Source organism: Paenibacillus sp. FSL K6-1096, assembly GCF_037977055.1.
In the GTDB taxonomy this organism is placed as follows: domain Bacteria; phylum Bacillota; class Bacilli; order Paenibacillales; family Paenibacillaceae; genus Paenibacillus_AQ.
The window spans coordinates 115,343-173,013 of record NZ_CP150274.1; the positions used below are offsets into that span (position 1 = coordinate 115,343).

Here is a 57,671-nt window from a genome sequence, read left to right on the forward strand (position 1 = left end):
AGCTGAGTGAGATCAAGGTCATCCTCGACAAAGGGGAGACGGCTCACAACGATGTTGCCGTCTGGAGCCGGGCCCTTACGCAGCAGATGGCTATCGTCAAGCAGCAGCAGGAGAAATTGCAAGCGGTAGAGCAATTGCTGTATTCAACCCTATACGCCATGCGGGCAAGCGAACAGGTGAATATAGACGAGATGCTTCGATTTATCCGTGAGCTTGAGCAGCCTCTGCAAGGTAAAGCGCTACGGGAGCAGTACTTCTCACCAGAGGAGCTTGAGCAGTTGCCGGTCAACGATATGAGCAATCCGCTGACGATGGAATGGGCCGATATTCTCAGGCGGGCCTCGGGACTGCTGGCCGAACCGCCCGATTCACCGGCAGCGCAGCAGCTTGCGGCCTCTATTATCGAATACGCCGATAAAATGTTTGGCGGAGACGAGCAGCTCATCCAGAAATATTGGGACTACATCACTCCGCAGGAGGGCCAGCCCGCACGGATGTACGGAATGACCGCTGAAGTCATGCAATATATGGATGCGGCTATTCGTATTTATATGGGCGGGGATCTTCCCCGCCCATAGTCGGTAAGTGGACCAATTGCGATTGTATGCGAAAAAGTGAATACATTTGCTGACGAAGAGGCGGGCGGGCCAAATGTATATGAAAAACCGAATACAATGGACGACCGTGAAGGCAGATGGCCTAATTATATGTGAAAAACCGAATACAATTGCTCGTGCTACTAGTAACGGGCCTAATGTATGCGAAAAACAGAATACAATCGGTGCCGCTGCCCTGAGGGCTAGGCCCTGTGCTTCACAGCCAGTAATATTTTTGAGAAATCCCGCAAAATATGCAACTACCTCCCATTTCTGTCGTCCTATAAATGATAGAAGAATGAAGGAGGGTTCAATGTGATAAAGCGAAAACTTCTAGTCCCCGCAGCAGCTATTTCTATAATTCTATCTTTGGCGGGCTGTACCGGCGGGGATAACAAAGACCAATCCCTACAAGGTAACAACTCTGTTCATCCCGTGTCCAACCCCAATGAAGACAGCAGCACGCAGACCATCACAAACTACGACTTTGAGTCCGTCAAGAAAATCACGGTCACGAAATTACTCAACAAGACACAGGAGAATCCTGAAGCCCCCATGGAATACACAGATCAAGAATCTATAGAAATGTTTGTCCAAACTATCCATAGCGCTGTACCTATACCGGGGATTCTGAATGTGTCTAATGCCAACTATGATATCTTAATCGAATCCGCAAAGAAGAAATATGCGTTCCAGCTATGGATCAATGAGGAGATCGAGCAAGCCATGATTATGGACATGAGAGATACGCATACCGGATATACGCTGACTAAGGAAGCTACGGCTGAATTGAAGAAGAAGGTACTGATGCGCCCTTGATGCAATCCGCGATATTCCCTCATTCCTCCCCGGCCGCCGAACCCAGCCCCTGATTCTCCCCGCCAGCCCGCTTGCGGTACTCGCCCGGCGTTAAGCCGGAGGCGCGCTTGAACATGCGGATGAACGAATTCACATTCTGGTAGCCGACCTGAAGCGCGATGTCCTGGATGCGCAGGTCGATGTTCATCAGCAGCTCCTTGGCCCGCTCGATCCGCAGCGTGTTCAGGTATTCGCTGAAGTTGATGCCGGTCTTCTCCTTGAAGATGCTCGACAGATAGCCGGAGGTCAGATTCAGCTTGTCGGCTACAATATTCAGGTTGATGTCCTCCCCGTAATGCTTGTCCAGATACTCCAGCACGAAGCTGATGACCGGGTCCCGGGTCTCCGAGCCGCTGCGGATAGCAGCAAGCACAGGGGACGTCAGCTCCCGTAGCCATATCTTATATTGATCGGCAGTATGGAAGGCAGCGAACGGCTCGCCGGAGAGGGCAGAGAGCAGGCCTGCTTCAAGCTCCGGCAGATTGAGCTTCATGACGGTTTTGCCGGTCTGCTCAGCCACCCCGCGGGCGAACGTCCGGAAATCCTCGGCGGTAGCATCCTTGCTCTGGAGCTGCTCCAGCTGGCGGTCCAGCCAGCCGAAGACGGCATCTTCGCTGCCGGATTGCAGCAGATTATGCAGTTCCTCCCCGTAAGTGACCTTCAAATGGAACGTTTTGGCCGACGAAGCCCGCGGCTCCACGATAATCTGTGTCTCCCCGTTCAGTCTGCGTTCCTTCAGCAGCTCCGATAGACTATGGTAAGCATCGGTAAAAGGCGTCTCTCCGGAGTATACCGGACTCACGGCTATGGTAAGGAAGAGCGAATCCTCCGCTGCCAGCAGCTCCTGAAGGGTGCCCAGCACCTGGAGAATACCGCTCTGCGGGCCGGGGTTGAAGAGCAGGAGGAGGAGCAGATCCTGCTCCGGCTGGAGGACAACGTTCTCGCTCTCCTCACCGCTGAACAGGCGCTGAATGAGCTGCCACAAAGCCAGTGTATGCTGCTCGGGCTCCTCCGCCGGGCGGGTGAAGCTGAGCTTGAAGAGAATGGATGCATAGGGCTGCTCGGAGTGCAGCGCATCGTCCAGCTCGCTCAGGCTTGCGTGCAGCGGAATATTCTTCACCTTATGGGTGTACGCATACTGGCGGACCAGCGAATTCTTATGCTCCAGATCGTTCTGGATGAAGCGGTTGTCCTCCAGAATCGAGCTTAACCGGTCGCCGATAATGGCGAATTCCTTGACGCTGCTCAGCTTGCCGGGGCTGCTGCCGCTCTTGCGGTCGAGCGCGGCGACCAGTCGCTGAAGCGGCTGGTTCAGCCGGAAGCTGAACAGGAAGGAGAACAGCAGGCTGACCAGCACCGCAGCGGTGAGCAGCACCGCCAGCAGCAGCCGCATACCGCGCAGTCCGCTGGCAATGGCAGCCACCTCGGTTACGCGGATATAGGTGAAGCCGGTCTGGGCCCCTTTTTCATAGAAATAATATTGGTCTCCGATCCGCTCATGCGAGCTTGTACTGGCAGCATCCTTCAGCGCAGGCAAAGCTGTCTCCGTTGTGGAGAAGAGCCGCCGGCCCTGGGCATCCAATATATAGAAGGGATTCTTGCCGGCATCCCCGTAAGCCTTCTCCATCCGCTGCGGATTGAGCATCACCAGCCCGTACACCTCTTCATAAGGGATGGCCTTGACCAGCACCGGCATCAGCCGTCCAAGCGCACGCGTGGAGTTCATCGTCGTCTCCGTAAACGAAGCGGCAGGGAGTACCTTCAGAAACTGGTTGCCCACCGTCTGGCTGCGCCAGAAGTCTGCGGGATAGTCCTGGCTGTAATAATATTTGCCGAACATATCCTCCGTGCTGCTGAGGCCCTCTTTTTCAAGTACATAATCCTCCCCCTTGAAGTACAGAATGAAATTCTCAATATGCAGAAAAGGATTCCCGTAAATGGTCATCAGATCAGACTTCACCTCGTTAACAATATCGTAACGCCGGTTCTCCTTCAGATGGCTGAGAATACCCAGGTTGGCCGTCCACGTATCGGACTGGGTCAGCGCCAGAATCATATTCTGGGTCAGCCGGAAGTGATTCTCGTATCCCTCGACGGTCTGCTTGAGACTCTGCTCATTCTGCCGCACCACCTCCTGATAGACCTTGCCGCTTAGATATAGATGAGAGAACAGATTAAATGAAGCCAATAACAGGATGACACTCAGGAAGCTGAGCATCAGCTTGACGAACAAGCTGCTCAGGGCAAACTGGCTGGTAAGCGGTCTTTTCATAGGTAATCCCCCTTCGGATGCAGCCGCTTTTCTATGGTTTTATCCTATCATAGCGGCCCAAAGCTGACACGCACAATATGCACTTTTACCGATTTATACGCCAATACCATGAAATATGCAGATATGACGAAAAGATATATAACATGTAGATAGCGCTTTCCAAAGCAATCCGTCTATAATTCGGAGACAAACCCCGGAAACACAGGGGAAGTTAGCTGACATATAAGTGAGCTGCTATCAATCAGAACAAGAGGGGATGCCTATGGCTCAAACGAGTGCAGTACAGGACAACATGCGAAAGGAAGTGAAGCTTCCCTACCGGCGGCAAGGACGGCTGGTGCGGACCTGGCACCACAATAAAGCGCTCTGGCTGCTGTTCCTGCCGTGCCTGCTGTATTATCTGATTTTCCGGTATGCGCCGATGTTCGGCCTCGTAATTACGTTCAAGGATTACAATCTGTTCAAAGGAATCTGGGCGAGCGACTGGGCGGGGCTGAAGTATTACCGGATGTTCTTCGACAACCCTGACTTCTGGCCGCTGATGAAGAATACCTTCTTGCTGGGCTTGTACAAGCTGGTCTTCGGATTCCCGGCACCGATCATTCTGGCGATTCTGCTCAATGAAGTGCGCAAGGCTGCGTTCAAAAAATTCGTACAGACGGTCAGCTACCTGCCGCATTTCATCTCCAACGTTATTGTCGCGAGCATGGTCATTATGTTCCTGTCACCGACTGGAGGCCTCATTAACAATCTGCTGGGCACGTTCGGCATCTCGCCGATCAACTTCATGAATGAGCCCGGGCTGTTCCGGGGCATCTATGTCCTGTCGGAAATCTGGCAGCACATCGGCTGGGAGACGATCATCTATCTGGCTGCACTGACGGCGATTGATCCGCAGCTCTATGAAGCGGCCGATATGGACGGGGCGAGCCGGATGCGCAAAATCTGGCATGTCACCCTTCCCGGCATCTCACCCGCGATTGTCATCACGCTGATTCTGAACATCGGCAAGGTGCTGGAGATCGGCTTCGAGAAGGTGTTCCTGATGCAGAACCCGGCGATCTACGATACGGCGGACATCATCAGTACGTATGTGTACCGGGTCGGGATGGAGCAGGGGAACTTCAGCTACGGGGCCTCCATTGACCTGTTCATGGGGATCATCAGTCTGGTCTTCATCTACAGCGCCAATTACATCAGCCGCCGGGTCAGCGAGACAAGTCTATGGTAGAGAAGAGGTGTGGTGATGAGATCACCGAGAATATCCTGGTTTAACATTATCAGCACGTTCTTTCTGCTGATCGTTGTAGTCATTACGCTCTATCCGTTCCTGCATATGCTGGCGGTCTCCCTGAGCAGCGATGTCAATGTCATCAAGAATACGGTATCGTTCTGGCCCAAGGGCTTCAATGTGAACATGTACGAGCTGGTGCTTGGAGACCCGAAGATCTGGACGGCCTACAAAAATACGATTATCTACACCGTGCTCGGCACTCTGATCTCGCTGGTGGTTACGTCTACAGGAGCCTATGCGCTCTCGCGCCGGGATATGGCGCTGCGTAAAACCTTCACCATGCTGATCGTCATTACGATGTTCTTCAGCGGCGGGATGATCCCGACCTTCCTCGTTGTCCGTTCCCTGGACATGGTGGATACGGTATGGGGGATGGTGCTGCCGGGAGCGGTCAGTACCTGGAATCTGATTCTGATGCGGACCTTCTTCTCCGGCATTCCCAAGGAGCTGGAGGAATCCGGGCGCATTGACGGATTGAATGATATCGGCATCTTCCTGCGGATCATTGTTCCGCTGTCGAAGGCTTCCTTCGCTACGATTGCTTTGTTTTACGCCGTGGGCATGTGGAACAACTTCATCTACCCGCTGCTGTATCTGCGCACCCCGGATCTGTTCCCGCTCCAGGTGCTGCTCCGCAATCTGGTGCTGGCGGGAAGCGCAAGCTCCGGGGATGTGACCGGCATCGGGGGAGATAACCAGGTCGTTGAAGAGTCGCTCAAATACGCGACGATCATGGTATCCACACTGCCGATTCTCACCGTATATCCGTTTGTTCAGAAGTATTTTGTGAAGGGCGCAATGATTGGTGCAGTGAAAGGCTGAGCCGGTATATGCCATAATTACAATCAAGGGAGAGATGATGAATGATCAAATGGAAGTCTGTAATGCTGCCCCTCGCGGCCGCCGCACTGCTGGTCACCGGATGTAGCGGAGACAAGGGCAACAGCGCTTCACCTGCTGCCACAGCTGCACCGGGCGGAGAAGCCGCCGCTACGGCGGGGGCGAAGCAGGAGCATACCTTCACCGCACTGCTTGATAACAATGCCACCTTTCCTTACTCCAAGGATTGGCCGGTGTGGAAATGGATCAAGGATAGAACCGGTGTAACCCTGGAGGTGCAGACACCTTCCGGGAAGCTGGGCGAAGCGCTGAATCTGGCGGTAGCCTCCAATTCACTGCCGGATCTGATGTATATGCCGAACCGCAAGGAATCGAACAAGTTCGGCCAGCAGGGGGCGCTCGTGGACCTGATGGAGTACATGGACAAAATGCCGAATCTGACCGCCTGGATGAAGCAGTACCCGGAAGAGGCGAAGGCCGCACTCTCCGCTGACGGCAAAATGTATATGTTCCCGAACCAGGGCTTCGGGGAAACGAACCGTATGATCTGGATGTACCGTCAGGATGTTTTTGAGAAGGAAGGCATTCAGGCTCCTAAGACGTACGATGAGCTGCATACCGCTCTTAAAACGCTGAAGGCGAAATACCCGGACAGCTACCCGCTGTCGCTGCGTTACGGGCAGATTCCCGATGAGATGAACAACAATATGACGGTTAACTATGGAACAGGCGAAGGGGCTTACTACGATTTCGATACAAAAGAATGGCGCTACGGGCCGACAGAGGACAGCTATAAGGAAATGGTTGGCATGTGGAAGCAGTTCTATGATGAAGGGCTGATTCCGCCGGATTTCCTCTCGCTGCAGACCAAGCAGTGGCAGGACATGGTGTCTACCGGCAAGTCTTTTGTGACCGTGGATTATATCAGCCGGGTGGACTTCTTCAATAATGCGATGCGCAAGGAGAATCCTGAATTCAATATGCAGTTCATGGCTCCTCCGGCAGGACTGGAAGGCGGCAAGCAGCTGAACCCTTACTTCCACTACATGGAGGGCGGCCTGACGGTTGCATCGACCTCTAAGAATATCGAAGATATCATGGCTTATATGGACTTCTTCTATTCGGAGGACGGCCGCACGCTCAGCAGCTGGGGTGTAGAGGGCGAGACGTATGTGAAGGAAGGCGACACGATCAAGTTCAAGCCGGAATTCACCGATGTGATTGAAATGCGGAAGCAGACGGGGCTGCAGACCAGCGGAACGTATACATGGATTGACTTCAATGCCCATCTGTCCCTGTTCTCGGATGACCTGAAGCACGCTTATGAAGAGGCGGTCAAATACGATCCGGCCAACATGCAACCGCGTCCGGCCTTCACAGAGAAGGAGAATGAGGTCATCTCGATCACCGGACAGGCGATCAAGAAGCACCGCGATGAGAGCTTCGCCAAGTTCGTCACCGGCTCCCGCAAGCTGGAGGACTGGGATAAATATGTCGAGGAGATCAACAATCTGGGCGTAGACAAGCTGCTGGAGACGTACAAAGAGGCGTATGACCGCGTTCAGAACATTCAATTGAACAATTAACCGGTACTGACCACAGGCAAGAACCGCTGAAGCTCAGGCAAGGCAATCAGGGTATTCGCTTGACCATTACAAGGAGGCGGCGCTTATGAAGCAATGGCTGCAAGGCTCTGGCAAACGGCTTGGATGGATTCTACCCTTGGTAGGTCTGATGGTTATACTCTCAGCACTGGCGGTCCCGGGCACAGCCCGGGCCGCAGGCACCATTACACTTGACGAACCGCCCGGTGGATATGTATCCTCCGGCGGGCCGGTGGAGGTCAGCGGAACCTATTCCGGACTGTACGATGTCCGGTTGTATGTGAACGGGACGGCCCAGTTCGAGCCGCTGCTGGATGACCCGGACGGGGATGACAGCGGCAACTGGTCTTATACGCTCGACACCTCCCGGTACAACGGTCCGGTGGAGCTGGTGGCCCGCGGGCTGGATACCTCCACCCGCTACGGGGTATGGAGTCCGTCCGTCACCCTTGAGGTGAACAACTCCGCAGGGGTTGCGCCAGTGGTGACGATTACCGGCCCGGACGAAGGGATTGCTGTGACCGGACAGGTGGCGGTCACCGTTCAGGCAGAATCGGCTACGCCGGTCTCGGGCGTGCAGGTCCGGGTGAACCGGGGACCATGGCAGCAGGCCGCCTATAACGGTACAGACTATGTATATTCGTGGAATACGGCCGGAATCGGTGACCGGACCGTCAGCCTGGAGGCCCGGGCCACGAATGCGCCGGGACGCTACGGCTATAGCCCGACCGTCTACGCACAGGTCGGTGCCGGTACACATGAACCGGCGGTTCCTCTGCCGGATCAGGACCGGGCGATGTGGATCTGGGAGCCGGAGAGCTATAAGCTGCTGCTGAATCCGGGCTCACGGGAGGTGCTGGAGTCTTTCGTTACGGACACGGCGACCTTCGGATCTGAGCCGGTCACGACACTGTATCTGGCCGTAGGCAACTACGCCGGCTACCGGGCGCTGGAGGAGCAGGAGGAGGAGCTGCGATCCTTCATGCGCTGGGCGCATGAGCGGAACTTAAGCGTCCATGCCCTGGTGGCGGGCGGAACCTCCCCGGCTTATATGGGGGCATATGAGCGTTATCACAGCCATGCCGTCCGCGAGATTGAGCAGATTATCAATTACAATCTTGCGGTAGATGCGGATGAGAAGTTCGACGGGATCAATGTGGACATCGAGCCGTATATTTCCCCGGACTTCAAAGATCCAAGCAAGTTCCTGCAGAAGGAGTATCTGGATGGGTTGCAAAAAATGATCGACCGCCGCGATACGGCCGGTATCCGGCTGCCCTTCGGCCCGGCTGTGCCGAAATGGTACGACTCCTCCGAGCAGGGGGCGAATATCCAGTGGAACGGCACAACAAAATGGCTGTCCGAGCATATCCAGGATATCTCCGATTATATCTCGATCATGGATTACCGGGATTCCGCTGAAGGAACGGCCGGCATCATTGCCGGGGCTGCCGGTGAGCTGGCTTATGCCGAGACCATCGGTAAGCCGAATTCAGTAGTCATTGGTGTAGAGACGCTGGATATTGCCAACAGCGGCGACCCGGAGACCATCACCTTCCAGGAGGAAGGCCGCACCCATATGGAAGCCGAGCTGGATAAGGTCCACGCCGATTCCGGGCAGAGCAGCGCCTTCGGCGGCATCGCTGTCCATCACTATGATTCTTACCGGGCACTGCCTTCGTACTGGGGACCGGGAGGCGTCTTCTGGACAGCACCGGAGGATCATGAAGCACCGTCTGCACCTGCGGGTACACCAACCGCTGTTGCCGGCGACTATCAGAGTGTAAGGCTGAATTACGGAATGGCTGCTGACAACTTAGAGGTAGACCGCTATATTATCTACCGCAGCACAGTCTCCGGCTTCACACCAACCTCTGCGGATATTGCCGGACTTGCCCGGGGCCTGAATTACCAGGACAAGGGGCTGCTCCCGGACACCACCTATTATTACCGCATCGCTGCCCGCGATCTGGCGGGCAATATCGGACCGCTCTCCAGTGAGGTGTCTGCGGTAACCGGCAGCACGGCGCTGAAGCCGATGATTGTGACGGATATGCAGCTCTCCTACACTGGAACTGCTGCAGCCGCTTCGATGAAGGTGCGTGACTATGCGACAGAGGAAGTGCTTGCAGGCGCTGCAATTGAAGGCCGGTTCACGTATTCCGCAGGCCGCTATGCGGCGGCTGTAACCGGAGCGGACGGGCGGGCTGCCTTCACCTCGGAGGCGATTCCCGCGGGACGCCAGGCCGGATTCGAGCCGAGAAGAGTCCAGGCCGCCGGATATTATTACGCCAGCGCCCATGACCTGCCGCATACCACGGCACTGCTGCCGCATGGCGGGCTTAGCGGATTAACCTTGTCGGCAGGTGCGTGGGACAAACCTTTTGCTGCAAGTGAGAAAGCCTATACCGTAACTGTCAACAGCAATATAACTACGCTACAGGTCACCCCGGTTACCGCCAAAGCGTCGGATGCAGTGCGGATTAATGGTATGCCTGTGGCTTCGGGGACAGCTGCTTCTATCACAATCGGATCAGAGCCTGCCGAGGTATCGGTCCTGGTCTATCACGGGGATGGGACTGCGGATCTGTATCTGCTGCATATCAATAGAAGCGCTCCGGCAGATCCGGTAATTCCGGTGACCGTGGATGCTTATGTATATGAGCATCAGCCCTCAACCAATTTCGGGCAGGAGCCTGTATTGGAGGTTGCCGATCTGCCGAACGCACAGGGTGGAGGGGACCGCCTCGCCTTCATGAAGGCGGAGCTGAATCTTTCCGGGACAGCGGTGCAATCTGTAACCCTGAACGTGTATGTCACCGCTGCTCCGGCTGCCCCGGTTACGCTTGCTCTGAAGGGCTACACCGGAGCGCAGTGGACCGAGAGCGGCATCACCTGGAATAACCGGCCTGTCAGCGGCGGAACGAATCTGGGAACGGTCCAGGTTACCGGGGCCGGCTGGTACAGCGTGGATGTAACCTCTTATGCTGCTGCGGCAGCAGCAGCCGGACTGACACCGACCTTCCAGTGGAGCGACCCTAATACTTCAGGAATCATTGTAACGCTGGCCAGTTCAGAGGATTCGGATAACAAGCCATATCTGCTGGTTAACGACGGGAATTAAGAGAGAGGGGGCGGTCATTCCGCCCCTATAAGGAGGAGAGGGTTCATCATGGAAGAGAGGTTGATACCGGCGGAGCATCTAGCGGAACGTATGCGCGTTCTGGTCTATAAGAAACGCAGCCAGATGGGAGCTGCGGCAGCAGGAGCAGCCGGGCAGTGCATCAGAGACTTGCAGGCGCAATCTTCTGCTCCAGTCCGCATCATATTTGCCGCAGCCCCGTCACAGAATGAGCTCTATGAAGGACTGGTCCGGGAGCAGGGGATTGACTGGTCCCGGGTGCATGCTTTTCATATGGATGAATATATCGGCCTGCCGGCAGACGCGCCTCAGCGGTTCGGGAACTACTTGCAGGAACGGTTGTTCAGCAGAGTCAATCCCGGACGGATTGAGCTGCTGGGCTTGACTGGCAATATTGAAGAGGAATGCCGGAGATACGCGGCGCTGCTGAATGAAGCCCCCATTGATATCGTCTGCCTCGGCATCGGGGAGAACGGGCATATTGCGTTCAATGATCCGCCTGTAGCCGATTTCGCTGATCCGCTCGCGGTTAAAGCCGTTGAACTGGACGAAGCCTGCCGGACGCAGCAGGTGAATGACGGCTGCTTCGCCACATTGGGTGAAGTACCTACCCATGCGCTGACGCTGACCGTACCTGCCCTGATGGCAGGACATCATCTGTTCGCCATCGTGCCCGGCAAGACCAAGCGGGCCGCGCTTCAGGCTGCGCTTCATGGCCCGCTCAGTACCGTGTGCCCGGCGAGCGTACTGCGGACCCATCCCGCCATTACACTGTTCACGGACCGGGATGCCTTCGGCTCATGAACGGCGTGATCTCGGGAAGACATTACAGAACCGGCCTGCCGCTTGAGGTCCACGTTAACGGTGGCGTCATTGAAGCGGTTCATACGCTGGCCGAAAGCCCGCATATGGCAGACTGGCCCTGGCTTGCGCCGGGGCTGGTCGATTTGCAGGTCAACGGCGGATGGGGCCTGGACCTCAATACACTGCCGCTTAAGCCGGAGACCGTGGCCGGGCTCTCGCGCCGCCTGCTGGCCCGGGGAGTCACCTCATATTGCCCGACCCTGATTACGAACGGGCCGGACCCGCTCGCCCAGGCGGCGTCCGCGATTGCTGAAGCGGTACGGACTCTGCCGGATATTGCCGGGCAGATCGCTGGTATCCACCTGGAGGGGCCTTTTCTGTCGCCGGAGGACGGTCCGCGCGGGGCGCATCCCTTAGAGCATATCTGTCCGCCCGACTGGGAGGCCTTCTGCCGCTGGCAGGAGGCGGCGGGGGGGCTGATCCGGATCATTACCGTGTCGCCCGAATGGCCGGGCGCGGCAGCCTTCATCTCCCGGTGCAGCGCCTCCGGCGTCCGGGTCTCCATCGGACATACGGCTGCTTCGCCGGAGCAGATCCGGCAAGCAGTGGCCGCAGGCGCGGTGATGTCCACCCATCTGGGCAACGGCACGCATCTTACGCTTCCGCGCCATCCCCACTATCTGTGGGAGCAGCTGGCTGCCGATGAGCTGTACGGCTGCATGATTGCCGACGGCTGCCATCTGCCGGATTCACTGCTGAAGGTGATTCTGCGGGTGAAGCAGAGCCGGGCGATTCTCGTCAGCGATGCCGTCTCGCTGAGCGGCATGGCCCCGGGCGCCTACCGGCTCCACATCGGCGGCGACGTGGTGCTGACGCCGGAAGGGCGGCTGCATCTGGCCGGCCATCCGCAGCTGCTGGCCGGATCGGCCATGATGCTGGCGGACCAGGTGACTTACCTGGCCCGGGCCGGGCTGGTGCCGCTGGAGGACGCGCTCGATTGCGCTTCGCTTCATCCGGCCCGGCTGCTGGAGCTGCCGCAGGCTGCCGGACTTACCGCAGGTGCGCCTGCGGACCTGATCGGCTTCCGCAAGATAAGCGGTGGGGACCTGGAGCTCCAGGCAGTATGGAAAAACGGCCGGCTGGCTGCGGCCGGTAAGGAGTGGTAGGCAGGGAAGCGCGGAGGCCAAATGTAAACGAAAAACCGAACACATTGCGCCAGCGAGCCGGTGTTTGATCCAATGTATGCGAAAAATCGAACACATTGCGCCTGGGAGCCGGTGCGTGGTCCAATGTATGCGAAAAACCGAACATATTGCGCTAGCGAGTCGGTGTTTGATCCAATGTATGCGAAAAACCGAACATATTGCACCTGGGAGCCGGTGTGTGGTCCAATGTATGCGAAAAACCGAACACATTGCGCCAGCGAGCCGGTGTGTGATCCAATGTATGCTAAAAACCGAACATATTGCGCCCGCGAGCCGGTGTGTGATCCAATGTATGCTAAAAACCGAACATATTGCGCCCGCGAGCCAGTGTGTGAGCCAATGTATGCGAAAAACCGAACATATTGCGCCCGCGAGCCAGTGTGTGAGCCATTAATATGTACCTTACTGATCCAATCCATAAAATTTAACCACACGAGGTACTAGGAGGAGAGAGCGATGCTTAGCTTGATACCCGAGCCGAAGCAGGTGAGGAGTACAGAGAAGGAGCCATGGCGGACAGGCGGGGAAGTCCGTCTGCAGCTGACCATGGAGCAGGATGATCCCCGGCTGGCGCTTCATTGCCAGCGGGCTTTTCCCGGCCGGGAGGTTACAACCAGCGTATCGGGGGCAGGCGAGGGATACTCGCTGCTGATTGAGGAGATTGTGAGTTTCGCTTCAGCTCCCGATTCCGATGAAGCAGACCTGTCCCCGCTGAAGGGCCGGGCGGACGGCTACCTTCTGGACGTTACCGCAAGCGGAGCGGTAATCCGCGCCCTGGACGCCCCCGGACTCTATTACGGCTTGCAGACGCTGCTGCAATTGCAGAGACTGCACGGCGGCGATATTCCGGCGGTGTCCATTACGGATTGGCCCGATACGGAGCTTCGGGTGATGAACTTTGATCTGCGCCAGACCTTCTCGAAGCCGGAGCGGCTGATCGAATATCTGGCTGAATTCTCCCGCTTCAAAACAAATGCGGTGCTCATAGAATACGAGGACAAGTTCCCGTTCCGGGCACACCGGGAGTTCGCCCATCCGCAGCACGCGCTTAGCCGGGAACAGCTGGAGGCGCTCCAGGCAGCGGCGCATGAGCATTATATTGAGATTATTCCTTTGCAGCAGAGCTTTGGCCATCTGGAGTATGTGCTGCGCCATGACGCCTGGAAGCACCTAAGGGAGACCGAGGAATCCACCGGGGAGATCTGCCCGTCCCACCCGCAGACGTATGAACTGATCACCGGACTGCTTGCGGAGATGATAGATGCCCATCCTGAATCACGTTACATTCATCTGGGCTGTGACGAGGTGTACAGCCTGTGTGAATGTGAAGCGTGCCGGGAGGCATTCGGCGGCGTGCGGGAGCGGGCCTTCATCTCCTTCCTGAACCGCCTGATCGAATTCACAGCCAGCCGGGGGCGGCAGCCGATCTTCTGGCATGACATGCTGGACAAATGCCCGCCCGAAGAGCTGGCGAAGCTTGATCCGCGCAGTGCGGCGATGATCTGGATCTATAACGGGCGGAACATACAAGAAGAAGTTACTTCCTTGACCAATAAATTCAGGGCGCTCGGCATTGAGGTGATGGGCGCACCGGCGGTCCGCAGCTTCGACTGGGCGGAGCATCAGAACTACCCGGTCATTGACAACCGGACCGGCAATCTGCTGCAGTGGGCAGAGACCGCCGAGAAGCTGGACATCCGCTGTATGGTGGCAACGAACTGGACCGGGCCGTTCAGCCTGGGCGTTCCTTATGGTGTGTTCGAGACCACCTGGTATCCGATGCTGCTTCATGCCGATCTCGCCTGGAACCGGCGGGCGGATGCCAATACGTTCATCGACCGCTTCCTGGAGCTGTTCCATGGTATATCACCCGAGACCGGCCATTCTAAGCTTGGCAATTACAAACTAGAGGATTACTACGATATCATCTGGAAGCTGCGGGAGGAGGTACAGCGGAATCACGGCTACGCCGAGCTAATCGCAATTATGCATGATTTCGAGGTGGCCACCGACCGCTCCAGAGCGATCCACAAATACGCCTACCGCTGGGAGCTGTACCCTGGCGACAGCGCGGAATGGCGCTCTCTGTTGAACAATTACACCCGTAACCATAACGGACGCGAAGCGGTCCGGCCCCGGATGCTGGAGGCGCTTCGGCAATACCAGCCCCGGGATATGGCTGAGCATTTTGTGAAATCGCGCTTCTATCTGCATGATTACCTGGAGCGGACGCTCTACCGGGAGATCGGGCTGGCGGCATCCCCGCATGATCCGGCTGCCATGAGCCTGGAGGACAAAATAGCGCTTATGTGCGTAGTCGGCACCCCTTCTATAGCGGCAGAGCCGGAGTTCCGTGAACGGATGTCCGGGAACCGGTTCGGCGGGATCGGCCTGTTCCCTCATAATGTGAAGGATGAACAGCAGACGCTGAAGCTGATGGCGGAGGTGCAGGCCATTACCGGCAATTCCGGCATTCCGCAGCCTTATTATGTATCGATCGACGAGGAGGGCGGCACCCTCTCCAAGTTCAAGACCTTCTATCCCTACATCCCCGGCAACCGGGCAGCAGGGCTGAGCAGGGCCCCCGAAACGGCTTATCTCCAGGGTAAAATCATCGGCAGCCAGCTCCACGCGTTGGGCATTCCGATGAACTGGGCGCCCGTGCTGGATGTGAATACGAACATTGACAATCCGGTTGTTGGGGTGCGCTCCTTCGGCGAGGACCCTGAAGTGGTGGCTGCCTTCGGCAAGGCTTATATTCAGGGGATGCATGAGGCAGGGGTAGCGGTAACGGCCAAGCATTTCCCCGGCCATGGACAGGTCAGCGGCGATTCCCACGTTGTTCTGCCAGAGTGCGAACTCTCAATAGAGGAATTAATGGACGGACCGCTGCTTCCATTCATCGCTGCCATCGAAGCCGGGGCCGATTCGATTATGATGGGCCATCTGCTGTTCCCTAACATTCCCGAGTCGGATGGCCTGCCTGCTTCGCTTAGTCCGTTCTTCGCCGGAGAGCTGCTGCGGGGGCGTCTTGGCTTCGAGGGCATCATCTGCACCGATGACATCGAGATGGGCGCGATTAAGAAAAATTTCAATCCCGATGAAATAGGAGTACTGGCCGTGCTGGCCGGCAACGACATGATTCTGATGTGTCATACGCCGGAGTTCCAGGAGCGGGTCATCGCAGGCATCCACAAGGCTGTATTGGATGGTGTCATCGCTGAATCCAGAATTGATGAATCGGTCAACCGCATCCTCCGCCTCTATGCGAAATTCCGGCAATACCGGGCGGCGGCCCATCCCATTCCGCGTGAGGGATGGAATGAGGCGGCCCTACAATATGCGCGCCGCACGGTCAAGGTCAGCCGCGACCCGCAGCAATTGCTGCCGTTGTCTGCTGAACGCTCATATCTGCTGATCTTGCCGCGCCAGGAGCAGCTGACGATCGCCGACAATTCCGGGGGTAATGAGATCGGCCTGACCGCGCTGCTGGAAGCCCGGGGCTTGTCCGTGCAGACAGAGTATTGCAGCATGAAGCCGGACGCCGCCGAAATTGCGAACCTGTGTGCCAAGGCCGTCGGCCGCACCGTCATTCAGGGGACACTGAATGCCCATCTGTTCCAGGGCCAGCTCGAACTTGCCGCGCAGCTTGCGGCGGCCGGTCCGCTCCTGAACCTGGTGCTGCGTAACCCGTATGACGATGCGTACCTGCCGCAGAACGCCGGAAGTATTCTCTTATGCTCCACCTCGGATTATTCGCTTCAGGCGCTGGCGGAAGTGCTGGTTAAGGGCGCATACAAAAAATAAGTCCGGATTTTGTCCTATATTAATTATCAAGAGCAGACTCTCATTTCATAAATGAGGTCTGCTTTTATTTGTGCCGGGGGAGTTAGACATAGTAATATTTTAGAATAGGAAACCCAATTCCTGGAGGAATACAGTACAAGACAGAGGAGGAGGAGACAGGGGATGGGCAAGAAACGAATCATCTCATTATTAAATCTGATATTTTTAGTTCCGGTGATTATCCTGAGCTTCTTCACATGGAATGATTACAGACATTATCTAAGGAATGTTACAGACTATTTCCCTTCCATGGAACAGATCTATCTGCTGGACGGGGGCAAGCAGCTGCTGGGCCTTTCCAAGGACGAAACGCTGGATCAAGAGTATGATGTTTATCTGTGGGACACTGCAACCAAGGCAGTGCTGGCCCATACTGTAATCCCTACTGATTTCCAGGGATGGTTGGGGCCGACTACATACCAGCAGGACGGTATACTCATTCCCACCTTTAACAGCAAGGCCTCGGGACTCCAGCTGAATCTGATTCACCCTGGCGGCACAATCGATGAGCTGGCCCAAGGCACCCTGCCGCTTCCGTCCGCCATTGGCTCAAATCTCTTCTCCTGGCGGGGCAGACTGCTGACGGCGGGGAATCTCTCCGAGACGGAATGGGTAATGGCCCAGGTGAAGGACGGCAAGCTGGTCAAGGTGAACCTGCTGCAGGAGAAGCTGCTTCCGGCCCGGCCTGTCCGTTTGTCCGAGGTGACGGGCGCCTTCGGGGACGGGCAATCCGTGCCCATGTTCACTGTTAGCCTGAAGGACGACCGGACAGCGCTGGTGAGCGGCATTCTCGACTCATCCGGCAAGCCTGCCGTGCAGCTTATACAGAAGGACGAGTCTTCGTTCAAGGCTGAGGACCAGGCCACCCTGCAATTCGCCAAGAGGTTCGGCATCAATAACGCCAAGCAGGTCCGCGTACAAGAGGATTATCCGCGCCTCGCTGCTTTTTATAATGATATTGAGAAGAAATGGGGAGCCGCTGTGCCCACGCCGGAGCCGGTCTATCAAGCGCTTGTCTTCCCGCTGAATGACGACGAGCTGCTGATTGCAGGGTCGACAACGGAGGATGAACTGGACGGAGCGGTCACCGGATATATTTTCAATGAGCGGAACGGAGAATTTCAGGACGCCACCTTGCTGCTGAAGCAATTGGCCTACGACCAGATCAAGGATTCCGACACCGGGTTCTATAAACGGTTAGGAAGCAGCACCTTGTACTATAGCAGCGAAGATCTGGCAGGGTACACCGATCTGGAGCTCGGGCAGGCCAAGATATACACCAATCAGCAGGCAGAAGGGTGGCTTATGACGGACAACGATACCCGGGTCTCCCTGGAAAGCTTCTGGAATTATGCCAAACTGGGGGGAGCGCTCGTTATCAACTGGGCAGTATGGGTCGTGATTACCTTATTCATGCTACTGGGCTTTGCCGTTGTCCCCCGAATGCTCACGAATGCCATAAACAGACAGATCCAAGCGGGCATACCTGTTCACGGCCGCATCCGAAGTATGCAGGAGACAGGACTCTACGTTAACGAACAGCCTATGGTACGCTTCGTGGTAGAGTTCGAGGATGAAGGGCGGCTCAAGGAGGTAGAGATCAAACAGGTTATCTCCTTCCTCAACCCGCTTAAGACTGGTGATCCGGTCCGCATCAGCTACAACCGCAAGAAGCATAAGGCCGTATTCATCACCGATGAAAATCTGAGGCAGTAATATTTTTCTCCTAAAACGAAGTTGACGTAATTAAGCCGTATGAATCAACTTTATATTCGTATCCATCATTGGATTCAGCGGAAGGCTTCTTTATAATTTCAGTGTGAAATCAAAGTCATTATAATGAAGGAGCTGTACGAATGATCGAGCTGAAGGGGAAGCAAGTCGTTCTTCATGACCGTGATTTGAAGCGCAGAGAGGATGCCAACCGGCGCTATCTGATGAAGCTGACGAATGATAATCTCCTGTTTAACTATAAGGTAGAGGCGGGAAGATTCGATGGCAGGGAGATTCCGGAGGATGCCCACGGAGGCTGGGAGACGCCGGTCTGCCAGATCCGCGGACATTTTCTGGGACACTGGCTGTCTGCGGCAGCGATCCGGTATCATGAGACAGGGGACATAGAAATTAAGGTGAAGGCCGATCTTATTCTGGACGAGCTGGCTGAATGCCAGAAGGACAACGGCGGGCAATGGGCCGGGGCGATTCCTGAGAAATATCTGCACTGGGTGGCTCAAGGCAAGGCAATCTGGGCTCCGCAATATAATATTCATAAGTTGTTTATGGGTCTTGTGGATATGTATCAGTTCACCGGCAGCAGCAAGGCGCTAGACATCGCCAATCGTTATGCGGACTGGTTCGTAAATTGGAGCACGGGCTTCACCAGAGAGAAATTCGACGACATTCTCGATATGGAGACCGGCGGTATGCTGGAGGCGTGGGCGGATCTGCTTCAGATTACAGGAGATGCCAAATATACGACCTTGCTGGAGCGCTATTACCGCAGCAGACTTTTCCGGCCGCTATTAGAGAATAAAGACCCGCTGACCAACATGCACGCCAATACAACCATTCCTGAGGTGCTCGGCTGCGCCAGAGCTTACGAGGTCACCGGCGAGCAGCGCTGGATGGACATTGTTACGGCTTACTGGAAGTGTGCGGTGACCGAACGGGGAATGCTGGCTACGGGCGGCAATACGGCCGGTGAGGTGTGGATGCCGAAGATGAAGATCAAGGCCCGCCTGGGCGACAAGAATCAGGAGCATTGTACGGTATATAATATGATCCGCCTGGCAGAGTTCCTGTTCCGGCATACCTCAGACCCCGCCTATGCGCAGTATATTGAATATAATATGTATAACGGGATTATGGCCCAGGCTTATTATCAGGAATATCATCTGACCGGCAATAAGCACAGCGACCCGGCAACCGGGCTGCTCACTTACTTCCTGCCGATGAAGGCCGGGCTGCGCAAGGACTGGAGCACCGAGACAGACAGCTTCTTCTGCTGCCACGGAACGATGGTCCAGGCCAATGCGGCGCTGAATAGAGGTATCTATTATCAGGAGCAGGATAATCTCTATGTCTGCCAGTATTTCCGCTCAGAGCTGACAACAGAGATTCAGGGCGGGAGCATACGGCTTCAGCAGGCGCAGGATTACATGAGCGGAAGTATGCTGAACTCCTCGAATACGGCAGGACAGCAGGAATTGAATGAGATTACAGCGCTGCACGAGAATATGCCGGATTATAGAAAATATGACTTCACCGTCCATACCAGCGCTGCCCGAGAATTCGCCATCCATCTGCGGATACCGGACTGGATCATGTCGGAGGCCGTCATCTATGTAAACGATCAGCTGCACGGTAAATCTGCGGACCACACGGCATTCTACACGCTGCTGCGGAATTGGCAGGACGGCGACCGGATCAGCATCATTCTGCCGGTGGGTATCCGCTTCATCCCCCTGCCGGATGATGAGCAGACAGGCGCATTCCGTTACGGTCCTGAAGTGCTGGCCGGCATTACCGAGCATGAGCGGATTCTGTACACCCCGTTAGCGGATGCCGCTGGTGAGATCATCATGGAGAACGAGCGGGAGTGGGGGAGCTGGCGTTATTTCTTCAAGACCACCCGTCAGGACCCGGGCATCCAGCTTAGAAGAATCCGCGACATCGGGTATGAGCCTTATCAGGTGTATTTCCCGGTGAGAAACGAATAGATGTTAGAGCTACGAGGTGATGATCATAAGTCGTTCTAAGAAATTAAGCAGCTTCAACCAGCTAGACAGTTTCATAACATATGGCGGTTATATCGAGATACCGGAGAATCACGGACGGACGGTTCAGGAGCTGCTGCTTGACTGTCAAGCCAGCTATAGAAGTGAGCACGGCCTCAGCCTGGAATTTGAGTTCCGGCAATGCAGGTTAACGGTGATTTACACACAAAAAGGCTATTTCGGATCACAGTTAGACTTCAGCCGCAGAGGACGGAGAGTTACGGAGAGTGACATGCACCTATGGCAGAATTTCGGGGGTTACGTGGCCGGGCTGGGGCTGACATCGGTCAGCTGCACACAGACCCGGAAGAGCATCAGAACGCAGCTGAGCAACGGAATGCGGGTAATTTTCCAGTATTCGGCGGACCATGGCGATTATCTGCTGGATCAGATTAGCACCCGTTACGGCAACTCAAGTAAAATGAACCGCATCATAGCCGAGCCAATGATCCTGGAGATGGAGAGCATGGGCTGTACGGTCAGCGAATACCTGAAGCAGGGCGGCTTCTTCAAGCTTCCGGATCAGCAGAAACTCCAGTTCCCGGAGCTGGTTACGCTGTGCACGACCAAAGAAAGCCACAGCAGCATCACAGGAACGATATTGGGCTTTCAGTTCAAGCATTGGCTGCTGGAGATTTTTTATGATGAGGAAGGGCAACTCACCGGCGAGAATATGAAATTCATCGGGGAGGATACTGAATTCCGCACATGGGAAGATTTCCAGGCGTTTGCCCGGCACAACGGTATTCAGATCATCGAGCAATGCCGCAGCCATGATGTGATGATTGTGTTCCTGGACACGGGAGCCAATGTGCATTTTAATTACTCGGAAGAACTCGGGGATTATGCTGTCAGTGTGTTAGAAGGTGACGGAGTGCGCCTGCGCGATAGTTATAGAAGAATATATAAGGATTAATGCGTTGTACTCATAAAAAACAAAAAACCACCGGTGCAGATTTACAACCTTCATCGGTGGTTTTTTGCGTGTAAAATGAACCTTTTTGCCGTGAAAAAATAGGACAATGGAAATTCAATTGCCACTTTTCTCCGCATCTGTACGCTGATTTGAGTATTTCCATTCATCTATTTCACGGGGATCAACGCCAAACAAGTGACTGATTAGAAGCGCCAATGTAACATTCGGGAGTACCACACCGTACTCAATATTCTGGTAGTTGCGCAAGGTGCATTTCATGGTGTTATTAATCTGATGAACGATGGATTCTTGGGTATACCCTGCAGCTTTCCGTGCATCCTTTATCCTCAAAATGCAATATCTCCCTCAACTTTTCGGTATGTTTTTATGATAGGGGAGGAAACAAGTTAATTTAACGATTTATAATACACGAAATATATTGCGTTAAATGTTTTTCAGTATATAATAATAGATGTAAACGGGTTAAATAGTAAAATATCCCTTTATTATTGAGCGTCGTTAGATTCACTTTAGTATCCGCTAATATGTATGCTTTTAATCCTATTTTATGGAAGGAGGTGCGTGGTTTGGGATCGGTAAATTCTATCCGGAATGATCTGCTCACATATATGGGCTGGAAGGACGCCGGTCTGACACAATCGATTTACTGAATGAGCCGTTGCTGACACCTATCTGTACCGGTTAATGTCCGGAGAATTGGATGTAATCCATGAGTACGCTGATTATATAGCACTTCAAGAGAATGAAATATTTATTGCAGTGCGTTATATCGTTCAAGCGGCGAATGTATTCAAGCTTAATGTCGACAGCATCTTAGAGCGGTTCGCGCCATACATACCTTATGAATCGGGCAAGACAGATGATCAGCTTATTGACGTTCTGTAGTGTTTCATTTGTTATTTCTACGGTAACCTTAGTGACTACACTGGCGCATGGCTGGGGAACTTAATCATTTTCGCGAAAATATACAGGGGCGCTCCTGAAGTTTCGGGAGGCGCCTTTTTTGTGCAATTAAACGAACATCCTATTATCTGTCATAAAATTCTAAGATAGCATAAAGGGAGGATTCTATGGTGAACAGAAATATGCTTGTACAAGCCCGCATTGAGTGTGCCCGGAACCAGCTTCACATGCTGGCGGAGAAACACCATGATCTACAGCATCCCGCTGTTCTTAAGCAATCTATGGTATTGGATGAATTAATTAACCAGTATAATAAGAAGGGAGAACAGAAGAGATTAATAGAGAGCAGGAGATCACTTGAGAACAAACATACTTTATATTGAAGATAATGAGAAAATCGGCACTTGGGTAAAAGAGGAGCTGGAGCAGCGGGGATATACGGTACAGTGGCTGCTGTCGGGAGAAGGAGCCGAGGCTGAGGTCGCGCAGGTTGATGTCGTTATTCTGGATATTATGTTACCGGGATTAGATGGATTCACAGTAGGCAAACGCCTAAAGAAGGCGGCACCCGCCGTTCCTGTGCTGCTGTTAACCGCCCGGACCTCCGTCGACGATAAGGTGGAGGGCTTACAATTTGCAGATGATTACGTTACGAAGCCCTTTCATACCGATGAATTGGTGGCCAGGCTGGAGGTTTTAATCCGCCGGAGCGGCGGAGTCTCCTCGGACCGCATTACACTGGGCACTCACATTGAAGTGGACAAGAAGCTCCAGACCATCTATGACAAGCGTACAGGCGAAGAGATTATTTTGACAGGAAAGCAGCACCAGATCTTAATGTATTTCCTGCGCCATCCGAATCAGGTTCTGCCGAAGGAACAGCTCTATGAAGCTGTCTGGGAAGAAGCTTATATTCCTGGAGACAAGACTTTACTGGTACATCTCCACCGGCTGCGGCAGAAGCTGGAGCGTGACCCGGAGACTCCGGAGATTATTGAGACGCTGAAGGGAATCGGCTACCGGGTGAAGCTATGAAGCAGCCCCGATCCTTGTTTCGCCATTTCCTAAAGCTGCATTTCCTGTTCATCCTTCTTCCGCCCATCGCGCTGATGGTCTTCTCATCGTTCTTCGGAACCTCCGGGACATGGCCAAAGTTCAATACGCTGAACCTGTTTTACATTACAGTGCTTATGTTCACTTGTATCATTGTGGCTTTCGTTGCTCTATCCTGGCTGTTCTTCTGGAGACTCCGCAAACGTCTGACCCGTCTACAGCAAGCTATGTCCGCAGCTCCCACTGCGGATTCATGGCCTGAGCCTGTCCTGGTTCAAAAGGATCGCATGGATGAAATAGACCAGTTAGGCGGTTCCTTCAACCGGATGATCCGGCAACTGGAAGACAGCCGCGTGCGGGAGCAGCAAGAGGCAGGGCTGCGGCAACGGCTTATTGCCAACATGTCCCACGACCTGCGGACGCCGCTGACCGTCATTCGGGGACATGTTACCCGGCTGAGCAAAGAACCGATGAGTCCAGAGGGACAGAACTCCTTAGCAGAGATCAATCAGACTATTACACGGACCGGTGAGCTGATGGATGATTTGCTCTCGTATACCTTGCTTACCTCAGGCAAATATCCCTTTGAGCCTGCATTCACAGACATGGGACGCCTGGTAAGAGCCTCGGTTGCTGCATGGTATCCGGTATTTGAGGAGCACGGCATTCAGGTCGAGGTTGACCTGCCCGCAGAAGAGACCTTCCACTGGACAGCAGATCCCAAATGGATGACCCGGGTGCTGGATAATTTGTTTCAGAATGTCATTCGCCATGCAATAGACGGGAAATATATTTTTATTGCTGTAGATGTGCAGCAGGAACGGATTCTTGTCGCTGACAGAGGCCAGGGCATGAATCATTCCACATACGATGGCGGAGCGGGAATGGGGCTGTCGACGGTCCATTATATGCTGAACACCATGAAGCTGAAGGCTCAATTTAACTCAAGCGGAGAGGGAACAAGTGTAGTCATTTGGCAGAGTGTAACCTGAAGTTAACCCAGAAGTAAACAGCCTGCCCACCGGGATGTAACCTTGCATCTGTATACTTAGCACCATAACGAAAGGATGTGTTATGGTTGCTCACCATCAATAACTTAGTCAAACGCCGCGGAACGGAGGAGATTCTATCTGGAATCACCTTCGAGGCCAGACCAGGAAGAGTCACGGGGTTCCTCGGACCCAACGGGGCCGGCAAAAGCTCCACCCTCCGTATCCTGCTCGGATTGGATCATGCTACCTCAGGGAGTGCCTTGATTCATGGCAAGCCCTTCGCAGAATTACAACATCCGCTGCAAACCGTAGGTGCCGCACTGGACGGATCTGGAGCACATCCGATGCGGACAGGACGGGCACACCTGCACTGGATCGCTTGCGCCGCCGGCCTGCCCCGCTCCCGTGTCGAGGAGGTGCTGGATATCGTAGGTCTTACCAAGGCAGCAGGCACTAGAGTGAAGCGGTATTCTCTCGGCATGGGGAGAAGACTGGGAATCGCGGCTGCGCTGCTTGCAGACCCGGAGATCCTGATTTTGGATGAACCTGTGAACGGACTTGACCCGGAAGGCATCCGTTGGATTCGGACATTTCTGCGGCAACGTGCAGAGGCAGGGAATACGGTGCTGCTCTCCAGTCATCTTATGGGTGAGCTTGCCGAGACGGTGGACGATGTGGTGATCATTAAGCAGGGGAGAATCGTTGCGGATGGAACACTCCAAGAGGTGACCGGCAGCCACTCCACGCTGGAGCAGGCCTTCTTCGCCCTGACCTCGGGACATGCAGGTGATCTGCGATGAGGGCTTTTTATACAGAGTTATCCAAGCTGTTCTCCCTGCCGGGCATCTGGCTGGCATTCCTTATAGGAGTCTTGGGACCTGCGGCCTTTGCCGCTTTGGACTGTATCGCTGAGAAGGAGGATATTCTAGCTGGTATCAGCACCCGGCTGCCGGAAGTAGGGTTTCTTGGATTAGGCTTCGGGGTACAGGGAGTCATTCTTCTGGGGGTGCTGGCGGTCAGCAGTGAGTATGCGGTAGAGAGCAGCGAGGCCGGACACGGGCAGCAGATCATAACAAGCTTAACGGCGGTATCCTCCCGGCTTCATGTACTCCTGGCCAAAGCAGCGGCGGTGAGCGTAGTCACCATCCTGCTGTGTATCTTGGCTATAGCGGCTATCCTGCCAATAACGCACCTGATTCTCGGAGAATTCGCCCCGGCCATGGAGTGGACCAGACTGGCCGGAGCCGTATGTTACTGGATTTTCACTGCGCTAATTGCCTTCAGTTTCACGGTTCTGACGAAGAACGGTATGATCCCGCTCACTGTGCTGATGATCAATTCATCGTTGGTATCCTTCAGCGTCCTGCTCGCCAAGGTAACGAAGCTGGCCTATTACTTACCTGATAGGGCGGGTATTGATATGTTCATGTCTATGAACGACGCCTATCATACCCCGCTCAGAGGCGGGCTGGTGATGCTGGCCTGGACAGCCGTCCTTCTCACTATTGCAGCAGTTGTCTTCCGTAGAAGGGAGGTTGGAGCATGAATATCCCGGCTGGCAGGAAATTCACAAGGATCCTTGGTGCAGAACTGGTTAAATTAGTCACCCTCCCTGCGATATGGCTTATTCTGGCGGGGACATTCGTCGCTCAGTGCGTAGTGACTGCAGCATATACTTCTGTGGCTCTGCAGAGTGAGCCGGGGACGTATACGTTCCTGAATACAGGACTGGCCTCGATGCGGTATCTTCAAGCAGGCTTCATGATGCTTGGAATAACAGCCACGGCTTCAGAGTACACAGGGGGACAAATTCGGACGACGCTTACTGTACTCCCGTGGCGCGGGCTGCAATTATCCGTGAAGTATCTGGCATTAGTTATAATCGCTGTACCTGCGGCATTCCTTATGGCCGCATCTGGAGTGCTATACGCCGGCTTGATGCTGAGGGACACTACCGTTGGGCTTGAGCCAGATCAAATCGCTGCGTGCCTGGGAGGAGGCACGGGCTATTTAACCTTAACTGCACTGCTTGGTGCAGCAGCAGGCGCTATTTTGAGAAGAACCACTCCCGCCCTGGTGATCCTGCTCGGTTATTATTTCATTGTCAGTCCAATGGCCGGAGCGTACCTGCCAGACTATCTTCCAGATGTAGCTGGCTATTACATGTATGCCCCGCCTGCCGCATATCCCCACAATGCTCTATCACGATTGCAAGGGACAGGCATATCCATACTATGGATCATTCTCTTCATAACAGCAGCGCTTGTGTTGTACCGGAAGCGGGATGCTTAGAATCAGAATGTGTCTTCCAGGAATCTGCTCACCTGTTCCGCCACTCTGATGCAAGCAGGGCGTACTGATATTCATCGGTCCAGCTTCCCTTGGACCAGTAATTTTGCAGCAAATGTCCTTCGCGTCTCATCCCCTTGCGTTCCAGCACCCGAATGGACTTGCCGTTGCGCACATCAGTAAAAGCAATAATCTTGTGCTTGTCCAGCGTATCGAAAATATAGCCGAACAAACCTCCGAGCGCCTCATGAACGTAACCCTTTCCCTGGTGCTCCGGTGCCAGGGTGTAGCCAATCTCTACCATCCGCGGCTCCGCCTGCAGGGTGTGAACAGCGCAGTCCCCAATGAGCTGATTGGAATCCGCCAGAGCGATGGCGTATTGAAGCCAGGTGCCCGGCTCATCGGGCTTCTGCGCGATTTGCGCTTGGACAAACGCCTCAGCCGCCTCATACGTATAATTCTCCCACGATTGAAACCGCGCGATTTCAGGATCTGAACGGTACTGATACAGTGCATTAACATCCTGTATTTCAAAATGCCGGAGCATCAGGCGCTCTGTAGCGGCATAGACCTTGTTCGAATGCTGCATGTCTTTAATCTCTCCTTATGTAGGCATGGCCAAAAGTGGGCTTTTCCCATTATAACGTACAGCTGGCTATATGCTAAATTTTCAATCTGAACTCACAAATTTGGTGCGGTAAATATTACCGGATATGCTAAGATGAGAGGGCGTGACATTACATAGCTAAGGGGAAATTCAGATGAGAAAAGTTTGGTTAGCCGCGCTCGTCATACTGCTGGCGGTGCTCGGGAGTGTGCCCGGCAGCGGGATAGCAGCGGCGGCAGAGCAGCAGGTGCTGCGCATCGGGATGGACGAATTACCGATTCTGCTGGACCCGCCGAGCATTGAGGCCGGAGATCAGGATAAGGCAAGTGTCATCAAGGCATTGTACGAGGGTCTGGTCCGGCTCGACAAGAACGGCAAACCTGTTCCCGGAGTTGCCCAGTCCTGGACAGTTGGAGAAGACGGAAAGACCTATACCTTCAAGCTGCGGGCGAATGCCAAGTGGAGCAATGGCAAGAAGCTGAAGGCTGCCGATTTCGTGTATGCCTGGAAGCAGGCGCTTACGCCGGGGCGGGAGGCAGGATATCTGTACAAAATGTACTATGTGGCTGGAGCGGAGAACTATCATACCGGCAAGCTAAAGGATTTTGCCAAGGTTGGGGTGAAGGCCATCAATGATAGCACCCTTCAGGTTACACTCACAGGGAAATACGCCTATTTCCCTTCGCTGTTGGCCGAGCCGGTCTACTTCCCGGTGTCGCAAGAGGCAAAGGAAGCTGCTGGTATCACCAATGGACCGTTTCAGCTGCAATCACGGAGCATTACAGAGATCAAGCTGGTCAAAAATCCTTACTACTACGGGGCTGCAACCATCCGGCTGAGCGAGGTGGTTCTACTGTCTCCGCTGGGTCAGAAATGGAAGAATTCGACCGAAGCCTTCGTGAGTGGACAGGTGGATTGGGTAGGGGGAGGCAACACTCCGGTTGATCTTACCTATGAAGCTCAGATTGATGAGGATGACTTCACTTACGCTCCTTATGCTTCTACCTACTATTATCAGTTCAATCTGAAGCAGAAGCCCTTCAGCAACATCAATATCCGCAAGGCGCTGGCCTTGGCTATAGATCAGGATGAGATGCCGATGGCCATCCCAGCTTATGGCTTCGTGCCTTGGACCCTTTTCGGTTCCAAAGCACAGTACCGTGCAGAGGTTAGTGATACCGCCTTCGACCGGTCTAATACGAACAAGGCCAAGGAACTGCTGGCCAAAGGGCTCAAGCAGGAGGGACTGAGCGCGCTTCCGCCGTTCTCCATTCATGTCAATGAAGGTAAGGCTCATGCGGCAGTGACAACAATGGTTGCAGAGCAATGGAAGGAAAAGCTGGGCATAACCGCCACGATAGAATCGCAGAAGTGGGAGAGCTACCTGGCTAAGCGGCTTAGCGGGAGCTACCAGGTTACCCGTGCCGGCTGGACCGCTGATTATAATGACCCGGCGACATTCCTGAATTTCTTCAGTACAGACAGTGCCGACAACGATTCAGGCTGGTCGAACAAGACCTATGATCAGCTTGTGAAGCAGGCGGAGCAGACCTTCGATGCCGCGAAGCGGGTTCAGCTGTACGCCAAAGCAGAGCAATTGCTGATGAAAGAAGCAGTCATCATTCCGGTATATAATTACATCGCAGATATTCTGCGCGATCCGCGGATTGGCGGGGTTTACATCGATTATGACGGCTCGATTGCCTTCAGTAGAGGATATTGGAAGTAGGTTCAAGTAAGTATTCATGATAGTAAGAAGCCAGTGAATCCTAACGGACGCTGGCTTTTTCTTTGGATAGGAAACTATAATTTCCTTCTGGATTGGACAAGGTGCATGTTAATTGGTGGATAAGAGTTCGCAGAGTGACCTTGTTGCGTTTTACTACAAAAAAATTCTATAATCTGACAGGTGATTGTCTATTATTAGACAGGTTAACTTCATTTTCCCTGTTCGTTATGCTTACATAAGCTGCGCTCTTGAAGGAGGTTCTGCGGGCTTATGAATCCAACCCGGACGTTGATTAAGGAAATATTGTCTAACAGTAAGCGAATCCTTGTTATGATTCTACTCTTCAATATTTTAGCCGCAGTCGTCTCAACGCTTCAGCCCCTCCTGTTCAAAGACCTATTCGACGATATCCTGCCAGAGCGGCAGATGGGGAAGGCTGCGCTCTATATTGTTCTGCTCATTCTAATCCCCATTGCATATGCTGCCTTGAACAGCGCCACCTCCTATTACAACAATGAACTCGGGAACCATTTATCCAAGAATCTTCGCCTGCGGCTGTTTTCTCATTTGCTGGAGATCCGGCCAAGGAATGTGGACAGCATCGGAAGAGGGGAGATCATCAACCGGATTACCTCGCAGGTGGGAATGCTATGTGAGGTCTTTGTAGTAGATACGCTTATGACTATGGTCGCGAACGGTATTCTGCTGCTCGTTACCCTGTGGATCATGTTCTCAATGAGCGTCGAGCTTACACTCGTGACTCTACTATCCTTTCCTCTATTTATGTATGGCTTCAGACGCTTCAGGAACAGGACGGAGACGCTGGACAAGAAATATTATTGCGTTCTGGAAGAAGGCATAAATTATTTAAATGATTTCTTCACAAATCTGGGGGCAGTCCACAGGTGTAATGGACATCAGGCAGAGCGGAAGCGTTGGAGCGGCTGGAATGACGATGCTTGGAGGATATCCCGGCAATCCCGGGTGTTTCATCATGTGGTTTTAAATCTAGTTGCGGATACGATTATATCCTTAATTACGGGTATCATTTATGGCTATAGCCTGTACCTGATCCTGAAAGGCCGCATCTCACCAGGTACTTTGCTGGCCTTCATTGTTATTCTTCCAAGATTGTACAGCATATTCAAAACATTGTTTTCACTGAATACCGATACGAGCCGGATGAAGGTCATTATGGGCAACCTGAATGAAATCCTGAACTTGAAAAAAACAGATTCAGGAGCTAAGGTTCCTGAATATAGCCGCATCCCCCTCCTACAGATGAGGAATGTCTCGTACAGGTACGCTCCAGACGATTCTTTTGGCATCACTGACTTTAATCTGGACATCCAACCAGGTGCATTCGTAGGTATTGTTGGAATAAGCGGATCAGGTAAATCTACGATATTCGAGCTGATCCACAGGTTCATAGAGCCGGACGAAGGGGAGATCTGCCTGGACGGAGTTCCGATCCAAGAGCTGGACATTCATGAATTAAGAAGATATGTTGGCCATTCCCCGCAAAAGGGAGTGCTTTGGAACAAGTCCATTCTGGACAACATCATCTACCCGCTGCAAAAGGAAGACATGCACGAAGAGGCCTGGCGCAAATTCAGTACTGCTGTTGATCTTGCCCATGTAAATTCATTCGTACAAGCCATGCCTGAAGGGTATGACAAGCAAGTGGAGAACCACGGTGACAATCTCTCCGGCGGAGAGATCCAGCGGATTCTGTTGGCCCGGGTATTCATGAGTGAACCGCGTATCCTGATGCTGGATGAGTACACCTCCGCTCTGGACGCCTTGACGGAGAGTGACTTGAGCGATACGTTGCTGAGCCTGAAGGGCAAGCAGACGATCCTGGTGATCGCACACCGGCTGTCCACTGTGAAGAATGCGGATATCATCCTGGTGGTGGATAGGGGCCGGATTGTAGAACAGGGCAGTCCAGCTGAATTACTGGTTCAGCAGGGAATGTATTACAAGATGGTGGAGAAGCAGAAAATATAGAGTGTCAGCATCCTCCCTTAAGCCTCTTCAATTATCACCTTTTGGTGACTATATCACAAAAAAGTGGGTACTATTTTTCTTGTAACTTTTCCTCCATACTAGCGTTCGTAGGAACTATCAATCATAAAAGGAGTGTATAATAGTATGGGTAGATTTGACGGGAAAGTGGCAGTTGTAACTGGAGGGACAAGCGGCATCGGGCTTGCGGCGGCAGAGCAGTTCTTACGAGAAGGGGCTTACGTGTTTATCACAGGACGCAGACAGCGTGAATTAAATGAAGCGGTACAGCAGATCGGTCAGAATGTTACAGGCGTTCAAGGTGACATCTCCAAGCTGGAAGATCTGGACACCTTATTTGATACTGTCAAGCGGGAAAAGGGACACCTGGACATTCTCTTTGCAAATGCCGGACTAGGGTCATTCCTGCCGTTAGGCGAAATCACGGAAGCCCACTACTACAAGACTTTTGATGTCAACGTCAAAGGAACTATTTTCACCGTACAAAAAGCATTACCCTTGTTCCCTAATCAAAAAGGTTCCATTATCCTGACAGGCTCTACGGCCGGCTCAATGGGGGTACCTGCGTTCAGTATCTATGGCGCCTCCAAGGCAGCGATCAGACAACTCGTCCGCAACTGGATTCTGGATACGAAAGGGACAGAGATTCGGATGAACGTCCTTAGTCCGGGTTCAGTCGTCACACCGGCGTACGATGAATTGTTCGGCTCCGCACTTGACAATTACCTGGAACAGGCCAAAACAGATGTCCCGCTCGGCAGAGTAGGACAGGTACAAGAGATTGCAAATGCAGTCATGTTCCTGGCCTCAGATGAGAGCAGCTATTTGAACGGCATTGAATTATTCGCAGACGGCGGAGTGGCTCAAATCTAAATCAACTTAACGTTTGTGTATCAACTCAGGAGATGATGGATTGTTATGAAAATCTTTCACTGTGAACTGGAAGTTACACTAGAGGTCATCGGAGGGAAGTGGAAGGGGCTTGTGCTGTACTATTTAATCCAAGGACCGAAGCGGACAGGGGAGCTTAAGCGGCTTGTTCATAATATTTCGCAAAAGATGCTGATTCAAACACTTCGGGAACTGGAGACGGACGGATTAATCCGCAGAACCATGTACAATCAAGTACCGCCTAAGGTGGAATACTCAATGACAGAGCTGGGTCAATCCCTCGAACCCGTTTTGAGACTGCTTTGTAATTGGGGAGGAAATTACGCAGAACAATCCTATACTCCGGGCGAGTTTAAGATTTTGAATCCGGATTAAGTGCTATTTTTGCCCTGCCTCATCCTTTACTTTCATTCCCGGGGACTATATAATAAGACCAATTGTATATGGGAGTAACCGGAGGAGCCTGCCAACAGCGGGCTCTTTTTGTGTTGTGAAATGGAAAAAATTAACTGTTGCGTAGGAAAGGAATGTTGGACATGAATCTGGAAACGAAACAGGAAAGTATCATGGTATGCGTACATTACGGCCCCCATGGGCAGCGGCTGATCCAGAGGGGCAGTGAGCTGGCCATGAAGCTGCAGGCGCCGCTTGTTGTCCTGACGGTGGATGCGGGTTCAGATGGAGACCAGGAGTATAGCCCGGAGAAGCAGCTGTACCTGTCCGGCTGGGCGAATCAGACGAAGGAGGCCGGGGGACAATTCCTGACCCGCAGCTCGGGCGGCAGAAAGCCCGCACAGGTTATTGTGGAAGCTGCCCGTGAACACCAAGTAACCCAAATCGTCATCGGCCAGTCTACCCAAACGCTGTGGCAGGAGATTACACGGGGGAACTTCATCAATGAGCTGATGGAGCTGGTCGGCACAATAGATCTTCATATCGTTGCTGTGCAGCGTTATCCCGAATTGCTGGAACAGACGCATGAGCGCGGGTTTAACGCCTATCTGGTGAAGAAGGGAAACCGTTATATCCTGGAGGATGAGCCTGATGGAGATGAAGTCCTGAAGGGAACCTTCTTCCGGGAGCTGGATACGGATTTCGACACCGGTCTGTTTAAAATCGTTAAAAACGGTGAAGCGCAGTATCTACGAATTGTACAAAGCGAATGGGTGAAACCTGAATGAGCAAACTAGACAAGAGAAGGGGGATTGAGCCGTGCTGCTTATGGTTATTCTGCTGCCATTGATAGGGTCTGCACTCTTGCTTGGGGTTAGACAGACCTCACGCTTTCATCTGGGATGGATCATTCTGCCCGTTCCGGCGGCGCTATTCCTGTATGTGCTGACGAAAATCCCGGAGATCCGCGCGGGCGAATCCCTGATCGACCAAGTGGCCTGGATGCCATCATTTGGTATGAATCTGGATTTCATTCTGGACGGCCTCAGCCTGATATTGGTCTTGCTGATTACGGGAATGGGGGCACTTGTCGTGCTGTACTCCATTTTCTATCTTAACAAGCAGACGGAAGGGCTCCGGCGGTTCTATCTGTATCTGCTGATGTTCATGGGGGCAATGCTGGGTGTCGTGCTGTCCGATAACCTGATCGTGCTGTACGGGTTCTGGGAGCTTACCAGCATTTCTTCCTTCCTGCTGATCGCCTTCTGGTACGGCCGGGAACGCTCCGGGTATGGGGCCGTCAAATCCATGCTGATCACAGTGTTCGGCGGCCTGGCCATGTTCGCGGGCTTCAATCTGCTGTATGTGATGACCGGTACTTACAGTGTACGGGATATTATTGCACTCTCGGGGACTTTGACAGATCACGCCCTGCTGCTCCCGGCGATTCTGCTTATATTGCTGGGCGCCTTCACGAAATCGGCCCAGTTCCCGTTCCATATCTGGCTGCCTGACGCCATGGAAGCGCCGACTCCGGTTAGTGCATATCTCCATTCCGCTACAATGGTGAAGGCGGGGATTTATCTGGTCGCCCGGCTGACGCCTGTCTTCGCAGGACAGTCCGTATGGTTCTGGCTGGTGTCGGTAACTGGCCTGCTCACCTTAATCTACGGGTCTTTCAAAGCTATACGCCAGACCGATCTCAAAGCCTTGCTGGCCTACTCCACCATCAGCCAGCTGGGACTGATCATGTCATTGCTGGGGCTTGGATCAGCCGCCGGCTTTTACAGCGGGACGCAGGAGGCCATGTTCTATACCCTGGCTACATCCGCCGCACTTTTCCACCTGATTAACCATGCCGTCTTCAAAGGCAGCCTGTTCATGGTAGTGGGCATCATTGACCATGAGACGGGAACGCGCGACCTGCGCAAGCTGGGTGGCCTGATGGCGTTGATGCCCGTTACCTTCACCATCGCACTGATGGGGGCGTTCTCCATGGCAGGGCTGCCGCCGTTCAGCGGATTTCTCAGCAAGGAGATGTTCTTTACGGCAGTGCTGAATATCCGGGAGTTTCATCTGCTGAGCTCCGCATACTGGATTCAGCTGTTTCCGGTGATTGCCTGGATTGCAAGTGTGTTTACATTTGTCTACAGTATGATTCTTGTATTCAAAGCCTTTGGCGGCAAGCTACAGCGGGCCAAGCTGGATAAAATTCCGCATGAAGCCCCGGCCGGCCTGCTCCTGCCGCCCGTAATCCTTATCTTGCTTACGCTGGTGTTCGCCTTCTGGCCGGAGCTGGTCTCCATTAACCTGGTCGAACCGGCGCTCTCTTCCATCCATACCGGACGCCTTACACCTGTGGAGGCGCTGGAGGTATCTATTCATTTCTGGCATGGCTGGACACCCGAGCTCTTCATGACAATGGGCGTAATCGCAGCAGGCCTGCTTCTGTTCAAGGGTTATACCCGGCTAAGGGTGCTGGACCGTGAAGCGAGAGGACGCAATACGCTGAACCGGATATATGATGGTTCACTGAAGCTGCTTGAAGGAGGCTCCAGACGGTTTACGAATGCCTATATGACGGGCTCTAACCGCCATTACCTGCTGTATATCTTCAGTTTCTTCATCGTCACCCTGCTGGCGGCGCTGCTGCGGGAGCCTGGGATCCGCCTGGGTATGGATCATTATGCGAAGCTATCGTTCTATGAACTGGCCGTCATAGCAGTTATGCTGCTCTCCGCCTTTGCCGTTCCTTTTGCCAAGTCACGGGTTAATGCGATCCTGTTCACCGGCGGTACCGGGTACATGGTCACTCTGCTGTTCGTCCTGTTCCGAGCGCCTGATCTGGCGCTCACGCAGATGATTATCGAGACCGTATCCGTTATCCTGTTCCTGCTCTGCTTCCGGTACCTCCCGAAGCTGAAGCTGCAGAAGGAGAAGCTGCCCTTCAAGCTGCCGAATCTGATCATAGCAGTTGGCGTAGGGGGCACGGTCACGCTGCTCGCTCTGGCCGCGATGGGCAGCAGCCCGTTCAAGCCGATCTCTGAGTTCTTCCTGAAGGAGAGCTATAATCTGGCCGGAGGCAAAAACGTGGTCAACGTCATCCTGGTCGACTTCCGCGGATTTGATACTTTGTTTGAAATCATGGTGCTGGGTATCGCATCGCTGGCAATCTATGGCCTGATCCAATTGCGGATGGACGAAGATCTGACCCGGCCGAAGCAGGAAGAACGCCGTCTGGTCGTCCCTTTACACAGTAATGATGTCATACTGCAGACGATGTCCAAAGGAATCATTATCATCATTCTGACCTTCTCGTTGTATCTTTTCCTGGCCGGCCATAACCATCCGGGAGGGGGCTTCATCGGGGCACTCATGGCCTCCGCTGCGCTGGTGCTGCTGTCCATTGCCTTTGGTATGGACCAGATCCGTAAGGCTTTTCCGGTGAATTACCGCCTGCTTACCGCAGCCGGACTCCTGCTGGCGATTGTGACCGCCTCAGGCTCGTTCCTGTTCGGCGCTCCTTTTCTAAGCCATACCTTCAACCACTTCCATCTGCCGCTTCTTGGCGATGTCGAGCTGGCAACTGCCGTGCTGTTTGACCTCGGCGTCTATCTGGCGGTAGTCGGAGTAGCGATGAATATCATTCTAACGATTGGAGGGGATAAACGATGGAACTCGTAATGGCGCTGGCTATCGGCATTCTCTTTACTATAGGTGTCTATCTGATTCTGTCGCGGAGCCTGCTGCGGATTGTGCTCGGAACCTCGCTGCTCACCCATGGCGTGCATCTGCTGCTCCTGACCATGGCCGGTCTCAAGACAGGCTCGGCTCCTATACTGGGCAAGGCAGAATCTTATGTGGACCCGTTGCCGCAGGCTCTGATTCTGACCTCAATCGTCATCAGCTTCGGGGTGACAGCCTTCTTCTTCGTACTCGCTTACCGCTCCTATCAGGTGCTGGGCACAGATGAAATGGACAGCATCAAGGAGGCTATGGAATGAGCAATCTACTGGTGCTGCCCATTCTGATTCCGTTGTGCACAGCAGTACTCCTGATCTTCCTCAGGGGTAAGCTGCGCCTGCAGCGGGGGATCAGCGTGGTTAGCAGCGTGCTAACGGTTCTTATGTCCATCCTGCTGACTGAACATGTGCACAAGGAGGGCATCCTGACCTTGCAGATGGGGGGCTGGGCTCCTCCTTACGGCATTGTCTTTGCCGGCGATATGTTCGCACTCTTACTGGTGACGGCGGCTTCACTAGCAAGCTTAGCCATCCTGTTGTACTCCATAAGCACCATCGGTGAGAAGCGGGAGCATTATTATTACTACACGTTCTATCATTTCTTGCTTGCCGGGGTGTACGGCTCCTTCCTCACCGGAGATATCTTCAATCTGTTCGTCTTCTTTGAGGTGATGCTGATCTCTTCCTACGCGCTTCTGTCCCTGGGAGGAACCCGGCTTCAGCTCAAGGAGACGTCCAAATACCTGCTCATCAACATTGTCTCCTCCACCTTGTTTGTAGCAGCCGTTGCCTATCTCTATGCTGCAGCCGGTACGCTTAACATGGCCCATTTATCCCTGCGGATCAGTGAAGCGGGGCAGGGGGGCGTGCTTAACGTCATTGCCGTACTTTTTCTGATCGTATTCTCCCTGAAGGCCGGGCTGTTCCTGTTCTTCTGGCTTCCCGGCTCCTACAGCGCTCCGCCGGCAGCGGTCCGGGCCTTATTCGGTGCTCTGCTAACCAAAGTGGGGCTGTATGCCATCATCCGTACGTTCACGCTGCTGTTCGTTGACAATGCCGGCCCTCCCCATAGCCTGATCCTCTGGATGGCGGCGGCTACGATGATTCTGGGCAGCCTGGGGGCTGTTGCCTACAAGGATATTCCGCGGATTCTGAATTACAATGTGATTATCAGTGTCGGGTTCGTAGTGCTTGGACTGGCCGCTGGGACACGGGATTCGCTGGACGGGGCGGTCTTCTATCTGCTGCATGATATATTGGCCAAAGCCTTGCTGTTCATCCTGGGCGGCTTAATCATCTCAGCGGCAGGAACAGACCGGTTAAGCGGGATGGGCGGCATGATCCGCAGATATCCGCTGCTGGGCTGGATGTTCTTTATCCTGGCGCTTGCCCTGGTAGGAATTCCGCCGCTGAGCGGCTTTGCCGGGAAGCTGCTGATTATCCGCGGCGCTCTGGATGCGAAGCTGCTCACCCTGTCGCTAATCGGGCTGGGCTCAAGCTTCATGGTGCTCTATTCCTTGATCAAGGTGTTCCGGCAGGCCTTCTGGGGAATCGACGTGGAGGCAGAGCGGCCTATGGTCAGCATGAAAGGATCGTTAGCCGTAGCTGCAGGACTCCTGGTGCTCGTCGCCGCGATAGGAATCGGGGCGGAGGCTCTTTTTGCCTATGTCTCGCAGGCGGGTTCGGTCCTGGCTTCACCTGAGCAATATATCCAAGCCATAATGAAGATAAAGGAGTAGAGGAGATGGCCTTACAATTATTATTTAACCTGTTAATTGCATTCCTGTGGATGGGCATTAATAACGATGGCTCCTTCTCCAGCTTTCTGACCGGCTTCCTGCTCGGCATCGGGATACTGTTGCTGTTCAGAAGATCCCGGCCTCAGCCCCGTCCCTTTTATCTGCGCCGGCTGTGGTCGATTCTGAAGCTGGTGCTGATCTTTATCCGCGAATTGACCATTTCAAACTTTGTGGTAATCTGGCATATTCTCCGTCCGAGGCTGGCGATCCGTCCCGGTATCTTTGCCTATGAGACTTCCCTGACCTCAGCCTGGGAAGTTACGCTGTTATCCTGTCTGATCTGTCTGACTCCAGGGACGCTGACGCTGGATGTGTCCGCAGACGGCACCACCTTATATATTCATGCCATTGATATTCAGGATGCTGAAACAATGGTCACACAGATTAGAACCAGCTTTGAGCAAGCCATCCAGGAGGTGACCCGCTGATGGTCCAGACATTGTTAACAACGGCACTGGTCATTCTGGGAGGCGCGCTGCTGGCCTGCCTGTTCCGCCTGCTGAAGGGGCCGACCCGCTCAGACCGTGTGGCCGCTCTGGATACGATAGGGATTCACATCCTTGCGATGATTACCGTGATCGGTATGCTGCTGGATACCCAGGATTTCCTGGAGGTCATTCTGGTTATCGGCATTCTGACGTTTATTGGAACAACCGCACTCGCCAGATACATTGAGCGTGGCGTGGTAATGGAGGAAGGGGAGAGAACCCGTGACAGGTGAATTGATCAGTTCCATTCTGGTGGTGCTTGGCGCCATCTTCTGTGCGATCAGCGCGTTTGGCTTAATCCGGCTGCCGGATGTATATTTGCGCTCACATGCCGCTACCAAAAGCGCCACCTTCGGGGTACTCTGCCTGCTGGGCGGCGGATTCCTGTACTTCTGGTTCAAGGATGGAAGCATCAGTGTCAAGCTGCTGCTCGCGATTCTGTTTGTGTTCATTACTTCGCCGGTGGCAGGTCATCTCAATGGCCGGGCGGCCTACCGTTCGGGAGTGCCGCTGTGGAAGGACAGTATCCGCGATGACCTGCTTAAGCAGGATGAAGCAGCCCGGGACGGATCGGCGAAATGAGCTAGAATGAGCATAAGGAGCCTGCTAGCAGCGGGCTCCTTCTTTGTGCTGCTGACCGGCACCTTATGGAAATGTTGCAGCCCCAAAAGTCATGGTAATCATCAGCCCATACTGTTACTATAATAGCTATGTCAAAAAAATTGAAAAGAAGGTCCTAGCATTGAATCAGCATTCGATCCGCAAACAGCTGGATACTTGGTTTGACTTCAAGTTCCGGCTTCTGGCAGGCGGCATAGCCGTAGGCATACTATCGGGTACGGTGGTTGTCATGTTCCGCTTTGTGCTGGAGGAGTCACTTAAGCAATCTTTAGTTTTCTATCAGTATCAGAGAAGCCATCTGTGGGCGGTCCCTATCTGGATGGCGGTTCTGGTTCTGGCGGGCTGGTGTACGGGGCTCCTTGTAAAGAAGCAGCCGGGGATTTCGGGAAGCGGCATTCCCCAGGTCAAAGCGGTGCTTCAGAACCGGCTTCAGCTTAACTGGTGGAAGGCGGTCACCGCCAAGTTCGCCGGAGGAGCGGTAAGCATCGGAGCCGGTCTCTCCCTGGGAAGAGAAGGCCCTTCGATCCAGATCGGCGCTCTAATCGCGGAGGGCTTCAGCCGGGTGTTCCGCAAATCGAAGACGGAGGCGCACATTCTGATCACATGCGGGGCAAGTGCAGGGCTGGCAGCAGCCTTTAATGCACCGATCGCCGGCGTTATTTTCGCTCTGGAAGAGGTGCACATGAACTTCTCTCCGCTGATTATGATCTCCGCTTTAACCTCATCGCTGGTGGCAGATTTTATCTCCAAGGAGTTCTTCGGACTCACCCCCGTCTTTAACTTCTCAGGGATAGGATCGCTTCCGCTGTCCAATTATTATCATCTGGTCCTGCTGGGACTGCTGGTTGGCGTATCCGGCATTGTCTTTAATAAAGGCCTATATTTCTTTCAGGATCTGTACGCCAGAATAAAGTGGCTGCCTGCACACGCACGGCCGATGATCCCTTTCGTGCTGGCAGGTGTGCTTGGGCTGACATTCCCGGCTGTCCTGGGAGGAGGTAACGGCTTAATCAACGATTTGGTTGCAACTCCCTATCCTATAAGGGTATTGCTGGTGCTGCTTGTTGTGAAATTCCTGTTCACCCTCGTCAGTTACGGTTCCTCTGCACCCGGCGGGATCTTCCTGCCGATGCTTGTTCTCGGAGGACTAATCGGAACCTTATACTGTAAAATTGCCAATAGCCTGCCGGGAGGAGGCTCCCTGGATGAGGCTTATTTGCTGATTGCCGCCATGGCCGGCCTGCTGACGGCAAGCCTAAAGGCCCCGATCACCGGCATCATCCTGATTACAGAGATGACCGGCTCCTTCACGAACCTGCTGCCGATCGGCATAGTATGTCTAACCGCCTATATGACAGCCGAAGGGTTCCGTTCCTTGCCGGTCTATGAGGTGCTGCTGGAGCGATTCCTGCACGGGAAGGACGCGGTAGATCATACGGATGTCAATAAAATTATTCTGGAGATTCCTGTCCATCAAGGCTCGCAGCTGGATGGTATCAGCATAGGCCAATACCAGTGGCCCGCCCATTGCCTGATCGTATCCGTCAAAAGAGGGACCGAGGAAATCATCCCTACCGGAAGCCTGGTGCTTCAGGCCGGAGATTCCCTGGTCATTCTGACTAGCGACAGCCATTCTCCACTCGTACTGGAGAGAGTGCGGCAGGTGGCTCACATCTGTTCCTTGGATAGCCCGATTAAATCCGGCTGAGCAGTTTGGGAAATTCAGGATGCCAAAATAGCCGAAGCTTAGTATAATAGAGGGCAGACGGATTCTTAGGAGGTGGTTGTATGAGTGAGAGCGGTATTAGCGACATTAGCGATATTAGTCCGATTCCCCAATTGAATATGAAAAGGAGAGGCTTTCATGAGCTACAACCCCGAAATCCCGAGAACCCGGTACGACAACTATGGCGACCGTGAATGGACACGGCTGGAAAAGGATGGGCCAGGCGAGCTTTTGTATCAGGTCCATTTGGACATTCTTCAGCGTTATCTCAAGCCAGGGGATCAGGTGCTGGAGATTGGCGCAGGCTCGGGCAGGTACACCAAGGACATCGTTACCATGTGTGCTGAATTGACTGTTGCCGATCTGTCCAGCCATCAGATTGAATTCAATAAGTCGAAGATGCAAGAGCTGTCGCTATATGACAGAATCAACGCGTTCCATGTGTTAGACGTGCTGGATATGAGCGTGTTTGCAGATAGCTCGTTCGACTCTGTGGTATGTATCGGCGGGGTCATCAACTATCTGCTGGACAAAGAGACGGATGGCGTACGGGAGCTGCTAAGAGTACTTAAGCCGGGCGGCCTCCTGATTGTCGGGTCGATGAGCTTCATCGGCGCTTCCATGTATTATCTCGAAGGCATCCGCTATGAGAAGGACCAGTTCGGGATCGATGCTACCAGATGGCTTATGAACACAGGGGTTCAGGACGAAGAGCATTATCCCGTACCCAGCAAGCATTACGTCCACATGATGAGAAGCTCTGAACTGGATGCTTTATTTGCCCAGTTTCCGGTTAATATTCTGGAGAGAAGCTCTGCCGGACTATATACGCAAGCCGGAGACGCTGACTTGGAGAAGGCCCGGGGCGACCAGGAGTTCTGGAAGCTGATTGTCGAACAGGAAATCGCGTTCACCAAACTGCCGGGCACGCTGGATTGCGGCATGAATCTTATTTACGTAGTGCGCAAGTTATAATTACTGCCCGTCTGCTGCAAACAGGCGGGCTTTTTAATAGAATTTATATGTTTTGGGGTCCCCGCAAAGTACCTGAGTCACCACCTACGCTAAAGCTCCACTTTGTGGGGTTATTTTATAGGGAGGAGTAATTTGATGGGAGTATGGACCAGCTCTATGAACGGTGCACCTTGGACCACAAGTAAAATGAATCAGTCGGTGAAGCAGTTGCGCGAGCGGGCGCTTATTTCGTATGTGATTGATGTAGACAAGCTTGAAGATTTAAGGGAGCTGGACCGGCATGTGTTTGCGAAACGTCCCGATCTGGTCCTGTCGGTTAGCCAAGCGGACATGAAAGGACGGTATACCAAAGAATTGCTGCAGACCCTTGCGGAGTTACAGCACATCACGGCCCTGCAGCTCAACCTGTATCATAGCATTGATCTGAGCGTTCTCGGAACGCTGGAGCGGCTGCAGTATCTGTCCATTACGGCCAAAAAGCCGGTTGACCTCAGCTTCATCTCCAGCCTCAAGGAGCTGCAATATCTCTCGCTGCACGGCAAATTCGCAGACTTAACGCCAATCGGCGGTGCTGCCCGGCTGGATACCTTAATCTTGCGTACTACAATTCATGAGCTTGATTTCATCCGCCGGTTGCCGAAGCTGCAATGTCTCTTCATTCATGATTCCATCTTAGACGGCTCCATGGATGCCCTTGCAGATTCCTCAGTGACCATGCTAAGCCTGGCGGCTATCCGTAACTTCACCGAGCTGGATGTGTTAGCGGACATGCACAATCTTGCTTACCTGCGCTTATCCTTGCCTAAGGTGAAGGCTTTGTGTGACTTCACGAACATGCCGAATCTCAGGCAGCTTGAACTGGATCAGATGAAGGCCCTGGAGCATGTCGCTCCATTGTGGGCCGTGCCGCAGCTTGAAATGTTAGAGCTCAGAGAGCTTTCTGCAGCAGTGACGGCGAAGGATTTAGAGCCTCTGACCGAAATGGAGCATCTGCGGCAGGTGGATTTCCAATACATTGATTTCAATAAAGGCAGGATTACCAAGTTACGTGAATGGTTTGCCCAAGCGGGCAAGAGCCAGCTTTTATATGAGAATATTCCTGATGATCAGCACATCAAGCCGATGTCGCTCGTTCATTTACGCAAGCATATAGGGATGGATCAATAATTGAGAGGATAGGAGAGAATGCGATGATTGATTTAGTACAGCTCCAGAAAAGGGTATATCAGAATAAGATTGAGAAGGGGTTCAACGTAACGGATATTTACCAGGAATTCTGTCTGACCCACGGCGAGCTGTCCGAAGCCTGTGATGCTTACCGGAAGAAGAAAGACGATCTCGGCGAAGAATTGGCGGACGTTGCGATCTACCTGATTGGACTGGCGGAGATTCTGGGGATTAATCTGGAAGAAGAGATCATGAATAAGATCGATAAAAATGAAAAGAGAATCTATGAGAATAGGGATGGCGTGCTGCTAAAAGTGAAGGAATAGTCAATCTTTTATCCCTTGTTAGGCCCTGCTGCGAAGCAAATCATGTTAAAATCATTAAAGTGTGAAAACAATCCGAGTGATATCTTCACTACAACAAGGAGGAGAACCTCTTGTTCAGTCCATCTCAGTTCATCCACAACAGCCCTCCTGAGTCTCTGTCCGCCCGCAAGGGCTATCACTGGCTTGTCGTGTCAACCGTATGCATCGGCGCATTTATGGCGGCGCTCGACGCAAGCATCATCAATCTGGCTCTGCCGTCCCTGGTGACGCAGCTGAATGTATCCATGGCAACGGTGGAATGGATCAGCCTCGTATATCTGCTCACGCTCGCATCGCTCGTCATTCCCTTCGGCCGTCTGGCAGACATGCTGGGCCGTAAGTGGATGTACACCGGCGGGTTCACAGTATTCCTTATCAGTTCACTACTCTGCGGGCTGGCGCCGACCTTTGGCGTTCTTTTGCTTGCCCGGATACTTCAGGCTGTAGGGGCGGCAATGCTCCAGGCGAACAGCGTAGCGATCATTACAGCGGCAACCCCGCCGCAGCACCGGGGCAAGGCGATCGGTATTCAGGCCAGCGCGCAGGGCATCGGGCTCAGTCTGGGTCCGGTCATCGGCGGCGGACTTCTGGCTATGGGAGATTGGCGCTGGCTGTTCTACATTAACATTCCCATTGGTATCATCGGCACGATTCTCGGAATCCTGCTGCTCCCGCAGGATAACGCCAAGAAGAAGGAAGCATTCGATCTCTGGGGGATGCTGTTCCTCATTCCGTTTCTGGTGTTCCTGGTCTATATCCTCAATAATGGAACCACGCTCGGCTGGGCTTCACCGGTTATATTGATTGGCTCCTTTACCGCATTGCTGGCCTTGACCTCGTTCATCCGTGAAGAACAGCATACGCCTGTTCCGCTTATGGATCTGGCGCTGTTCCGCAGCAGCGTCTTTATCCGCGGAAACCTGACCGGATTCTTGTCGTTCACTGTCATGTACGGGGTGCTGCTGCTCAGTCCTTTTCTGATGGAGACCGTCTTCCAGGCTAATTCCATCCGTGCGGGACTGTATCTGTCGTTTGTTCCGATCGGGATGACGATCATGACGCCGGTCTCGGGCTATCTGGCGGATCGCTTCGGCATCCGGCTGCCGTCTCTCACCGGAATGGTTACACTTCTGCTTGGCTGTGCCTGTCTGACGGCGATCCGCAGTAACGGCGACATTGTCATGCTGCTGCTCGGCTTGGCGCTGGTCGGCGGAGGCATGGGCTTGTTTACGCCGCCGAACAACAGCAATGTCATGGGCAATGTACCGGCGGCACGGCTCGGCGTGGCCGGAGCGACGCTCAATATGAGCCGGACCATCGGCATGGGGATGGGCGTAACGCTGGGCGGCACGCTTTACCGGCTGGCCATGAAGCTTTTTCCGGAGGCTGGGCATCTTATGGCGTTTCGGGCTTCGTTTCTCTGTGTAGGCGTTATAGGACTGGCGGCTTTGGCAATTACCTGTATTCCGCAGCCGAACCGGACGAAATACGATGAAGCACATATCGAATATTACATTTAATTACCGGCCTTCCGCTCAACATTGAACGGATGCAGAAGAGAGCCTGCATAGAGCAGGCTCTTTTTAACACATACTTAAAGAAAAACCTGTAATATACTACCACATGGAGGTTCACTCATGGTTTTCATCATTTCAATTACCATCGTAGCGATTTTTGCCATATGGGGAGCCGTAGCGCCTGACCAGATGGCAGAGGCCGCTAATGCCGCATACAATTTCTCTATCCATAATTTTGGCTGGTTTTATTTGCTGGCCACACTGTTTTTCCTGATCTTCACCTTTTATTTAGCCTTCAGCAGGTTTGGCAGTATCCGTCTGGGGGACGACGACGATGAACCGGAATATTCCACGGTATCCTGGCTGTCGATGTTATTCAGCGCCGGGATGGGGATCGGGCTTGTCTACTGGGGAGTGGCTGAACCGTTGTCGCATTACTTGTCACCGCCAGAGGGTGTAGCAGGAGGGACGACAGAGGCCGCGCGGATCTCCATGCGGTATTCTTTTTTCCATTGGGGACTGCATCCATGGGCGATCTACGCAGTGATCGGGTTGACGCTTGCTTATTTCCAGTTCCGCAAAGGCTACAAAGGCTTAATCAGCTCGGCCTTCATCCCTTTACTCGGAGAAAGGCTCGTTTCCGGCTGGCTGGGCAAGGCCATCGATATTTTGGCGGTCATTGCCACTATATTTGGGGTTGCGACTTCGCTGGGTCTCGGGGCTCTGCAGATTAACGGCGGGCTGCATTATTTATTCGGGCTTCCCAACACCGTAACTGCTCAGATTGTAATTATCGCCATAGTAACCGTGCTATTCCTTATCTCCGCTACCAGCGGCCTGGACAAGGGCATCAAAATCCTCAGCAACACCAACCTGGTCATCGCCGTGCTTTTGATGCTGTTCGTATGGTTGACGGGGCCGACCTCGTTTATTTTCGAGACCTTTACCACCACATTAGGCAGCTACATGCAGAACATTATCAATATGAGCTTGCGGTTAACACCTTTTTCCAAGGGAACCTGGGTCGGAGTGTGGACCTTATTCTATTGGGCCTGGTGGATTGCCTGGGCACCCTTTGTCGGGACCTTTATTGCAAGAGTATCCAAAGGAAGGACGATCAAGGAGTTTGTCATTTGCGTGCTGATTATACCGAGCCTGTTCGGTTTCATCTGGTTCTCGGTATTTGGCGGGACAGGCCTGCAACTGGAATTGTTCGATGCTGCCCAGCTGGCTGAGGCGGTAAAAGCCGATACGACCACCGCTCTGTTTGTCATGCTGGAGCATCTTCCCTTAGGCACTATCGTATCTTTTATAGCTACGCTCCTGATTATGATCTTCTTCATCACTTCAGCGGATTCGGCTACCTTTGTACTGGGCATGCTGACCACAGACGGCAAGCTCAATCCCAGTGCAAGAGTGAAATTAACCTGGGGCATTCTGCAATCCTCCATCGCTGTAGTTCTATTGATCAGCGGCGGATTAAGCGGCCTGCAGACCGCCTCCATTGCAGCTGCCTTGCCCTTCGCCATTGTCCTGATCGGCATGTGCTTCTCCCTGCTCAAGGCTCTTCAGGAGGAGGACAGGGAGCGCCGTCAACGGGACAAGCGCCAACGCCAGAAGCTGAAGCGGCTGCTGGAGGAGATTTAAAAGCGATCCATACCGGGTCGCTTTTTTTTGTAATAAAACATCAGATCTTCGATCATATCGTCATACAATTATCTATAATATTTAGGATAAAAGCTTTAGTATGGATATTTAATACAATTACAAATCAAATACAATGATATTACATCTGTAGTAAAAATATCCTGAGCAATGGTTTTCAAAGACTGGATTTGAATCAGTTTAAAATGATAGCGCTTAATTTATAGCGCAGGATGAGGGGGATTAATGAAAAAATTGGCATTGTTATTCCCTGGTCAAGGCTCACAATATGTCGGTATGCTGCGCCGCTACCTGAATGAAGCTTCAGTAACCGGTATTTTTGAGCAGGCTAGGAATCTAACCGGGGTTGATTTTAAAAAGCTGTGTTTAGAGAATGTCCCGGGAGAAGCTCTCGGGACCGATATTGTTCAACCTTTGATCTACGTGGCATCTGTGGCTCTGTCTGTGTATGCCAACGAACATTGGCGGCCCGAACCCGCTTATGCCGCCGGTCATAGTCTGGGAGAGTATGCGGCACTAACCTTTGCAGGCTCTCTGCAGTTTGAGGATGGGCTGCGGATTGTTAGTGAGCGGGGAAGATTAATGCAGCAGGCTTCTGCCGGTGCCGGTCCTTCTATGGCAGCAATACACGGCCTGGATGAATCAATTGTTGAAGGGATCTGCCGGGAGGCTTCAGAATCGCAAGGGACTCCATTGGTTGTCGCCTGCTATAATACCTCAACTCAGCAGGTGATCTCCGGAGATTCAGCTGCATTATCGGCTGCCCTTTATCTTGTGAAGGCTCACGGAGGCAATGGTATGGTCCTGCCGACGAGCGGACCTTTCCATAGCGAGCTGATGAAGCCGGCTGCCGAGCAATTCAGGCAAGTATTGTCGCAGTATCATTTTAGTGCCCCCTCTATTCCGGTAATATCGAACTGCAAAGGACTACCTTTCGAGGTTAGCCGAATACACGATGATTTGGCCGGTCAGCTAACCTCACCGGTCCGCTGGAATCAGACTCTGAACTATCTAATGCATAATCAGGTAAGCACCTGCGTGGAAATCGGACCCAAAAACGTACTTAGCAGCATGATCAACAAAGCTTACCCTGGGATTAAGACCTTTGCAGTCGACTGGGCTGATGATGATCAGTTGTTGTTGCAGCATTTGGCAGAAAGGGGAGTGGATGATTCCGCATTCATCTCAGCCTGTATTAAATCCGCTGTCACTACACCTAACACCAATTGGAATGAATCGGAATATATAAATGGGGTGACCAGACCTTACCGGGTGCTGCAGCAATTATCACATGAAGCCAAACAAGGACACAGATTTACCGAAGAACAGATTACTCAAGCGCTTGAGGCCATTCTATTAATCTGGAGAACCAAGCAGGTGGATACTGGGGAAATTGAAGTAAGATTCAGTGAAATTGTATCCTTTCTTGGAGAGTGGAACGCTCCAGTCCTAGCCCGTTTCAGAGCAAAAGCGGGGATTGCGCATGGTATTTAAAATGAATACGCAAGGATACATAAGCGATAGCTTCACTATTGCCGAGAAAAAATCAGCTACGGAGGATATTGCCATCATAGGGCTGTCAGCGGCGATTGGAGCATGTGAGACCTATCACGAGTTCTGGAGTGAATTGGAGAAGGGGACAGATCTGATTGGTCCCATACCTCATATCAGAAAAGAAGCGCTGCAGCCGGTACTGGAGCGGGGCGGTCTGGACGATACGCAGTTCAAAACAATTGCCTACCTGCCCAGGATCGACCCGTTCGATTATCAATTCTTCAAATACTCACCAAAGGAAGCCTCCTATATAGACCCTGCCCAGCGCATCTTTATGCAGCAGGCTCTCGGAGCAATCGAAGATGCAGGCTATGGCGGGGAGCGCTTACGCGGCAGCAAAACGGGAATCTATGTCGGATATGCAGATTCTCAAGCCTATTCCTATCAGCGACTGACAAATGTCCTGGATCCTGAGGCGATATACCAGTACCCTACTGCCCATTTAACGTCCATGATTCCCGGCAGAATCGCCTATTTCCTGGATTTGAAGGGGCCTGCCGTAGTTATTGATACCGCTTGTTCGTCCTCACTTGTTGCTGTGCATTATGCTTGTCAGGCGCTTCGCCGCGGAGAGTGTGAGACAGCCTTATGCGGCGGAATCAAGCTTCATATTATTCCCTTGAAGAACGAGCTTCATCTGGGGATTGAATCCCCCGGAGGACGGGCCAGGACATTTGACGACGAGGCCGACGGAACAGGAGGGGGAGAAGGTTCAGTAGCCCTGTTATTGAAGCCGCTCTCACAGGCGGTCTCGGACAGGGACCATATCTATGCCGTAATCAAGGGGACAAGCGTCAATCAAGACGGCACGTCTGTCGGAATTACCGCACCCAACGTTTTTTCACAAGAAGAAGTAATTGTACGGGCATGGGAAGACGCGGGAATTGACCCTGAGACCATCGGTTACATAGAGACCCACGGAACGGGTACACGGCTTGGTGATCCGATTGAAATTAGAGCCATCGAAAAAGCATTTGCCCGTTACACATCTCGCAAGCAATTTTGCGGAGTTGGAGCGCTTAAGAGCAATACGGGCCACTTGGATCATGCCGCAGGAATCGCCGGCCTGGTCAAGGCTGTTTTAAGCCTGAAGCATCAGCGCCTACCAGCCAATTTGCACTTCAGCACGCCGAACCGGGATATTGCATTTATGGATTCTCCTGTGTACGTCATCGACCGGTTGCGGCCATGGATCAGCAGGGACGGCCAACCCAGAAGATGTGGAGTCAGTTCCTTTGGACTAAGCGGCACCAATTGTCATGTTGTGCTTGAAGAGGCGGGGGATACAGAGGAAGACAGCGGAGAGAGTAGTCCGCCCTATCTTTTTGCGGCATCGGCCAAAAGCAAGGAATCGCTGCTAACCCTTTTATCCAGATATATAGATTATTTGGAAGCGAACTGCAGTCTTTCGGCGGCAGATGTATGTTATACGGCCACTGCCGGACGAGGACACTACGGGCATAGAATGATTGTGATGGTCAATAACCTTGCCGATCTGACTGATAAGCTGCGGTTAATTGTTGGTGAACCGGACCGCAGCCGGGAGGAAATCGGAATATACACCACCTTGTCCGGTAACAGTGCTCACACTCCGTATTATGCATACCTCGATCCTGCAATCCTGGATTGTTCTATGGATCGTTTGAGTCATGAATCTGCCAGGGAGCTGTGTGAGTTGTATATCGCCGGAATGGATTTGGACTGGCTGCAGCTATACCGGAATGCCCGGTGTCACACTGTAAGCCTGCCAACCTATGCATTTGAACCTGCTTCCTGCTGGGTGCAGCCAGTCGGAGCCGCGGAAGTCAAGGATGATATGAGCCTCTACAGCCGCTTATGGGAGCCGTGTCCGGGCAACGTGCAGGCGGAGACTCTGGAAGGCGACGTTCTGATTTTTTGCCAGCACTGGGATTCCGGCAGCCAGACAGCCGCCTTGTTCAGCGGCTATTGCAAAGATCCGGTGATTATCCGCTATGGTGCAGGGTATCAACAATTGGGCCCAATCGACTATATCATTGATGGCAGCGAAGAAGATTTTGACAGATGCTTCAGTGAGATCAGCAGGCTGGGAAAGACATTCCGTCATCTTTTCTATTTCAATGATTTCGGACATGAGGTGGATCTGCACGCAGAAATGGCGGCTGGCCTGTACGCAAGACTGAACTTGCTCCCCCAACTTGTGAAATCAATCCACAAACATCTCGATGTTGCGGGTACACACTTCCGGCTAATTACAAGGCAGGCACATCAAGTAAACGGAGAAGACCATGAACTGAACCCGGCAAATGCGCTTATGGTGAGCCTGCTGAAGGCCATGATGGCCGAGCATTCCAGCCTGCATGTTCAGTCGCTTGATATTGGCACATCCGAGGTGTCACGCATTATTCCTATGGAGCTGCTGACGGGATATGACAACCATATCCATCTCGCGTACAGAAATGATATCCGTTATAAGGAAGTCATCGCGAGCCTGCATCCTTCTGAAATTGAGGAAGATCAGACACAGATCCGAAGCAATGGTGTATATGTCGTGACAGGAGGAACCGGGAAGGTGGGCCTGGAACTTGCAAGTTATTTAACCTCACGCCAGGCCGTGAGAATAATCATCTTGCAAAGGACACTCCCGGATAGCATTGTAGGCACTGTCACAGAACAGCCTGGGAACAGAGATAAGCTCGATCGGCTCCGGCAGCTTGCAGCGAACGGATCGACTATTGAGATCATGCAGACTGATGTTACACAAGAAGCTGATGTCCGCTTAGCTCTGGACCGTATCCGCAATAAATACGGAATGATCCACGGTGTTATCCACGCCGCAGGTGCTGGAATCGGGGAACGCGGAAGCTGTCTGTTGATCGATGAAGATCCGGTTAATGTAGTAGCCATGCTGGCGCCCAAGATGAACGGGGCCTTGCTGCTGGACAAGTATACCCGCGAGGACTCCCTGGATTTTATGCTGTTGTGCTCAAGTGCAATCACGCTGGTTGGAGGAATCTATGCCGGTAAATATCTGGCCGCCAATGCCTTTCTGGATGCTTTTGCGGAACAGAGAAATTTGAATGGCCGGAAAACAATTTCTATTAACTGGCCAGTGTGGGTTACGGAACCTGATGCTGACTCCGGCGCGGACAATAATCAATTGTTTATGGGGATCAGGCCCCCTGCAGCAAAACGGAGTCTGCACCAGGTGTTAAACAGAAAAATCAGCCATGCGGTACTAGGCAAGTTCAATTGGACAAGCAGCATTCATCTGATCAGCGAGACGCTTCCGTATACCTTATCCGGAAGAATGAGCACCCGGTTAGCCAATGCCCGAAGACACAGCAGTGAAGTAGATAAGCCTTCTGAACAGACCGTCATTCTGTCAGGCAAGGAGAGCTTCACAGAGACAGAGCAACTTGTGGCAGGCATTTGGGCATCGCTCCTTGGCCACCCTGTTATCGATGTGAATGAATCCTTTTCAGTTCTTGGAGGCGACTCCATTCTAATGGTTAGGCTAGGTATGGAGCTGGAGAAGCTGGGCCTGCTTGAGGATGGAGTAGCCCTCATCCATGACCCGACGGTGGCGGGGCTCGCGGAACATATTGATGAGCGAAGCAGACAAGCTGATGTTCTGAGAAGATAAGGAGTGATTGATGATGAGAAGGGTTGTTATTACAGGTATTGGTATGATTACTCCTGTCGGCACCGGCATGGACAAAAGCTGGTCCAGCCTGCTGTCCGGCCAATCCGGGGTGCAGGAGGTCCAATCGTTTGACCCGTCCAAATTCCGGGTGAAAATTGCAGGCGAGGTCAAGGATTTCGATCCGCGTACCTTCATGTCCCTTACACAGCAAGATCGTATGGGGAGAGGGGCGCAATATACCTATGCCGTTACCCAGATGGCTATTGAAGATGCCGGGCTCTCCATAGGGGAGTTAACTTCCTCCATGGTTGGCTTCTACTTGGGCTCCACCATGGGAGAGGCGCAGGTTCTGGAGAATATCGTTAAGAATCAAGTATTAGGCAGGCCGGTCCCCAGACAGGAGTACATGCATTTTCCAAGCCATCAAATGATCTCAACCGTAATGGATGAATTCAAACTGAACGGTCCTTCGAATTTTTTCTATAATGCTTGTGCGGCCGGCAATTATGCGATCGGGATGGCGGCCGATCTTATCCGCAGAGGCAAAGTGGACATCGCGGTATCAGGCGGAGTGGATGTTATATCCGAAGTGGCTTTTACGGGATTTAACCGTCTGCTCTCTCTTGATCCGGAACGCTGCAGACCCTTCGACAAGAACAGAAAAGGGCTGGTAGTCAGTGAAGGTGCGGCCGTCCTGATCATGGAGGAGATGGAGCATGCACTTAAGCGCGGCGCAAACATTTATGCTGAATTTAGCGGCTACGGACTCGGGATGGATGCCCATCACGTAACAGCCCCCCATCCTCAAGGGGAAGGTGCGCTTCGCAGTATTGAGACAGCGCTGGCGAATGCACATTTAAAGCCGGAGGATATTGATTATATCTCGGCGCATGGAACCGGCACTCCGGCTAACGATAAAGCAGAATCTTATGCGATCAAGAAAGTGTTCGGTGAACAAGGTGATCTGCCTCCGGTAAGCTCGATCAAGTCTATGCTGGGACATGCGATGGGAGCTGCCAGTGCGATTGAAGCGGCAGCGTCATGCTTAATGATCACGAATCAGGTGATGCTGCCGACGATTAATTTTGAAGAACCCGATACGAACTGTATTCAAGATTGCGTAGCGAACATACCTAGAGAAGCCGAGATCCGGCATATTGCCTCTAACGCCTTTGCCTTTGGCGGAAATACTGCCTGTATAATTCTGTCCCGTTTCCAAGAGGAGGTGCAGCCGTCGTGAGCAGAGTCGGAATCTACGGATATGCAGTAGTAACAGATTCAGCGCTATATGTCGGGGACCGTAAAAATGTATGGAATGAAGATGGGGAGAAGCAGTATCTAACAGGCATAAGCCTAAAATCAACCAGCCAGTTAAGCCGGAATTTGGGAGTGGCCGTCAAAGCGGCCATGGAGGAATCCCTCCTGAAGCCGGAGCCAGAACAACTGGGAGTAATTATGGGAAGCTCGCTCGGTTCCTCTGCAAAAATAGCTGATTTCCATAAAGTAGCTATTGAATCGGGACCGGATATGGTGAGTCCGATGGAGTTCCCGTCGACGGTAGCCAATGCTCCCAGCAGCCTGGTCGGGATCTGGTTCAAATTGAAGGGGCCTTGCATTGCTCTATCCAATGGGGATTCATCTGCGTTAGACGCCATAGCCCTAGCTTATGATGAAATCAAGTATAACGGGTACCCCTATTTCATGGCGGGTGGCGCAGATCAGTTAACTACGGGGGTAGAGGAAGGTTATGCCGAGTGTTACGGGGCCGATCGTCAGCTGGAAGGTCTGCATCTGGAGGATGGAGCGGGCGCAGCACTTGTGTCGGCCATTGGTCCGGAGGATGACCGTTATAAGGCAGAAATAATCGGCTATGTAAATTTGAATTTCAGTAAAGGGGGTGACATTGCGGACAGGATGCTGGGGGCAATCAGGAGCTTGCTTCATAAACATGAAGTTGAGCCGGGAGATATTCTGGCTGCCACCACATACAGACCTTACCAAGCAATCCAGACGGAGCTTGAAGGACTACTTGAACAAACTGAGCTAGCAATTTCTTATTGGAACCGTGATTACAACAGCAATCCGAATCGTCTGGCCGCAAACGGGATAATGAGCTTGATCCATGCCATGACAGTACAAGGTGCTGACGGCAGAGCATATCCGTACAGACTGTTGTTTGAAACCTCAGGCAGCGGAAAGTTATCAGCAGTATTAATGAAACTCAATTTCGTGTTGAAACTGAAAGGGGAATGAATGATGGTTAACGAGAATGAAATCAAGGATATGTTATCGGAGATTCTGGAGACAGATGTGAACGTTATCTCTGAGGATGCTTTATTTGTAGAGGATCTGGGCATGGATTCATTAAGAGTGCTTGAAATCTTGGCCGAACTGGAGAAGAAGTATAGCATTCAGATTCCTCCTGAACGTCTTACTGAGCTGAAGGATGTCCGCGGAACAATAGCAGTTGCGAAAGAAATTTGCGAGGCTGCGCAATAATGGTCCAAGGCGGATATGAATATCTCAAAACCAAGCTTCAGCAGAGATTTCCGCTCATGATGGTTGACCGGGTGCGGGAACTTGCGGAGGATCATAGTTACATACGGACCGTTAAAAATGTCAGCGGCAATGAGATCTGCTTCCTTGGCCATTTCCCGCATTTCTCGATTTTCCCGGGGGTCCTGATCATCGAAGCGATGGCTCAATCGGCATCTGTATTATTTGCCAGTGACGAAGCTCCCAGTGAAGATGACCTGTACCTGCTGGGCAGTGTTGGCAATACAAGGTTCCTCCATCCGGTTTTCCCCGGGGATCAGATGGAGATCCGGATCGATATCATTAAAAGGGTGCCGGACGCTTGCCTGGTCTCAGGTCAAGTACATGTTGACGGACTGCTTGTAGCTGAAGGCAAGCTGTCGTTTGCCAGAAGAAACAGGAATGGATGGGAGGACAAATGAGCGGTCAGGGGATTGCATTGGTGACGGGGGGAACCCGGGGAATCGGCAAGGCGATTGTATTGGAACTGGCGCGCCGCGGGGTGCATGTGGTTTTCACCTTCTTAAACCATGAGCAGCTGTCACTGCAATTGGTTGCGGAAGCCGCGCAGCTGGGGGGTTCCGCTGAAGGGCATTCAGTGGATTCAAGAGACAGCCAGGCAATCAGCAGCTTCATTAAGATGCTGATTAACCGATATGGTTCAATTGATATTCTTGTCAACAACTCGGGAATCAAGCATGATGTTCCGCTCCTGATGATGAAAGAGCAGGACTGGAACAACGTAGTTAATACGAATTTAAACAGCGTCTTCCATTTCTCAAAGCAAGTTAGCTTTTATATGTTGAAGCAAAAAAAGGGCAGAATTATTAATATCAGTTCAATTAGTGGCATATACGGGCTGGCGGGACAAACCAATTACTCGGCAACAAAAGCTGGAATTATTGGGTTCTCCCGGGCTTTAGCCAAAGAACTCGCCCCCTACGAGATTCCGGTCAATGTTATCGCTCCGGGAGGAGTGGATACAGAGATGACACAGCAGATGAAGGATAGCGGGCGAAATGAGCTGCTTGCAGCGATTCCGGCCAAAAGATTTGGCCGCCCGGATGAAGTGGCTAATGTGGCTGCCTACTTATCCCTGGACAGTCCTGCTTATTTGACTGGAGGAGTCTTGGTGCTGGACGGAGGGATGGGCATTGGCTGAGAGGCATCCATCCGGAGTTACGGGTAAGGATATTGCGGTTATTGGGTACGCCATTAGGATTCCGGGGGCTTCTGAAGAGGGAGCGATTTGGCGTGTTTGGGAAAACGAGGAAGACCGGATTTCAACTTTCCCGTCTTCCAGGATACAGGACCTTAACGGAATTCTGCCCTTCATTCAGTCCAAGGAAGCTGCAGATGGCTTTTTACCGGGAGCTTACTTCCAGGACATAACTGGTTTCGATCACAGCTTCTTTCATATGAGTTTTACAGAGGCGTGTTTGACAGATCCTTACCAGAAAATTTTTCTCGAAACAGCTTACACCGCTGTAGAACATGCAGGTTACGGCGGCTCTGCTTTGAGCGGTTCTAAGACAGGCGTATACGTAGGTTATGGTGACGGGCCAGATTATTTGGAATTTATGAAGCAGGAGATGGGAGGAGAGTTAACCTCGTCTCCTGATTTGAAGATGTCCGGGGTCATCGGCAGCTTAGGATCACTGGTGGCTGGACGCGTATGTCACTTCTTGGGATTGCAGGGCCCGGGGATTGTTATAGATACCTTGTGCTCCTCCTCTTTGACAGCCGTTCACCAGGCATTGTCCGCGATTCAGCGGGGAGAAGTAGAGATGGCATTAGCCGGCGGGATCAAGCTGGAGCTGAATCCTCTGGACAGCGGATTTCGCCGACACGGGTTTGAAGCGCAGAATGGTAGAACGATGCCGTTTGATGAGAATGCGACAGGTTACGCCCGGAGTGAAGCTGCCGGGGTTGTCCTGCTGAAACCGCTGGATACCGCAACTCAAGATGGGGATTTCATACATGCTGTCATCAAAGTTAGTGCCTGCCTGCATGGCGGAGGAACCATGGGAGTCGTCACCCCTTCCTTTGAAGGGGTGGAGCGCGTTGTTCTTCAAGCGCTGGAATCGGCAGGTGTAAATGCAGAGGATATTAGTTATTTGGAGACGAACGGGACCGGCAGCCGAATGTCTGACTCTATGGAGCTGTTTGGCTTGCATCGGGCATTTAGCCATTATACTTCCAAAAAACAATTTTGCGGAATCGGCAGCTTCAAAGCAAATATAGGTCATCCGGTCCATGCTTCAGGGATCGTCGGGCTGATCAAGATCATTATGGCAATGAAACACAGGCAAATTCCAGCTTCCATCCATTTTGAGCATCCGAACAATCTATTTAATTTCATGGATTCACCATTCTATATGAACGACCGTACCCGGGAATGGAAGGGAGCAGAGCACTCCCTGATCTGCGGCATTAATACGATGGGGATGAGCGGGACGAATAGTCATGTGATCGTTGCTGAAGCTCCATTCATCGCTAAGTCTCCCGGCCAAGAGATGGCGGGCCCGGCAAGCTACATATTTGTTCTGTCATCTATGAGCAAGGGTTCGCTGTATTCCCTTGTGGATAGGTATATTGCTATGCTCCAATCTGCACAAACCCTGAATCTCAGGGATATCTGTTATACATTGCAGAGGGGCAGAGGTCATTATGAGGAGCGGCTGGCCATTGTTTTCCGGAGCCGGGAAGATCTGCTTGGCAAGCTATTGAATCTTCAAGCGAAGATACGCACTCAGCAGGGCAACGAGGTTAATGGAATCTATCTCCGCACTCATCACCTCATCACAGCTAAACAAAGCAAGAGCAGGGCAGAGGACATTACCCGGATGGAGTGCAAACAGCTCTCTGTACAAGCCCGGGTGCTGGGAGAGCAATTAATAGAAGAGCTGACTGTTCGGGAAGAACTCTTGCATACTCTATGTGATCTTTATACACGAGGGGCGGATGTGCCTTGGGACGTCTTCTACTCTAAAGACAAGCCTAACAAAGCGGAGCTGCCTACCTATGTGTTTGACACCAGCGCTTGCTGGTATACCCATCTCGGTGCAGCAAGCGGAGAATCCAACCAGATGCAGTCGGAAGTAGCTGCTGCTGCAGTAGCCGACCACAATGTTGATGCAGATTCAATCGGCGGTCAGATTAAGGGGATATGGCACTCTATACTCCAGAGGGAAGGTTTGGGGGATGAGGATCACTTTTTTGAACTGGGCGGCGATTCTATTTCTCTGTTCCAAATGCTGAGCCTGATCCAGAAGACGTTCCAGATCACATTAAACATTGAAGAAGTCATGCTGAATCCGACGCTTAACACCGTGTCTGAACTGGTACAAAGCGCACTGAACCAGCAGGTGGATGCCGATTCGCTGCTTATGCTGCCTGAGATGAAGCCGGCGGATACCCAAGGCAGCTACCCGTTGTCAGCCAATCAGACCCGGCTGTTTGCCATTCATGGTCTGCAAGGGAACTCTGTCAGCTACAATTTGCCCGCTGCAGTTGAAGCTGGTGAAGGAAGTGATCTGCCCAAGCTGATAAACTCCTTCCAGTGTCTGGTAGACCGCCATGAAATTCTGCGGACAGCCTTTGAAGCCGGGGACGGGCCGCCGCGCCAGTATATCCAGGATACCATACAGCTTCTCCCGGAATATTACTGCTTAGAAGAATACGAATCGTTAGAGGATATTCTGGACCGCTTCATCAGACCGTTTGATCTGGGGAAGGCGCCACTGCTGCGGATCGGAATCGTGCAGCGTCACCTGCGCAACCCGGTTCTGTTATTTGATATGCACCACATCATATCAGACCGTACAACGGT

The 57,671-nt window shown here is 52.8% G+C and carries 46 protein-coding genes (2 of these 46 running past the window's edge); 43 read left to right on the top strand and 3 right to left on the bottom strand.

Features of this window, described 5'->3' with window-relative positions; translation table 11 throughout:
• Together MHI24_RS00475 and MHI24_RS00480 are read left to right on the top strand one after the other, a co-directional pair.
• A protein-coding gene (locus MHI24_RS00475; protein WP_340023597.1) for a MerR family transcriptional regulator crosses the window boundary here: on the top strand, positions 1–578 show its 3' portion. It extends 178 nt beyond the left edge of the window; the window shows 578 of its 756 coding nt (coding positions 179–756); its start codon lies beyond the left edge, outside the window; it ends in the stop codon at positions 576–578.
• A gap of 333 nt (positions 579–911) precedes the next feature.
• Positions 912–1,415, top strand: coding sequence for a hypothetical protein (locus MHI24_RS00480; RefSeq protein ID WP_340023598.1), 504 nt, complete (start codon positions 912–914; stop codon positions 1,413–1,415).
• 19 nt (positions 1,416–1,434) lie between these two features.
• Here MHI24_RS00480 and MHI24_RS00485 read toward each other — a convergent pair whose 3' ends face one another.
• The gene (locus MHI24_RS00485) at positions 1,435–3,726 is read right to left on the bottom strand and encodes an AraC family transcriptional regulator (RefSeq protein WP_340023599.1); all 2,292 of its coding nucleotides are present in this window, start codon (positions 3,724–3,726) and stop codon (positions 1,435–1,437) included.
• Positions 3,727–3,988: 262 nt separating this feature from the next.
• On the opposite strand from MHI24_RS00485, the gene MHI24_RS00490 reads away from it, so the two are divergent.
• From MHI24_RS00490 to MHI24_RS00535, 10 genes are all read left to right on the top strand, one after another.
• Positions 3,989–4,957 carry an ABC transporter permease subunit gene (locus tag MHI24_RS00490; protein WP_340023600.1) on the top strand — a complete coding sequence of 323 codons (969 nt, stop codon included), beginning with the start codon at positions 3,989–3,991 and terminating at the stop codon, positions 4,955–4,957.
• 15 nt (positions 4,958–4,972) lie between these two features.
• Positions 4,973–5,842 carry a carbohydrate ABC transporter permease gene (locus MHI24_RS00495; protein ID WP_340023601.1) on the top strand — a complete coding sequence of 290 codons (870 nt, stop codon included), beginning with the start codon at positions 4,973–4,975 and terminating at the stop codon, positions 5,840–5,842.
• A 41-nt stretch (positions 5,843–5,883) separates the two neighbouring features.
• Entirely contained in the window at positions 5,884–7,446 is a 1,563-nt protein-coding gene (locus tag MHI24_RS00500; protein WP_340023602.1) for an extracellular solute-binding protein, read from the top strand.
• Positions 7,447–7,531: 85 nt separating this feature from the next.
• Positions 7,532–10,588, top strand: a complete 3,057-nt coding sequence (locus MHI24_RS00505; protein WP_340023603.1) for a DNRLRE domain-containing protein — start codon at positions 7,532–7,534, stop codon at positions 10,586–10,588.
• Between the two features lie 48 nt (positions 10,589–10,636).
• Positions 10,637–11,410: a glucosamine-6-phosphate deaminase gene (locus tag MHI24_RS00510; protein WP_340023604.1), complete on the top strand. Its 774-nt coding sequence runs from the start codon at positions 10,637–10,639 to the stop codon at positions 11,408–11,410.
• The gene (locus MHI24_RS00515; protein ID WP_340023605.1) at positions 11,407–12,576 is read left to right on the top strand and encodes an amidohydrolase family protein; all 1,170 of its coding nucleotides are present in this window, start codon (positions 11,407–11,409) and stop codon (positions 12,574–12,576) included. Before MHI24_RS00510 ends, MHI24_RS00515 begins: the two co-directional genes overlap by 4 nt.
• 495 nt (positions 12,577–13,071) lie before the next feature.
• The gene (locus MHI24_RS00520; protein ID WP_340023606.1) at positions 13,072–16,422 is read left to right on the top strand and encodes a DUF4838 domain-containing protein; all 3,351 of its coding nucleotides are present in this window, start codon (positions 13,072–13,074) and stop codon (positions 16,420–16,422) included.
• 162 nt (positions 16,423–16,584) lie between these two features.
• Entirely contained in the window at positions 16,585–18,177 is a 1,593-nt protein-coding gene (locus tag MHI24_RS00525) for a hypothetical protein (protein WP_340023608.1), read from the top strand.
• A 140-nt stretch (positions 18,178–18,317) separates the two neighbouring features.
• Complete coding sequence (locus tag MHI24_RS00530) at positions 18,318–20,180, top strand: beta-L-arabinofuranosidase domain-containing protein (RefSeq protein ID WP_340023609.1); 1,863 nt, start codon at positions 18,318–18,320, stop codon at positions 20,178–20,180.
• Positions 20,181–20,199: 19 nt separating this feature from the next.
• Positions 20,200–21,153, top strand: coding sequence for a hypothetical protein (locus MHI24_RS00535; protein WP_340023610.1), 954 nt, complete (start codon positions 20,200–20,202; stop codon positions 21,151–21,153).
• 114 nt (positions 21,154–21,267) lie between these two features.
• On the opposite strand, the gene MHI24_RS00540 is transcribed toward MHI24_RS00535, so the two are convergent.
• Complete coding sequence (locus MHI24_RS00540) at positions 21,268–21,504, bottom strand: helix-turn-helix transcriptional regulator (RefSeq protein WP_340023611.1); 237 nt, start codon at positions 21,502–21,504, stop codon at positions 21,268–21,270.
• Positions 21,505–22,304: 800 nt separating this feature from the next.
• On the opposite strand from MHI24_RS00540, the gene MHI24_RS00545 reads away from it, so the two are divergent.
• The 6 genes from MHI24_RS00545 to MHI24_RS00570 all read left to right on the top strand — a co-directional run bounded on the left by MHI24_RS00545 (position 22,305) and on the right by MHI24_RS00570 (position 26,414).
• The gene (locus MHI24_RS00545) at positions 22,305–22,460 is read left to right on the top strand and encodes an aspartyl-phosphate phosphatase Spo0E family protein (RefSeq protein WP_340026857.1); all 156 of its coding nucleotides are present in this window, start codon (positions 22,305–22,307) and stop codon (positions 22,458–22,460) included.
• Positions 22,435–23,112: a response regulator transcription factor gene (locus tag MHI24_RS00550; protein WP_340023612.1), complete on the top strand. Its 678-nt coding sequence runs from the start codon at positions 22,435–22,437 to the stop codon at positions 23,110–23,112. Before MHI24_RS00545 ends, MHI24_RS00550 begins: the two co-directional genes overlap by 26 nt.
• Before the next feature lie 14 nt (positions 23,113–23,126).
• A complete protein-coding gene (locus MHI24_RS00555; protein WP_340023613.1) occupies positions 23,127–24,122 on the top strand; it encodes a HAMP domain-containing sensor histidine kinase in 996 nt (331 codons plus the stop codon).
• A gap of 86 nt (positions 24,123–24,208) precedes the next feature.
• Complete coding sequence (locus MHI24_RS00560; protein ID WP_340023614.1) at positions 24,209–24,922, top strand: ATP-binding cassette domain-containing protein; 714 nt, start codon at positions 24,209–24,211, stop codon at positions 24,920–24,922.
• On the top strand, positions 24,919–25,668 hold the full coding sequence (locus MHI24_RS00565) for an ABC transporter permease (protein WP_340023615.1): 750 nt from the start codon (positions 24,919–24,921) through the stop codon (positions 25,666–25,668). Before MHI24_RS00560 ends, MHI24_RS00565 begins: the two co-directional genes overlap by 4 nt.
• Positions 25,665–26,414: an ABC transporter permease gene (locus MHI24_RS00570; protein ID WP_340023616.1), complete on the top strand. Its 750-nt coding sequence runs from the start codon at positions 25,665–25,667 to the stop codon at positions 26,412–26,414. The genes MHI24_RS00565 and MHI24_RS00570 overlap by 4 nt, the downstream gene beginning before the upstream one ends.
• Positions 26,415–26,442: 28 nt before the next feature.
• Here MHI24_RS00570 and MHI24_RS00575 read toward each other — a convergent pair whose 3' ends face one another.
• Complete coding sequence (locus tag MHI24_RS00575; RefSeq protein ID WP_340023617.1) at positions 26,443–27,000, bottom strand: GNAT family protein; 558 nt, start codon at positions 26,998–27,000, stop codon at positions 26,443–26,445.
• Between the two features lie 172 nt (positions 27,001–27,172).
• Between MHI24_RS00575 and MHI24_RS00580 the strand changes: the two genes are divergently transcribed.
• The 25 genes from MHI24_RS00580 to MHI24_RS00700 form a co-directional block, all read left to right on the top strand.
• Positions 27,173–28,747, top strand: a complete 1,575-nt coding sequence (locus MHI24_RS00580) for a peptide ABC transporter substrate-binding protein (RefSeq protein WP_340023618.1) — start codon at positions 27,173–27,175, stop codon at positions 28,745–28,747.
• Between the two features lie 270 nt (positions 28,748–29,017).
• A complete protein-coding gene (locus tag MHI24_RS00585; RefSeq protein WP_340023619.1) occupies positions 29,018–30,757 on the top strand; it encodes an ABC transporter ATP-binding protein in 1,740 nt (579 codons plus the stop codon).
• Between the two features lie 144 nt (positions 30,758–30,901).
• The gene (locus tag MHI24_RS00590; RefSeq protein ID WP_340023620.1) at positions 30,902–31,648 is read left to right on the top strand and encodes an SDR family oxidoreductase; all 747 of its coding nucleotides are present in this window, start codon (positions 30,902–30,904) and stop codon (positions 31,646–31,648) included.
• A 45-nt stretch (positions 31,649–31,693) separates the two neighbouring features.
• Positions 31,694–32,041 carry a winged helix-turn-helix transcriptional regulator gene (locus MHI24_RS00595; protein WP_340023621.1) on the top strand — a complete coding sequence of 116 codons (348 nt, stop codon included), beginning with the start codon at positions 31,694–31,696 and terminating at the stop codon, positions 32,039–32,041.
• Positions 32,042–32,202: 161 nt separating this feature from the next.
• Positions 32,203–32,847 carry a universal stress protein gene (locus MHI24_RS00600; protein ID WP_340023622.1) on the top strand — a complete coding sequence of 215 codons (645 nt, stop codon included), beginning with the start codon at positions 32,203–32,205 and terminating at the stop codon, positions 32,845–32,847.
• A 40-nt stretch (positions 32,848–32,887) separates the two neighbouring features.
• Positions 32,888–35,743 carry a Na+/H+ antiporter subunit A gene (locus tag MHI24_RS00605; protein ID WP_340026858.1) on the top strand — a complete coding sequence of 952 codons (2,856 nt, stop codon included), beginning with the start codon at positions 32,888–32,890 and terminating at the stop codon, positions 35,741–35,743.
• Positions 35,731–36,063: a Na(+)/H(+) antiporter subunit C gene (locus tag MHI24_RS00610; RefSeq protein ID WP_340023623.1), complete on the top strand. Its 333-nt coding sequence runs from the start codon at positions 35,731–35,733 to the stop codon at positions 36,061–36,063. Before MHI24_RS00605 ends, MHI24_RS00610 begins: the two co-directional genes overlap by 13 nt.
• On the top strand, positions 36,060–37,541 hold the full coding sequence (locus tag MHI24_RS00615; protein WP_340023624.1) for a Na+/H+ antiporter subunit D: 1,482 nt from the start codon (positions 36,060–36,062) through the stop codon (positions 37,539–37,541). The genes MHI24_RS00610 and MHI24_RS00615 overlap by 4 nt, the downstream gene beginning before the upstream one ends.
• 5 nt (positions 37,542–37,546) lie before the next feature.
• Entirely contained in the window at positions 37,547–38,029 is a 483-nt protein-coding gene (locus MHI24_RS00620; RefSeq protein WP_340023625.1) for a Na+/H+ antiporter subunit E, read from the top strand.
• On the top strand, positions 38,029–38,322 hold the full coding sequence (locus MHI24_RS00625) for a Na(+)/H(+) antiporter subunit F1 (RefSeq protein ID WP_340023626.1): 294 nt from the start codon (positions 38,029–38,031) through the stop codon (positions 38,320–38,322). The genes MHI24_RS00620 and MHI24_RS00625 overlap by 1 nt, the downstream gene beginning before the upstream one ends.
• Positions 38,312–38,671 (top strand): monovalent cation/H(+) antiporter subunit G, encoded by a 360-nt coding sequence (mnhG, locus tag MHI24_RS00630; protein ID WP_340023627.1) that lies wholly within the window; start codon positions 38,312–38,314, stop codon positions 38,669–38,671. Before MHI24_RS00625 ends, mnhG begins: the two co-directional genes overlap by 11 nt.
• Positions 38,672–38,831: 160 nt before the next feature.
• Positions 38,832–40,418, top strand: a complete 1,587-nt coding sequence (locus tag MHI24_RS00635; RefSeq protein WP_340023628.1) for a ClC family H(+)/Cl(-) exchange transporter — start codon at positions 38,832–38,834, stop codon at positions 40,416–40,418.
• A gap of 156 nt (positions 40,419–40,574) precedes the next feature.
• Positions 40,575–41,411 (top strand): class I SAM-dependent methyltransferase, encoded by an 837-nt coding sequence (locus tag MHI24_RS00640; protein ID WP_340023629.1) that lies wholly within the window; start codon positions 40,575–40,577, stop codon positions 41,409–41,411.
• A 135-nt stretch (positions 41,412–41,546) separates the two neighbouring features.
• Positions 41,547–42,578 (top strand): hypothetical protein, encoded by a 1,032-nt coding sequence (locus tag MHI24_RS00645; RefSeq protein WP_340023630.1) that lies wholly within the window; start codon positions 41,547–41,549, stop codon positions 42,576–42,578.
• Between the two features lie 23 nt (positions 42,579–42,601).
• A complete protein-coding gene (locus MHI24_RS00650) occupies positions 42,602–42,904 on the top strand; it encodes a MazG-like family protein (RefSeq protein ID WP_340023631.1) in 303 nt (100 codons plus the stop codon).
• A 110-nt stretch (positions 42,905–43,014) separates the two neighbouring features.
• The gene (locus tag MHI24_RS00655) at positions 43,015–44,463 is read left to right on the top strand and encodes an MFS transporter (protein ID WP_340023633.1); all 1,449 of its coding nucleotides are present in this window, start codon (positions 43,015–43,017) and stop codon (positions 44,461–44,463) included.
• 117 nt (positions 44,464–44,580) lie between these two features.
• Positions 44,581–46,107: a BCCT family transporter gene (locus MHI24_RS00660; RefSeq protein ID WP_340023634.1), complete on the top strand. Its 1,527-nt coding sequence runs from the start codon at positions 44,581–44,583 to the stop codon at positions 46,105–46,107.
• 243 nt (positions 46,108–46,350) lie between these two features.
• Positions 46,351–47,619: an ACP S-malonyltransferase gene (locus MHI24_RS00665; protein ID WP_340023635.1), complete on the top strand. Its 1,269-nt coding sequence runs from the start codon at positions 46,351–46,353 to the stop codon at positions 47,617–47,619.
• Positions 47,609–51,304 carry a beta-ketoacyl synthase N-terminal-like domain-containing protein gene (locus tag MHI24_RS00670; RefSeq protein ID WP_340023636.1) on the top strand — a complete coding sequence of 1,232 codons (3,696 nt, stop codon included), beginning with the start codon at positions 47,609–47,611 and terminating at the stop codon, positions 51,302–51,304. The genes MHI24_RS00665 and MHI24_RS00670 overlap by 11 nt, the downstream gene beginning before the upstream one ends.
• Before the next feature lie 10 nt (positions 51,305–51,314).
• Complete coding sequence (locus MHI24_RS00675; RefSeq protein WP_340023637.1) at positions 51,315–52,544, top strand: beta-ketoacyl-[acyl-carrier-protein] synthase family protein; 1,230 nt, start codon at positions 51,315–51,317, stop codon at positions 52,542–52,544.
• Positions 52,541–53,557, top strand: a complete 1,017-nt coding sequence (locus MHI24_RS00680) for a beta-ketoacyl synthase N-terminal-like domain-containing protein (protein ID WP_340023638.1) — start codon at positions 52,541–52,543, stop codon at positions 53,555–53,557. The genes MHI24_RS00675 and MHI24_RS00680 overlap by 4 nt, the downstream gene beginning before the upstream one ends.
• On the top strand, positions 53,558–53,803 hold the full coding sequence (locus tag MHI24_RS00685; protein WP_340023639.1) for an acyl carrier protein: 246 nt from the start codon (positions 53,558–53,560) through the stop codon (positions 53,801–53,803).
• Positions 53,803–54,261: a 3-hydroxyacyl-ACP dehydratase FabZ gene (gene fabZ / locus MHI24_RS00690; protein WP_340023640.1), complete on the top strand. Its 459-nt coding sequence runs from the start codon at positions 53,803–53,805 to the stop codon at positions 54,259–54,261. The genes MHI24_RS00685 and fabZ overlap by 1 nt, the downstream gene beginning before the upstream one ends.
• Before the next feature lie 59 nt (positions 54,262–54,320).
• Positions 54,321–55,001, top strand: a complete 681-nt coding sequence (locus tag MHI24_RS00695) for an SDR family oxidoreductase (protein WP_340023641.1) — start codon at positions 54,321–54,323, stop codon at positions 54,999–55,001.
• On the top strand, positions 54,994–57,671 hold the 5' portion of the coding sequence (locus tag MHI24_RS00700; RefSeq protein ID WP_340023642.1) for a condensation domain-containing protein. It continues 922 nt past the right edge of the window; the window shows 2,678 of its 3,600 coding nt (coding positions 1–2,678); the start codon lies at positions 54,994–54,996; the stop codon falls past the right edge of the window. The genes MHI24_RS00695 and MHI24_RS00700 overlap by 8 nt, the downstream gene beginning before the upstream one ends.

Bases quoted from the DNA above. Each gene is read 5' to 3' on its own strand.
- MHI24_RS00495 (WP_340023601.1), top strand. From the start codon at position 4,973: ATGAGATCACCGAGAATATCCTGGTTTAACATTATCAGCACGTTCTTT.
- MHI24_RS00575 (WP_340023617.1), bottom strand. From the start codon at position 27,000: ATGCAGCATTCGAACAAGGTCTATGCCGCTACAGAGCGCCTGATGCTC.
- MHI24_RS00600 (WP_340023622.1), top strand. From the start codon at position 32,203: ATGAATCTGGAAACGAAACAGGAAAGTATCATGGTATGCGTACATTAC.
- MHI24_RS00530 (WP_340023609.1), top strand. From the start codon at position 18,318: ATGATCGAGCTGAAGGGGAAGCAAGTCGTTCTTCATGACCGTGATTTG.
- fabZ (WP_340023640.1), top strand. From the start codon at position 53,803: ATGGTCCAAGGCGGATATGAATATCTCAAAACCAAGCTTCAGCAGAGA.
- MHI24_RS00640 (WP_340023629.1), top strand. From the start codon at position 40,575: ATGAGCTACAACCCCGAAATCCCGAGAACCCGGTACGACAACTATGGC.
- MHI24_RS00505 (WP_340023603.1), top strand. From the start codon at position 7,532: ATGAAGCAATGGCTGCAAGGCTCTGGCAAACGGCTTGGATGGATTCTA.
- MHI24_RS00525 (WP_340023608.1), top strand. From the start codon at position 16,585: ATGGGCAAGAAACGAATCATCTCATTATTAAATCTGATATTTTTAGTT.
- MHI24_RS00670 (WP_340023636.1), top strand. From the start codon at position 47,609: ATGGTATTTAAAATGAATACGCAAGGATACATAAGCGATAGCTTCACT.
- MHI24_RS00490 (WP_340023600.1), top strand. From the start codon at position 3,989: ATGGCTCAAACGAGTGCAGTACAGGACAACATGCGAAAGGAAGTGAAG.
- MHI24_RS00545 (WP_340026857.1), top strand. From the start codon at position 22,305: ATGCTGGCGGAGAAACACCATGATCTACAGCATCCCGCTGTTCTTAAG.
- MHI24_RS00565 (WP_340023615.1), top strand. From the start codon at position 24,919: ATGAGGGCTTTTTATACAGAGTTATCCAAGCTGTTCTCCCTGCCGGGC.
- MHI24_RS00510 (WP_340023604.1), top strand. From the start codon at position 10,637: ATGGAAGAGAGGTTGATACCGGCGGAGCATCTAGCGGAACGTATGCGC.
- MHI24_RS00685 (WP_340023639.1), top strand. From the start codon at position 53,558: ATGATGGTTAACGAGAATGAAATCAAGGATATGTTATCGGAGATTCTG.
- MHI24_RS00625 (WP_340023626.1), top strand. From the start codon at position 38,029: ATGGTCCAGACATTGTTAACAACGGCACTGGTCATTCTGGGAGGCGCG.
- MHI24_RS00535 (WP_340023610.1), top strand. From the start codon at position 20,200: ATGATCATAAGTCGTTCTAAGAAATTAAGCAGCTTCAACCAGCTAGAC.
- MHI24_RS00665 (WP_340023635.1), top strand. From the start codon at position 46,351: ATGAAAAAATTGGCATTGTTATTCCCTGGTCAAGGCTCACAATATGTC.
- MHI24_RS00650 (WP_340023631.1), top strand. From the start codon at position 42,602: ATGATTGATTTAGTACAGCTCCAGAAAAGGGTATATCAGAATAAGATT.
- MHI24_RS00615 (WP_340023624.1), top strand. From the start codon at position 36,060: ATGAGCAATCTACTGGTGCTGCCCATTCTGATTCCGTTGTGCACAGCA.
- MHI24_RS00500 (WP_340023602.1), top strand. From the start codon at position 5,884: ATGATCAAATGGAAGTCTGTAATGCTGCCCCTCGCGGCCGCCGCACTG.
- MHI24_RS00645 (WP_340023630.1), top strand. From the start codon at position 41,547: ATGGGAGTATGGACCAGCTCTATGAACGGTGCACCTTGGACCACAAGT.
- MHI24_RS00570 (WP_340023616.1), top strand. From the start codon at position 25,665: ATGAATATCCCGGCTGGCAGGAAATTCACAAGGATCCTTGGTGCAGAA.
- MHI24_RS00660 (WP_340023634.1), top strand. From the start codon at position 44,581: ATGGTTTTCATCATTTCAATTACCATCGTAGCGATTTTTGCCATATGG.
- MHI24_RS00610 (WP_340023623.1), top strand. From the start codon at position 35,731: ATGGAACTCGTAATGGCGCTGGCTATCGGCATTCTCTTTACTATAGGT.
- MHI24_RS00520 (WP_340023606.1), top strand. From the start codon at position 13,072: ATGCTTAGCTTGATACCCGAGCCGAAGCAGGTGAGGAGTACAGAGAAG.
- MHI24_RS00595 (WP_340023621.1), top strand. From the start codon at position 31,694: ATGAAAATCTTTCACTGTGAACTGGAAGTTACACTAGAGGTCATCGGA.
- MHI24_RS00590 (WP_340023620.1), top strand. From the start codon at position 30,902: ATGGGTAGATTTGACGGGAAAGTGGCAGTTGTAACTGGAGGGACAAGC.
- MHI24_RS00605 (WP_340026858.1), top strand. From the start codon at position 32,888: ATGGTTATTCTGCTGCCATTGATAGGGTCTGCACTCTTGCTTGGGGTT.
- MHI24_RS00515 (WP_340023605.1), top strand. From the start codon at position 11,407: ATGAACGGCGTGATCTCGGGAAGACATTACAGAACCGGCCTGCCGCTT.
- MHI24_RS00585 (WP_340023619.1), top strand. From the start codon at position 29,018: ATGAATCCAACCCGGACGTTGATTAAGGAAATATTGTCTAACAGTAAG.
- MHI24_RS00675 (WP_340023637.1), top strand. From the start codon at position 51,315: ATGATGAGAAGGGTTGTTATTACAGGTATTGGTATGATTACTCCTGTC.
- MHI24_RS00580 (WP_340023618.1), top strand. From the start codon at position 27,173: ATGAGAAAAGTTTGGTTAGCCGCGCTCGTCATACTGCTGGCGGTGCTC.
- MHI24_RS00620 (WP_340023625.1), top strand. From the start codon at position 37,547: ATGGCCTTACAATTATTATTTAACCTGTTAATTGCATTCCTGTGGATG.
- MHI24_RS00485 (WP_340023599.1), bottom strand. From the start codon at position 3,726: ATGAAAAGACCGCTTACCAGCCAGTTTGCCCTGAGCAGCTTGTTCGTC.